Origin of the sequence: uncultured Psychrobacter sp. (genome assembly GCF_947500265.1) — a bacterium.
Lineage (GTDB): Bacteria > Pseudomonadota > Gammaproteobacteria > Pseudomonadales > Moraxellaceae > Psychrobacter.
The window spans coordinates 1-53,001 of sequence record NZ_CANMRN010000013.1 but is presented as its reverse complement, the minus strand read 5'-3'; the positions used below and the strand labels follow the sequence as shown (position 1 = coordinate 53,001).

At 42.4% G+C, this 53,001-nt stretch carries 45 protein-coding genes, 1 tRNA gene and 1 pseudogene; 23 read left to right on the top strand and 24 right to left on the bottom strand.

Going from position 1 to position 53,001, the window contains the following annotated elements; translation table 11 throughout:
* Window positions 1-218 precede the first annotated feature (218 nt).
* The 6 genes from Q0788_RS13805 to Q0788_RS13780 form a co-directional block, all read right to left on the bottom strand.
* The gene (locus Q0788_RS13805; RefSeq protein WP_298811624.1) at window positions 219-1,196 is read right to left on the bottom strand and encodes a MetQ/NlpA family ABC transporter substrate-binding protein; all 978 of its coding nucleotides are present in this window, start codon (window positions 1,194-1,196) and stop codon (window positions 219-221) included.
* Window positions 1,197-1,366: 170 nt separating this feature from the next.
* The gene (locus tag Q0788_RS13800; RefSeq protein WP_057761583.1) at window positions 1,367-2,053 is read right to left on the bottom strand and encodes a methionine ABC transporter permease; all 687 of its coding nucleotides are present in this window, start codon (window positions 2,051-2,053) and stop codon (window positions 1,367-1,369) included.
* Between the two features lie 19 nt (window positions 2,054-2,072).
* On the bottom strand, window positions 2,073-2,843 hold the full coding sequence (locus tag Q0788_RS13795; protein ID WP_298811621.1) for a methionine ABC transporter ATP-binding protein: 771 nt from the start codon (window positions 2,841-2,843) through the stop codon (window positions 2,073-2,075).
* 256 nt (window positions 2,844-3,099) lie between these two features.
* Window positions 3,100-5,229, bottom strand: a complete 2,130-nt coding sequence (locus Q0788_RS13790; RefSeq protein ID WP_298811618.1) for a sensor histidine kinase — start codon at window positions 5,227-5,229, stop codon at window positions 3,100-3,102.
* 85 nt (window positions 5,230-5,314) lie between these two features.
* A complete protein-coding gene (locus Q0788_RS13785) occupies window positions 5,315-6,037 on the bottom strand; it encodes a response regulator transcription factor (protein WP_057761578.1) in 723 nt (240 codons plus the stop codon).
* Between the two features lie 259 nt (window positions 6,038-6,296).
* The gene (locus tag Q0788_RS13780) at window positions 6,297-7,520 is read right to left on the bottom strand and encodes an efflux RND transporter periplasmic adaptor subunit (protein ID WP_298811616.1); all 1,224 of its coding nucleotides are present in this window, start codon (window positions 7,518-7,520) and stop codon (window positions 6,297-6,299) included.
* 687 nt (window positions 7,521-8,207) lie between these two features.
* Between Q0788_RS13780 and pilG the strand changes: the two genes are divergently transcribed.
* The 9 genes and pseudogenes from pilG to Q0788_RS13735 all read left to right on the top strand — a co-directional run bounded on the left by pilG (window position 8,208) and on the right by Q0788_RS13735 (window position 21,366).
* Window positions 8,208-8,585, top strand: a complete 378-nt coding sequence (gene pilG, locus Q0788_RS13775; protein ID WP_102091826.1) for a twitching motility response regulator PilG — start codon at window positions 8,208-8,210, stop codon at window positions 8,583-8,585.
* Between the two features lie 179 nt (window positions 8,586-8,764).
* Window positions 8,765-9,127 carry a response regulator gene (locus Q0788_RS13770; RefSeq protein WP_057761573.1) on the top strand — a complete coding sequence of 121 codons (363 nt, stop codon included), beginning with the start codon at window positions 8,765-8,767 and terminating at the stop codon, window positions 9,125-9,127.
* Window positions 9,128-9,130: 3 nt separating this feature from the next.
* Entirely contained in the window at window positions 9,131-9,661 is a 531-nt protein-coding gene (locus Q0788_RS13765) for a chemotaxis protein CheW (RefSeq protein ID WP_298811614.1), read from the top strand.
* Between the two features lie 489 nt (window positions 9,662-10,150).
* Window positions 10,151-11,251, top strand: a pseudogene (locus Q0788_RS13760) (methyl-accepting chemotaxis protein); the annotation flags it as partial.
* A gap of 185 nt (window positions 11,252-11,436) precedes the next feature.
* Window positions 11,437-12,294, top strand: coding sequence for a CheR family methyltransferase (locus Q0788_RS13755; RefSeq protein WP_298811608.1), 858 nt, complete (start codon window positions 11,437-11,439; stop codon window positions 12,292-12,294).
* Window positions 12,295-12,324: 30 nt separating this feature from the next.
* The gene (locus tag Q0788_RS13750; protein ID WP_298811606.1) at window positions 12,325-19,200 is read left to right on the top strand and encodes an Hpt domain-containing protein; all 6,876 of its coding nucleotides are present in this window, start codon (window positions 12,325-12,327) and stop codon (window positions 19,198-19,200) included.
* Entirely contained in the window at window positions 19,190-20,185 is a 996-nt protein-coding gene (locus Q0788_RS13745) for a chemotaxis protein CheB (protein WP_298811604.1), read from the top strand. Before Q0788_RS13750 ends, Q0788_RS13745 begins: the two co-directional genes overlap by 11 nt.
* Before the next feature lie 17 nt (window positions 20,186-20,202).
* Window positions 20,203-20,700, top strand: a complete 498-nt coding sequence (locus Q0788_RS13740; protein WP_298811602.1) for a hypothetical protein — start codon at window positions 20,203-20,205, stop codon at window positions 20,698-20,700.
* Between the two features lie 138 nt (window positions 20,701-20,838).
* On the top strand, window positions 20,839-21,366 hold the full coding sequence (locus tag Q0788_RS13735; protein ID WP_298811600.1) for a cytochrome b: 528 nt from the start codon (window positions 20,839-20,841) through the stop codon (window positions 21,364-21,366).
* A gap of 78 nt (window positions 21,367-21,444) precedes the next feature.
* Here Q0788_RS13735 and minE read toward each other — a convergent pair whose 3' ends face one another.
* The 5 genes from minE to Q0788_RS13710 form a co-directional block, all read right to left on the bottom strand.
* A complete protein-coding gene (gene minE, locus Q0788_RS13730) occupies window positions 21,445-21,735 on the bottom strand; it encodes a cell division topological specificity factor MinE (protein WP_057762631.1) in 291 nt (96 codons plus the stop codon).
* A gap of 2 nt (window positions 21,736-21,737) precedes the next feature.
* The gene (gene minD / locus Q0788_RS13725; protein WP_057761560.1) at window positions 21,738-22,550 is read right to left on the bottom strand and encodes a septum site-determining protein MinD; all 813 of its coding nucleotides are present in this window, start codon (window positions 22,548-22,550) and stop codon (window positions 21,738-21,740) included.
* Window positions 22,551-22,839: 289 nt separating this feature from the next.
* A complete protein-coding gene (minC, locus tag Q0788_RS13720) occupies window positions 22,840-23,664 on the bottom strand; it encodes a septum site-determining protein MinC (RefSeq protein ID WP_298811597.1) in 825 nt (274 codons plus the stop codon).
* Between the two features lie 71 nt (window positions 23,665-23,735).
* On the bottom strand, window positions 23,736-24,833 hold the full coding sequence (locus Q0788_RS13715; RefSeq protein ID WP_298811595.1) for a hypothetical protein: 1,098 nt from the start codon (window positions 24,831-24,833) through the stop codon (window positions 23,736-23,738).
* Window positions 24,834-25,182: 349 nt separating this feature from the next.
* Window positions 25,183-26,145: an acyltransferase gene (locus tag Q0788_RS13710; protein WP_298811593.1), complete on the bottom strand. Its 963-nt coding sequence runs from the start codon at window positions 26,143-26,145 to the stop codon at window positions 25,183-25,185.
* A 375-nt stretch (window positions 26,146-26,520) separates the two neighbouring features.
* On the opposite strand from Q0788_RS13710, the gene Q0788_RS13705 reads away from it, so the two are divergent.
* The 7 genes from Q0788_RS13705 to Q0788_RS13675 all read left to right on the top strand — a co-directional run bounded on the left by Q0788_RS13705 (window position 26,521) and on the right by Q0788_RS13675 (window position 35,301).
* The gene (locus Q0788_RS13705) at window positions 26,521-27,177 is read left to right on the top strand and encodes an OmpA family protein (protein WP_057761553.1); all 657 of its coding nucleotides are present in this window, start codon (window positions 26,521-26,523) and stop codon (window positions 27,175-27,177) included.
* A 355-nt stretch (window positions 27,178-27,532) separates the two neighbouring features.
* Window positions 27,533-28,993 carry an imelysin family protein gene (locus Q0788_RS13700; protein WP_298811592.1) on the top strand — a complete coding sequence of 487 codons (1,461 nt, stop codon included), beginning with the start codon at window positions 27,533-27,535 and terminating at the stop codon, window positions 28,991-28,993.
* 382 nt (window positions 28,994-29,375) lie between these two features.
* Window positions 29,376-30,956, top strand: a complete 1,581-nt coding sequence (locus Q0788_RS13695; RefSeq protein ID WP_298811629.1) for a di-heme oxidoredictase family protein — start codon at window positions 29,376-29,378, stop codon at window positions 30,954-30,956.
* Window positions 30,957-31,025: 69 nt separating this feature from the next.
* Window positions 31,026-32,177 carry an imelysin family protein gene (locus Q0788_RS13690; RefSeq protein ID WP_298811590.1) on the top strand — a complete coding sequence of 384 codons (1,152 nt, stop codon included), beginning with the start codon at window positions 31,026-31,028 and terminating at the stop codon, window positions 32,175-32,177.
* Between the two features lie 105 nt (window positions 32,178-32,282).
* Window positions 32,283-33,743, top strand: coding sequence for a DUF1513 domain-containing protein (locus tag Q0788_RS13685; RefSeq protein WP_298811588.1), 1,461 nt, complete (start codon window positions 32,283-32,285; stop codon window positions 33,741-33,743).
* A 216-nt stretch (window positions 33,744-33,959) separates the two neighbouring features.
* Window positions 33,960-34,493 carry a M48 family metallopeptidase gene (locus tag Q0788_RS13680; protein ID WP_298811626.1) on the top strand — a complete coding sequence of 178 codons (534 nt, stop codon included), beginning with the start codon at window positions 33,960-33,962 and terminating at the stop codon, window positions 34,491-34,493.
* Between the two features lie 205 nt (window positions 34,494-34,698).
* Window positions 34,699-35,301: a methyltransferase domain-containing protein gene (locus Q0788_RS13675; RefSeq protein ID WP_201568714.1), complete on the top strand. Its 603-nt coding sequence runs from the start codon at window positions 34,699-34,701 to the stop codon at window positions 35,299-35,301.
* Here the strand turns inward: Q0788_RS13675 and Q0788_RS13670 are convergent.
* Both Q0788_RS13670 and Q0788_RS13665 read right to left on the bottom strand, forming a co-directional pair.
* Complete coding sequence (locus tag Q0788_RS13670; protein WP_298811586.1) at window positions 35,279-35,950, bottom strand: hypothetical protein; 672 nt, start codon at window positions 35,948-35,950, stop codon at window positions 35,279-35,281. The two genes, Q0788_RS13675 and Q0788_RS13670, sit on opposite strands and share 23 nt — an antisense overlap.
* Before the next feature lie 40 nt (window positions 35,951-35,990).
* The gene (locus Q0788_RS13665; protein ID WP_057761536.1) at window positions 35,991-36,902 is read right to left on the bottom strand and encodes a hydrogen peroxide-inducible genes activator; all 912 of its coding nucleotides are present in this window, start codon (window positions 36,900-36,902) and stop codon (window positions 35,991-35,993) included.
* A gap of 268 nt (window positions 36,903-37,170) precedes the next feature.
* On the opposite strand from Q0788_RS13665, the gene ahpC reads away from it, so the two are divergent.
* Window positions 37,171-37,737, top strand: coding sequence for an alkyl hydroperoxide reductase subunit C (gene ahpC, locus Q0788_RS13660; RefSeq protein ID WP_057761534.1), 567 nt, complete (start codon window positions 37,171-37,173; stop codon window positions 37,735-37,737).
* Window positions 37,738-37,906: 169 nt separating this feature from the next.
* Here the strand turns inward: ahpC and Q0788_RS13655 are convergent, their stop codons facing one another.
* On the bottom strand, window positions 37,907-38,155 hold the full coding sequence (locus Q0788_RS13655) for a DUF465 domain-containing protein (RefSeq protein WP_057761532.1): 249 nt from the start codon (window positions 38,153-38,155) through the stop codon (window positions 37,907-37,909).
* A gap of 439 nt (window positions 38,156-38,594) precedes the next feature.
* Between Q0788_RS13655 and ahpF the strand changes: the two genes are divergently transcribed.
* Complete coding sequence (ahpF, locus tag Q0788_RS13650; protein WP_298811584.1) at window positions 38,595-40,172, top strand: alkyl hydroperoxide reductase subunit F; 1,578 nt, start codon at window positions 38,595-38,597, stop codon at window positions 40,170-40,172.
* Between the two features lie 257 nt (window positions 40,173-40,429).
* On the top strand, window positions 40,430-41,878 hold the full coding sequence (locus Q0788_RS13645) for a sodium:alanine symporter family protein (RefSeq protein WP_298811582.1): 1,449 nt from the start codon (window positions 40,430-40,432) through the stop codon (window positions 41,876-41,878).
* A gap of 73 nt (window positions 41,879-41,951) precedes the next feature.
* On the opposite strand, the gene Q0788_RS13640 is transcribed toward Q0788_RS13645, so the two are convergent.
* From Q0788_RS13640 to Q0788_RS13615, 6 genes are all read right to left on the bottom strand, one after another.
* The gene (locus Q0788_RS13640) at window positions 41,952-42,701 is read right to left on the bottom strand and encodes a glutathione S-transferase family protein (protein ID WP_298811581.1); all 750 of its coding nucleotides are present in this window, start codon (window positions 42,699-42,701) and stop codon (window positions 41,952-41,954) included.
* Between the two features lie 197 nt (window positions 42,702-42,898).
* Window positions 42,899-43,756: a bile acid:sodium symporter family protein gene (locus tag Q0788_RS13635; RefSeq protein WP_298811579.1), complete on the bottom strand. Its 858-nt coding sequence runs from the start codon at window positions 43,754-43,756 to the stop codon at window positions 42,899-42,901.
* A gap of 387 nt (window positions 43,757-44,143) precedes the next feature.
* The gene (locus Q0788_RS13630; RefSeq protein ID WP_298811577.1) at window positions 44,144-44,476 is read right to left on the bottom strand and encodes a TIGR01244 family sulfur transferase; all 333 of its coding nucleotides are present in this window, start codon (window positions 44,474-44,476) and stop codon (window positions 44,144-44,146) included.
* Between the two features lie 63 nt (window positions 44,477-44,539).
* Window positions 44,540-44,866: a sulfur transferase domain-containing protein gene (locus Q0788_RS13625; RefSeq protein ID WP_057761519.1), complete on the bottom strand. Its 327-nt coding sequence runs from the start codon at window positions 44,864-44,866 to the stop codon at window positions 44,540-44,542.
* Window positions 44,867-45,103: 237 nt separating this feature from the next.
* Window positions 45,104-46,807 (bottom strand): SulP family inorganic anion transporter, encoded by a 1,704-nt coding sequence (locus tag Q0788_RS13620; RefSeq protein ID WP_298811574.1) that lies wholly within the window; start codon window positions 46,805-46,807, stop codon window positions 45,104-45,106.
* A gap of 46 nt (window positions 46,808-46,853) precedes the next feature.
* Window positions 46,854-47,141, bottom strand: a complete 288-nt coding sequence (locus Q0788_RS13615) for a helix-turn-helix transcriptional regulator (RefSeq protein WP_057761516.1) — start codon at window positions 47,139-47,141, stop codon at window positions 46,854-46,856.
* 378 nt (window positions 47,142-47,519) lie between these two features.
* Here Q0788_RS13615 and Q0788_RS13610 point away from each other — a divergent pair, with 378 nt between their 5' ends.
* The 3 genes from Q0788_RS13610 to trxC all read left to right on the top strand — a co-directional run bounded on the left by Q0788_RS13610 (window position 47,520) and on the right by trxC (window position 49,758).
* Window positions 47,520-48,392 (top strand): MBL fold metallo-hydrolase, encoded by an 873-nt coding sequence (locus tag Q0788_RS13610; protein WP_298811572.1) that lies wholly within the window; start codon window positions 47,520-47,522, stop codon window positions 48,390-48,392.
* A 159-nt stretch (window positions 48,393-48,551) separates the two neighbouring features.
* Entirely contained in the window at window positions 48,552-49,172 is a 621-nt protein-coding gene (locus Q0788_RS13605) for a methyltransferase domain-containing protein (protein ID WP_298811570.1), read from the top strand.
* Window positions 49,173-49,320: 148 nt separating this feature from the next.
* A complete protein-coding gene (gene trxC / locus Q0788_RS13600; protein WP_298811568.1) occupies window positions 49,321-49,758 on the top strand; it encodes a thioredoxin TrxC in 438 nt (145 codons plus the stop codon).
* A 206-nt stretch (window positions 49,759-49,964) separates the two neighbouring features.
* On the opposite strand, the gene Q0788_RS13595 is transcribed toward trxC, so the two are convergent.
* The 4 genes from Q0788_RS13595 to Q0788_RS13580 all read right to left on the bottom strand — a co-directional run bounded on the left by Q0788_RS13595 (window position 49,965) and on the right by Q0788_RS13580 (window position 52,394).
* Window positions 49,965-50,360 (bottom strand): hypothetical protein, encoded by a 396-nt coding sequence (locus tag Q0788_RS13595; protein ID WP_057761508.1) that lies wholly within the window; start codon window positions 50,358-50,360, stop codon window positions 49,965-49,967.
* A gap of 166 nt (window positions 50,361-50,526) precedes the next feature.
* Window positions 50,527-50,886 (bottom strand): SirB2 family protein, encoded by a 360-nt coding sequence (locus Q0788_RS13590; protein WP_057761505.1) that lies wholly within the window; start codon window positions 50,884-50,886, stop codon window positions 50,527-50,529.
* A 74-nt stretch (window positions 50,887-50,960) separates the two neighbouring features.
* Window positions 50,961-51,281, bottom strand: a complete 321-nt coding sequence (locus tag Q0788_RS13585; protein WP_298811565.1) for a BolA family transcriptional regulator — start codon at window positions 51,279-51,281, stop codon at window positions 50,961-50,963.
* 300 nt (window positions 51,282-51,581) lie between these two features.
* Complete coding sequence (locus Q0788_RS13580) at window positions 51,582-52,394, bottom strand: M48 family metallopeptidase (protein ID WP_057761502.1); 813 nt, start codon at window positions 52,392-52,394, stop codon at window positions 51,582-51,584.
* Between the two features lie 531 nt (window positions 52,395-52,925).
* On the opposite strand from Q0788_RS13580, the gene Q0788_RS13575 reads away from it, so the two are divergent.
* Window positions 52,926-53,000: transfer RNA gene (locus Q0788_RS13575), tRNA-Gly, on the top strand.
* Window position 53,001 lies beyond the last annotated feature (1 nt).

Below are 53,001 nucleotides of genomic sequence, written 5' to 3'. Positions count from 1 at the left end.
GATAGTTATTTGATAGTTATTTGATAGTTATTTGATAGTTATTTGATAGTTATTTGATAGTTATTTGATAGTTATTTAATACTCAGTTAGTCTTTTAATAACTTTATTGGAGGACAGCACTCCCAAAATTAAAGACAAAAAAACACCCATCACTCTAAGTCATGGGCGTTTCTATTAATCATAGCACCTAAAAAACTAGGTATTTTTGATTTAAAGTCTTACTGAGCAGCAGCTTCTGTAGTTTCTGGAGCGTCAGCGCTTTCAGTTTTAGCAGCAGTGTCCGTATGTGCGCTATGATCAGTACCCCAGATTTTTGGGTATTTGTAGCCAGGGAACGTTTCATGAGCATACTTTTTGAAAGCTTCTGAGTTATAAGCGTTGGTCACATCTTCAACCCATTTCTTACCAGTATCAGCAGATTTGATCGCTGACCAGTTTACATAAGCAAAGCTTGGCTCTTGGAACAATGCTTCGGTCAATTTGATACCAGAGTCAGTAGCATAGTTACCGTTGATAACTGCGAAGTCAACTTCATCACGCGCGCGTGGTAATTGAGCAGCTTCTAGTTCAACGATTTCGATCTCGTATTTGCTGTTATCAGCGATATCTGCTTTTGATGCTGTCAATGGATCGATGTTGTCTTTCAATTTGATCCAGCCAAGATCATTCATCATAACCAAAGCACGTGCAAAGTTACTAGGATCGTTTGGTGCAGAAACACTCATACCTTTAAATGCAGCATCAAGACTGGTCTTTTTACCTGAGTAAATGCCAAGCGGAGCCGTTGGTACTTGGAATGCTTCTACTAGATCAAGGTTGTTTTCTTTTTTGAAATTATCAAGATAAGGCTTGTGCTGGAAGATGTTGATATCCAAATCGCCTTCAGCCAATGCAAGGTTAGGACGGACATAATCAGTAAAAGCAATCAACTCAACTTCATAACCTTGAGCTTCAAGCGTGCTCTTTACTTGGTTACGAACCATATCAGCAAAATCTCCTTCAGTCGTACCGATAACGATTTTGGTATGGTCAGGATCGATATCGCTAGCGGCAGTTTCTGCAGTTGCACCTTCGGTTACTGGCTCTTTAGTCGCTTCTGGCGCTGATGAGTTGCTGCAACCGACTAAGACTAGACCTGATACACCAACAGCGGCAAATGCGGTAGCTAACTGACGGCTGATATCTGTTAATTTCATAATATGTCCTTAATAATGAATGGGGTTGAGTAAAACGTTTATCGTCTGAACATTAAAAAAGCAACATTATAAATAGTAATGCTGCTTTTGTTGTAAGAGCTGAGATAAGGGTTGAGTGTTGCCAAAAATAAACCTAGTCGCCCGTAAAGTCAAGTATTCTCTAAAGCGGCTTAACGTTTGTCTAAACGATTGGCGAGCCAGTTACCAGAGGCTTGAATCGAGACGACCATGATAGATAGTACGATCACGATAAAAATCATTACCTCGGTTTGATAGCGATAATAGCCATAACGAATGGCCAAATCACCCAAACCGCCACCACCGATCATACCAGCCGCCGCTGAATAAGAGAGCAAGCTGATACAAAGAATAGTGACTGACAATACTAAACCTGAGCGCGCTTCATTAAGTAATACTTTAATAATGGTAAAAGGCCTGGCACCCATCGATTCGGTTGCTTCGATAATACCGCGCGGCACTTCACGCAAATTTTGCTCGACCAAACGCGCAAAATAAAACGAACCAGCGATAGCAAGTACTAGTGATGCAGCAATTGGACCGATACCCGTACCAACGATGGCCTTGGTAAACGGACTCATCGCAATCATCAAAATTACGAAAGGGAAAGCACGCATAAAGTTGGTAATACCGCCAAGCACACCGTACAACGTCTTGTTTTGCAAAAACTGTCGATCACTAGACAAAAACAAGAATACGCCAAACAGTCCACCGATGACGATTGCGACTGTGGTCGAAATACCAAGCATCACAAACGTATCAATAAACGCGCTTACGATCTCTTTGCGTAACACAAGTAGCTTGTCTATAGAGGCGGATAATTCAGTACCAGTTAACATATCTATTTCTCCTGCCTCATTAGTCCTCGACGACTAGGCCTTTGCCAATCGGGGTGGTTGCTTGAATCAGACCATCTTGCACATCCGCAACTTCTAATAGTTGTCCTTGATGCAATAACGCTGCGCGATCACAAAGTCTACGAATAACACTCATCTCATGGGTCACGATGACGATAGTCACGCCAAGTTGCTCATTGATATCGCGCAGACAAGTCAGCAAACTACGGGTCGTTGCAGGGTCAAGCGCACTGGTTGGCTCATCGGCCAACAGTACTTTTGGACTAGGGGCAATCGCGCGAGCAATACCCACACGCTGTTTTTGTCCGCCTGATAACTGCGCAGGGTAGTGGCCAGCACGATCGGTCAAATCGACAATCGCAAGACAATCCATGACGCGCTTATGAATGTCGCGACTTGGATAACCAGAGATTTTTAAGTTAAATGCCACGTTGTCAAAAACCGTTTGATTAGACATCAGATTAAACTGCTGAAAAATCATCCCGATATTATGACGAGCAATACGCAGCTCACTGGCAGACAGCGTGGTTAGGTCAGTACCGTCTATCACGACTTGACCCGAATCTGGACGTTCAAGCATATTGATTAGGCGCAATAAGGTAGATTTACCTGCACCTGAATAACCCATTAGACCAAAGATTTCGCCTTGTTTGATAGTCAGAGATGTCGGCTCAACAGCGGTAAACCAATGTGGTTTGCCGTCTTTGTCTTTGATTGATCGGTCGCTTAAAAAACTTTTGGTCACATCGTTTAAGACAATCATGTCATTCATGGAGGGCTCAAAATTTAATAAATTTTTTAATGGTTAAAAACGCGTCATCAGGCCTCTTTCAATATGTAAGAAGCTTGTCAAAATGACAACAGTCAATAACCGTATAATAAGGGGCGGTAATATAGCATATTATCAGGCACTTTGGATATGCACATACGTGTCCGGCTTATGATTAATAGCTATTAAGAATAAGCAGTTAAAATGGCAAGTGTGAAGGTGACAGCGTGATAGCTATCTATATAATGATGGGGATTGATTACTCGTGATAGTTGTAATGAGGGTCATGATGAATTGGGATGGTCACCAAAAATCTAGTATGACCATTTAGCGTATCTGTAATAATACGTCCTTGATGGGCGGTGACGATTTGTGAAACTAACGATAACCCTAATCCAGAGCCTTTATTTTTTTGCTGTAAACGTACAAATGGGCTAAAGACTTCTTCTCGCTTACCTTCAGGGATACCAGTGCCTTCGTCGATTACAGCCAGCACAGCATATTTCGGCAAAGGACGTTCAGGTTCAGTTTTGGCTTTCTTCATATGCTTAGCAAATAAGCCTTCTTTACGCACGACTGCACCTGAGCTCTGATTGTTTGAGCTATTAGATTTGGCGTCATCTTTCGTATTATTTGAGCCGTTATTTTTAGTAGCGGTATCAGTAATAGATTTATCTGATTTTTGAGCGCTATTATCGACGAGAGTGCCAGCATTCGCTCTTTCTACGTTGCTTATAGAGTTTGTTTTAGCTACTTCAATCAAGCCAGCGTTGTCAGTATTATTAATACTATTAGCGTCGTTAGTAGGTTCAGTAGAATCTGGAACAGCCTTCCAAATAACTTTCTTAATTCTGTCGGTCAACTCACTGGTAAAACTGTAATAGTCAGCAAGTAGTGATGATTCGCCAGTAGTAGGTTGGGGTTTGCTAGCATTGTCTATCGAGCTTTCATCTGAAAGGCCGTTATCAAGGCTGGCATCATCATTGCTCTCGTTGCTGGCAGCTATATCTTCACCGTTTTTATAGATAGTCGGCGTTGGTAGTTCTACTATTGAGTCAGTCGCTTCTGATTTATTTTTATCAACCGAACTAGTAGCTTCATGTTTAGTGGTATGGTTTTCAATTACCTTGGCATCAGCGTTTTCTTCATAATCGTCAAAGTCTAAACTGTTGTAATCGACAAAGCTGCTGCATAGCACCGTTTGTAATAGATAGTCGGGCACAGTTCCGGCTTCTTCTATGCTCTGAACACCATATAGCAATACCGTAACAGGCGGCTTGCCATGTAGCATAGCGTTGGTAAGTAAATTACGAATCAAATGAGTCAACATTGATGATTGACCATCTATCACGATGTGCTCACCAATGAGCGTGGCTTCAGGATAGTGCTGACGTTCTTGATTTACCAAATCGTATAAATCTAAGTTTTCAACTTGCTGTAAGGCATGTCCCGCATCCAAACGGCTAACCAATAATATGCTTTCTACTAAGTCATTAAGACCTGACAAGTCTCTGTTGATAGCCTGTGCCCGTTTATCGAATTTTGCTTTGGTATCAGTTGGTAGCGCACCAGCCAACATATCCATCATTTCAATCTGTAGACGAATACGTGTAATCGGTGTACGTAGCTCGTGAGAGGCATGTGCTAATAGCAAGTTATTAGCATCAATTAAATGTTCAATTTTTTGTGCCGCTTGGTTGAATCCGCGTGCTAGTGCAGCGATTTCATCATTACCACGCGCGTTTACTCGGACAGTAAAATCACCATCACCTAACTGAGTCATTTGCTGGCTTAACTGGTCAATACGCCATGTCATCGTCCGTGCAATCAACCATAGTACACCTGCCATGATGAGTAGCAGTAGTAGCGTACCAGTGAACAAGTTTAAGGCTGCAGAAAGGACAGGTTTTTTAGGCGTGAGACGTGATTCGTATAATAAGGTATAACCTGTACTGCTATACACTTGGGCTTGCTTGGTAGGTGATGTGTCTGCAAGTGATGGAAAAACGCGTGAAAACAAAGAAGGAGTAGGGGGAAGCTCTAGGGGTAGGTCACTGTTGTCAGTTTGCATGAGCAGCCGACCTTCGCTGTCATACAATCCCATTTTCGCTTGCAGTGACTCATCAAAAATATCGAAGCTTTTCTTAACGACAGCCAGCATAAAACGTGACTGCAAACGGTTGTCTTTGCTGATGGAAATATTTAATTCGTGCAAGAATGGATCGATTTGACCCAAAATCTGTGTGGCTAATATCTCTGAGCGAATACCCGCATCTTTATCATGAACAAGTTGGGTCAACAGCACCATTGCTACAGCAAATAACGTAAGTGCCAGCATAACGCTGGCAAATAGTTTGGCAAATACGGAACGAAAACCCAATTGCTGCATTAAACGATCTCTATTATTAAACGCTTGTACCGACTCATGATATAGAGTTTACACCATGAGTCAGCTAATTAGGTATCCTTTACGATTACACCTGATCAGTAGCAAATTGATAGCCGACGCCACGTACAGTAATAATACGCTTTGGCTGGCGTGGATTGTCTTCGATTAAAGCACGTAGACGCGAAATATGTACATCAATTGCACGGTCAATGTTGTCTGAACTGTCATCATTTGGCATCGCTTGCCAGAGCTGCTCACGATTTAAGACCTTGCCAGAATGAGTGGCGAAGTAATGTAACAACTGAAACTGATGCGTGGTTAGGCGTACTGGTTGGTCATCGATAGTGACTTCATGACTATCAGGGAACACACTCAAACGGCCAAAGGTTAAGCTGTCTGATTGGCTATCGGCTTGATTTGGTTGCTCATGACGACGAATAACCGCACGAATACGAGCTAAAAGCTCACGTGGCTCAAAAGGCTTGGCGATATAATCGTCAGCACCCATCTCCAGCCCCAACACACGATCGGTTGTATCACCTTTTGCGGTCAGCATAATAATAGGCACTTTATTAGTCATGTTATTCTTGTTGCCACGAATCTTTTGACACACTTGCATACCGTCCATATCAGGTAGCATAAGATCCAATACAACCAAGTCAATATCGCGCTCTTTGGTGTCTAATAAGTCGAGACCTTCTTGACCAAGCCCAGCATGATGCACATCATAGTAGTTCATGGTCAAATAATCGCTGATCAGCTCAGCCAAATCTGGATCGTCTTCAATCAATAAAATCTGTTTACTCATGGGGTATCCTCTAATTGTTATTGTGATTTATAAAAATATAACGTTTTCGGTAATGATTAGCTGTTGGTAATGATAAATAGTTAAACTATTAAGCCTCTACGTTTTCAAATATACAGAATAGCGCATAATTACATGTGAATCGTATTTTAATACTCGGATAATGCTATATATGGTAGGGCCATATTGCCTAATTATGCTGTTACAAAACAAGAGAAGCTTTGTTAATGTTTCTACCAAATGTAACTGTCAGCATAAGCTATTATGACACAATGACTTTTTTACCTTTAGAATCAACAGGTAAGTCAGCCAAACAAATTAAGCTATCATTGCTCACACCTGCTATCAAATACTGCTGCGTAGTAGGATCGTATTCAACTACCTCAATAGGTTGACGTGTTAAACGCTGATCTTGACCGATTATCCAAACATTCGCAGTCAATGGTTGTAGCGGCATATAAGGAGGAGTTTGCAACTCTGTCAGATCAACATCATGTAGCGCTCGCTTAGGTACGATAGTACCGACATCTATTTGACCATAATTGACGCGGCCTGTGACTTTCATATTTGGCAATAATTTATCACGACTTACTTCATTATCGATGACATTAACATAGACCAAGAGCTTTTTGGGCTGACTGGTCGATACCAGTTTGCTGACCTGTCCCGTAAACTTGTCTGAGATACCTTCGGCAGTAAAATTGACCGTTTGGCCAACTGAGAGCTGTGGTTTTGCTTGTATAGGCAGGGTAGCCATAAAGTGCAGCTTGGTCTCATCACTGATTTGTAGTAGAGGTTCGCGCGCCGCTAGCTGTTGTCCTGCATTAGCAGATAAGTTTTCTACCCGACCCGAAAAGCTGGCATGAATGGTAATCGAATTATACGGTGCATCTTGTTTAGCAGTATCAATGTCTGCATCCTGACTAGTAGAGGTGTTGCTATCAGTATTTATCGCAGAGTTTGCTTCTAGCGTTTTATTACTATCAGTTTTTCTTACAACAGCAATGTCTGCGTCTGGCGCAGCTTGTGCAGAGTTAGCATCAGAGTTTTGCGTATCTTCTTGATTGTTCTGATTAGTATCCCCTGATTCTGAATTACCTTGTTCAGGCTTTTTCAAATCTTCAGCTTTGCTAGCCGTGCCCGTACGTTTAAAGACAAGCAATGGCGTGCCTTTTTCTACCCATTGGCCTTCACTAACCAGTGTCTCTTCTATACGAATGGGATGTACCGCAACAAATGTGGTCTGCTTGATAGGTTCGATATTACCTTGTAATCCGAGACTCGGCTGATATCTTGAAGGTTTGATACTCAAGATATGTTCTGGTGTCATTGTGACACTGTCGCTTGTGATGATAAGTGGCGTGTCAGCGGTCTCTTCTTCAGTATCAGTAACGGCTGATTCGTTTATAGGTGACGGCTGACAAGCAGCGATAAATAGCATGCTGAATAAATAGAGGCTTTTTCTTAAGTATTTAGAAGCTGTCATAGCAGTCACCATTGTAATCGTCATATTATTATATAGTGAATTGTAACGCGGTGGAACGCCTGTAAAATATTTACTAAACTTAAAAAAGTTGATAATTCAAGTATTAAGTAAAGTTAAAGTTATACCTTTAATAAATAAGAACAGCTATTTGTGATACTAATGAGTTCGAACATAATTTTACTAATTACTGGAAAAGCAATAATAACTGTGCTAAAACAAACACTATAAAATGCATTGATACATTTTTATTACAAATGAAAATTATCCAGTAATATCATTGCCAGTTATATACAATACAAAATTATAATAATGATGCCTTTTCTTCGAATCGTAATCTATTTATATGTTAGAAAATGGATTTATAGTTAATTGGAATCGTTGTTATATTTGACTTTTCTATTAGATATTCGCGGGGTAAGTTATCTTATTCAAAGCACTCAAATAACGCTAGATTTTGTAAGATTAATAATAATAAAGTGCGTATAGTACGCTATATTGATACCGCGATTAGTCAGTAGGCATCAATTGTAGAAGATTCGCTGTTATCACAAATTTCAACGCAGACAATGCAAATGTAGGTACTTATATTGATCTGACAAGAGATGATATAAAAGTTTAAAATAGCCAAGCAAATTTTGTATTGTTAGATAGCGTTACGAACAAATAGTCGTTTACAGGACAATGAGAATGGAAAATAATTTTGAAGGTTTAAAAGTAATGGTAATTGATGATTCAAAAACCATTCGCCGTACTGCAGAAACTTTATTACAAAAAGCGGGCTGTGAAGTAGTGACCGCTATCGATGGTTTTGATGCGTTAGCAAAGATTGTAGATAACAATCCAGATATTATTTTTGTCGACATTATGATGCCACGTCTAGATGGATATCAGACTTGTGCGCTGATAAAAAACAACCCCGATTATGCTGATAAACCTGTAATCATGTTGTCATCTAAAGATGGTCTATTTGATAAGGCACGTGGTCGTATTGTTGGCTCTGATGAATATCTGACTAAGCCATTTAGTAAAGATGAGCTTTTTGATGCCATTAATCAGTACCGTTAATCGAATAAATATAGACTTACAGGGAGTGATTGATATTATCGCTCCAGATTATTCAATACTGAGTAATCATGATTAAAGAATGGCTACCAGTAGATTTATAAGTGCTATTTTTAATCATTTTATCTGAACCATATATCAATATATCTTCATAGATATTTTAGAACATAAAGGAACCTCCTATGACTACCGTTTTAGTCATTGACGACTCGCCATCAGAAATGGCGAAATTTCGCGATATGCTTGCCAAAAATAACTTTCAAGTGTTGGAAGCGACCAATGGTGAGCAAGGTTGCCAGATGGCAGCTGAACATTTACCAGATGTGATTTTGATGGATGTGGTCATGCCTGAAATGAATGGTTTTCAGGCCACCCGCAAGATTACTCGCGGTAAAACCACTGCTCATATCCCTGTCATTATGATCAGTACCAAAAACCAAGAAACAGATAGAGTTTGGGGCAAGCGTCAAGGCGCTAAAGAATATATGAACAAACCAGTTGATGAAAGTGGATTGGTCAATATGATTCGCAAAGTGATGGAGTAACTTGTGGCTTCTAGAGGATTTATCGAGCTTCTGCGTTTAGCAGATTTGGCACGCGCGCGCAAAGGCGGTCGCCGCGGTGGCCAAGAGTTTGATTGGCAAGGTGTGGTATTTGAAATTGGTGGGCAGCGCTTAGTTGCCCCTATGGGTCAGGTATCAGAGGTATTATCTATGCCAGAATATACTAGCCTACCTCTAGTAAAGCCATGGATGCTAGGTATTGCTAACATTCGTGGGCGACTCTTACCTTTGACGGATCTGTCACATTTTTTGCAAGTACCTAGTCGCTTGACACAAATGAGCCAACGGAAAGTTATTGTCATTGATTATGACAATAACTTTTCAGGACTGCTAGTGGATCAAGTACTTGGTATCGAACAGTTCATACAAGAACAGTATCGTCCAGAAGCTATAGATCCAGAGTCGCCATTTGCGCCTTATAACCATGGCAAGTTTTTCAAAAACGACCAAGACTGGTATGTATTTATGCCAAGTTTGCTCGCACAGGATCCTCAGTATTCAGATGCTGCGATATAGCTATTAACTATACAATACCTGTCTGTTGAGTAACGATAGAAGAATAGCGACTGACATAATAGGGTTCGATGTCAGCATTTATACAGGCTTTGCTAATCATTGTTTAGATAACAATACGATTGTCAAAGTCAGCCACAATTAGACTTTGATGACTGTTTGAAAGGAAGACGCAAGATGAGTGATGTGATAAAAAAACCTGTAGCTGGTATAGCCAAAACATCAGCAGATGGCAAAGACGCTGATAGTACTTGGAAGCTATTGTTAGGATTTTTTGTTCTATTAAGTTTGGCTTGTCTGATTTGGCTAGTTAACTCGCTATCATCGGTAAGTCAGTATTTCGATAGTTTCAATCAATCCGTTATCTTGCCAGCGGCTGTATTTGCAATCGGCGCATTAGGGATTCTGTTTGCTTTGTACCAGCTACTGAAAAACCGTGGTGGATCAGAGCGATCGCTTATTGAAAAAGAAACCTTGCGTCGTCGCCAAGAAGCAGAAGCTGAATCTGAACGAGCGCGTCAAATTCAAGAAGAAAACGAACGTAACCAGATCGCTATTCTACGTCTGCTTGATGAGTTGGGTGATTTGGCAGAGGGTGATTTGACCGTTAATGCGACTGTATCAGAAGATTTTACAGGGGCGATTGCTGATTCAGTCAACTTTGCAATTGACCAATTACGACAGTTGGTACTTGTTATTAACAGCACTGCTGACCGAGTCTCACAGTCTTCGGATCAAACGCAGATGAATGCTGTTGAACTGGCCGAAGCTTCTGAACACCAAGCACAAGAGATTGCTGGTGTGTCAGCCGCTATTAATGAGATGACTGTTTCAATTGATCAGGTTTCAAACAACGCTGCGGAATCTGCAACGGTTGCCCAGCGTTCAGTTGCTATTTCTCACAATGGAGCAGAAGTTGTACAGCGCTCTATTGAGGGTATGAACGTTATTCGTGATCAGATTCAAGAAACGTCAAAACGTATTAAGCGCCTTGGTGAGTCTTCGCAAGAGATTGGTGATATCGTTGGACTAATTAACGATATTGCTGACCAGACCAACGTTTTGGCATTGAACGCCGCTATTCAGGCATCTATGGCAGGGGAAGCGGGCCGAGGCTTCGCGGTTGTTGCTGATGAGGTACAGCGTCTAGCTGAGCGTTCAGCTAATGCTACTAAGCAGATTGAAACATTGGTAAAAACCATTCAGGCTGATACCAATGAAGCGGTTATGTCGATGGAGTCAACAACTTCTGAAGTTGTACGCGGCGCACGCTTAGCAAAAGATGCGGGTGAAGCACTAGAAGAGGTACAGAGCGTTTCTAACACTTTGGCTGACTTGATCCAAAACATCTCAAACGCTGCATTACAACAGGCTGAGTCTGCTGGTCACATTTCTCACACCATGAACATCATTCAAGATATTACTTCACAAACTTCTTCTGGAACGATGGCAACAGCCCGTTCTATTGGTGAGCTAAGTGAAATGGCAGCAGCACTACAGGAATCGGTAACGGGCTTTAAGGTATCGAACGACGACGAGCTAGTAGATTATGAAGTGTTGGATGCGGAAGGCGCATTGAAAGAAAGCGTTTAGTGATTAGTTATTCTTTTAGAGCAAGATTGATAGCATTTTATTTTTCTATATATTGAATAAAGTTGCTGTACCAAGAATGATAAGAAGAAGCCGTAATCATAGTAGGTGATTTCTCTAGCTTAAATAGCGTTAATAAGCTAAACCATCTGCTTAATACAGTTGATCTGACATTGGGTAATACTTTGATGAAAGTCGACAGTTTGGATGTGCAGCGATGGCAGAAGTACATAGAGCAAGAGACTGGATTTGTGCTGCCAGACATACAGCTACAGTGGCTGGCCAATGCAATCGATTGTACGGCGATGTCGAACGGATTGAGTGTTCAACAATTATGGTATCAACTATCGAAAAATGATGGGTTGCATCAGCAGTTGTTAGACAAAGTACTCATTCATGAGAGTCGCTTCTTTCGACATAGACCCTCTATCGACTTTGTCACAGAGTATGCACTGCAGCACCATAAAGCGGACAACATTGATAGTTTGTTTCGTATTTGGAGTGTTGGCTGCGCAAGTGGACAAGAAGCTTGGTCACTGGCCATGAGCTTAGCTGCACAGAAATGTCAAGACTATGCAATATTAGGGACAGACATCAGCGAAGAGGCTATTAAAAGCGCACGACTGGGGCAATACGATAACAGGCAGCAATCTTTAATCCCGCAATCGTGTCAGCCGTTTGTTCAGCCGCTTCCATCTAAAGGTACATCAAACAGATTAAAACCTGACATACCAGAAGCGGCTAATAATATGCAGGAAAACTGGCAAGTAGCACCTGTATTGCAGCCGTATGTCAATTTTTCTGTACACAATATTATTGAACAAAAACCACCCACTACGCATCTTCAGCACGTGATTATTTGTCAAAACATGCTGCTATATTTTCGTAAATTTGATCAGCGTGATATTTTGGCACGGTTATCAGAGCAGTGCGCGTTAGAGGGATATATTATATTGGCTCCAGGTGAGGCGTTGTTCTGGCGTCCTTCAAATATGCGCCGTATTGCGCACCCACAGGTTAATGTGTGGCAAAAAATTAGTGCCTAAATTAGTGCATAGACGAGTTAGGATAAACCTATGAAAAACCAGCCCAATGACATCGTGACGTTTCAGTGGTTGCTACCATTATTCAATCAGCAGTTAACACAGATATCTGACGGTTGGCAATTAGGTGAATCTAGCATCGACCATGAACAGCTGATAACAAGTTATCATCAGATTAGCGGTGCGCTCATCATACTTAAACTTCCCTTATTAGCGGGTGTTGCTAGTAAGTTGAGTCAACTCGCAGGATTACAAAGTTGTGACGATTTTTCTATTAAAGAGCGTCGTATAGGTCAGTTCTCTCATCGATTATTACAACGAGAGATTAATCAGTATGCGCGTACAGGAATCTATCATATAGGTCTAATAAGTAGAGCAATTGATGAGCTGACCCAAACCTTGTCTCAACGAAATATAGAAACTGACATTCCTATAAACATTAGCGATATTCAGTATGAATACACGAATGATCATGCGAATAACGAAAATATTATCAATAGTATTGAAGCCGCCGTGCCGACAGAACAAGCTACTGCTAGCTTGACAAGTGAACAGTGTCAGCAGTTGCTACTCGTATGGCGTCAGCAAGTACAAGCATTACTAATCACTAATACAAATCAGTCATCAGCACTCAGTACCTTAGAAAAAGCTAGCCAGTATCTCAGGCAGACTACACAAGATAGTGGTTTACAAAGACTATGGTATTTAACCGAATTACTGCTAAGCGATCTAGCCCAAAACGAGACACCACTTCCTGAGCGTTATGCTCCATTATTAGGTCAGCTTGATCAAGTTATAGAATCTTGTGCCCAGTCAAATGGAGTACCTTCAACTATAGTTGTAAGATTGACTACCGCAATCTATGTCGAATTGAGTTATCTAGCGCACAGTAGCAAACGTACTCAGTCTATTTTGGATAAAGTATCTCCAAGTACTACGACAGCGTCTCGTTTTTTACCGCAATTATTAACTCAGCTTGATGCGCTTATTTTCAAGCTAGATGAGCCAGCTACTTTGGTAGCTCCTTTACAACATATCAGAGAACAGCTCAAAAACCGAGGCTGGACTTACTATGTGTCTCAGGTTGAATCAATCCTTGCAGATTTAAAACAGTCTCTCGTATCAGAAACAAGTTTTGCGCAAGAGCAGTGGCAAATTGAACGCAAGCTGCAAGAGTTATATAACGCTATTTATAGTACTGAGCAAACTATTTCACTTAAGATTGGTGATGCGACCTCTTTCGCTACTGTGCCTGAAGTGATAAATAGTAATGAGAAAGAATTAAAAGATAAGCATGACCCCATTCCTACCGATAATAGTCTACGTGAGCTTCGAATTGCAGTAGAAGAGATAAAACAGAATTTCAACGATTATATACAACATCAAGATATTGGGTTATTGCCAGCGTTTACTGATTTTACCAGTATTGGTCAAGCCTTCGACGATATGGAATTGCCAGAAATTCGTCATACTATGGATGATATCGGTAGTCTATTTACACAGTTAACTACTCGTAATATTACTACCCCGAGCTGGAGTTTGGTGCAGGCGTTGGCTGAGAGCTTAACGTCTATTGAGCTATTACTTGATTATCTTGCACAGCAGGTTTTCGATCAGCAGCTGCTTACTTTAGCGAACGAACATACGGCCAGAGCAACACAGCTTCTTGATACTGATATCGTATCACCAGAAACGATTAACGAGACTGTACTCATTCAAGAGTCAGCTGCGACGAATGTTGTACGTTACGATGATAGTGGTGAGATCAGCCCTGTTATCAATATAGACGATGCAAATGTAGTTGAACAAGATAATGCGAGTCTGTCCAACAATACTGAAAGTGATGCACTAAAGCAGGCTAGTGAACACGTGAAGCCTGATAACTTTGAAACAGATGAAGATGTCCATGATATCTTTATTGAAGAAGTGACTGAAATCATCACTGATCTTGAAGATTTTCTTCCTATCTGGGCGCAAGACTCACAAGACCTAACACCATTGACTGAAGTGCGTAGAGGTTTTCACACTCTAAAAGGCTCAGGTCGTATGGTTGGTGCCTTTAGTATCAGCGAGATAGCATGGTCAATCGAAAACCTACTCAACCGTTTATTAGATAAAACATTGCCAGTAACAGATGATGTGGTAAATCTAGTAGTTGATACCACAAAAATTCTACCAGCATTAGTAGCAGATTTTTCAGCTCAGCGACCACCAAGCTTTGATCCTGCTATTACTATTTTACAAAGTAGTAATCTTATGAGTCAGCAGCCTGTGAACACTGGACTGACGCTAGCTGAACTTGCTCCTAAAGAGTTTATGTCAGATGATATAGAATTAGAAAAATCGCTACTAGAAATTGATGATGCTGATAACAATTCTAATAACGATAGTACTGAGTTAGTCACTAACTCGAATAACAAAGAAGCGAATATCAATGAATATCTATCTGCGTTGGATATTCCAGAGAGTCTTGTACCTTTTATTAGAGAGACTGATCAACTACCAGCTGATGCCGACGATGCAGATCCTGATATCAAAGAGATATTTATAGAAGAGGCCAATGAAGTATTGGCAGAAATTGTGCCGTTGTATGAAAGCTGGCAGGAAAATTCGACCGATCTAGAGGGATTAAAAGATATTCGTCGTGGTTTCCATACCTTGAAAGGTTCGGGCCGCATGGTAGGCGCTAACTATACAGCGGAACTGGCATGGTCTATAGAAAACATGCTTAACCGTGTTTTAGATAAGAGTGTCGCTATCTCAGTTGATATGCGTCAGTTGATTACAGATGTACTGGCAGCTTATCCTGATATGCTTGTAGCGTTTGAACAGGGTACTAAAGACTATCCAGCTGTAGTTCCAGTGTGGATTGCGTGTGCTGATGCGTATAGCAAGCAGCAGGGTAATGGATTTAGTTATTCTGCTTTGTTTGCACAGTCAGTAAGTAGTTCTATAGATGAGATGGAAGAAACAACGCCATGGTCTGATACGGCTGAGACTGGCAATGCTGATGATGACAATAGTAATGAAGCAATAGATTCTACTTTACAGACCTTTCATTCAGTTAATGAAAAAATGGCAGAGGCATCAGTTGTCCTTACCCCTCAAACCGAAGAAGAAAAAGCATTTTGTAAGATATTTATTGATGAAGCAGAAGAGCTGCTTGATTGTATCGAACAGTTTGTCCAAGACAATAGAGAACAGCATCATATAGAAATCACAGATGAAATCGTACGCGCATTTCATACTTTGCGCGGCGCTTCTGGTTCTAGTGCTTTAGCCGCTATCAGCGAAGTCAGTGCGACCATCGAGCATAGCTTGGAGTCATTACAACAACAAGATATAGGCATGAATGCTCAGCACCTAGCAGCATTGGCCCAGTCAGCCACATTAATAGAGGGTTATCTAAATAACTATAAGCAAAATATAGAGCAGCACGATATATCAATAGAGGACGATGGGTCGCAGAGTCAGCATGATATAGCGTCATTGCAAGCCATGCTTGGTGAGCAATACGTAACTAATGATACTACAGTCATGACAAATAGGAAACCGACGATAGAAGAGTTATTAGACAGTAATATTGATACGTTGCTCGATGCTGAGTGGGAATTAGATGATGCATTGAATCATGCTGAGATAGAGCATATTCAAGACTATATAGAGCAGCAAGTCTTTCAAACAGCTTCTCTTAAGGAAAAGGCGCAAGCATTTCCAAAATTCGTCACGATTTTAGATGAGCTGGGTAATGCGTATCGTTATTTGAGTAATCATATCGATAAAGCCCAAAATCCAGACATTCAAGCGATATTGCATGCAGGTCACGCTCAGCTGATTGGATTGTTTGATGCCTTAGCTGGCAGTACTTCTTTAAAAATAGATAAACAAGTCATTGATGAGCTACAGAGTATTTATCAAGAAAGGGATGAGAACGAGGACGTTGGCTTCACCGTTAGAGTTGTTCCAGCAGCTGAGCTACAGTTTGAAACGATTGACACTGATATCGAGCTATTAGAGATATTTTTAGAAGAGGCACAAGAGCTTGATACTGCACTAGATGAAAGCTTCAATAAATGGCGTGCCGATATCACCAATGTCAATGCGCTAAAAGTTCTACAGCGTCATTTGCACACGATTAAAGGTGGTGCACGGATGGCTGGTATCCGTAGTATTGGTGATTTGACTCACGAAGCAGAAAGCGTCTACGAGTCGTTTGTAGAGAACCGAAGAGCGCCAACCGCGCAGTGGCTTGAAATCATGCAAATGGTGCAAGACACGATGTCACTACAAGTGATGCATATTGTGAGTCATAAGAAATCTTTCTTTACTCCAGAGCTGATTGAACAGTTGCGCCAGCTTGAAAAAGAAAAAATGTTACCAGAGGTAGTCGATCTAGTCATACCAGTACCGAAAAATCATTTCGCACCCACAGAGCGTAGCATTGCTGCCAATGTTGTTGACAGTGATAATGAGGCAGTGAGTACCCTAAGTCTGGATAGCATGATTAAACAATCATGGGCTAACGGACTCCCTGATCCTGATATATTAGCGGTATTTTTAGAAGAAGCAGAAGAGCTTACCAATCGTAATAAGTATCTGCACTTGTTCTTAAAAGACACGAGTAATACCACAGCGTTACAAGCGCTCCAACGTGACTTGCATACCATAAAAGGTGGCGCACGAATGGTCACTGCCTCTGGTATTGCTGACTTAGCTCACGAAATGGAATCAGTTTATACGGATTTTGTTAGTAATCGACGTCCAGCCACCAAAAAAATATTAGAGTTGCTGGTTGCAAGTCATGACTGGCTAGCTGATGCAGTATTTATTCTTCAACAACATGTTAATCCACCGACGCCTACGCTGTTAATTGAAGCGTTGGAGCAATTTGGTAGAAACCCTGATAGCCTAAAAACGATACCTAAAGAGTCTCTACAAGCCCAGCGTGAAGCAATCTTGATTGCCAAAGAAAACCAAGATTCGCAGTATCTTGCAAAAGATATCAGTGAAATGCCGTCTATGCTTAGAGATACTCATGAGGAAGATCAGAGCGCTAGTAGCAATGAGATGATTCGTATCTCAGGTGGTTTGATCGAGCACATGATTAATTTGTCTGGTGAGTCAGCGATTAACCGTGCTCGTATCGATATGGGTATCAGTAGTCTAACAAACAGTATTGAAGAGATGGGTACGACAGTACAACGCTTGGCAGATCAGCTACGTCGTATGGAAATCGAGCTAGAAGCACAGATTTTGTCTCAGATAGATGAGGAACTCATCGATAATGAAGACTTTGACCCTCTAGAGATGGATCAATACTCATCTTTGAATCAGCTGTCTAAATCTTTAACAGAGTCGGCCTCAGATTTGGTTGATATTAACCATACATTATTAGAAAAGACACGTGATAGTGAAAGCCTACTGCTACAGTTGTCTCGTACCCAGACTGAACTGCAAGATGGTTTGATGAATTCACGTATGGTGCCATTTACACGCTTGACACCACGTCTTGAGCGTATCGTACGTCAAACAGCTAACGAGCTTAATAAGTCTGTTGAACTGACCATTGTTAATGCTGATGACGAGATGGATAGAACCATCCTAGAGCGCATTACGTCACCGCTTGAGCATATGTTACGTAATGCTGTCGACCATGGTATTGAAACCACGTCAACCCGTCTGAAGTCAGGCAAAGAGCGTAGTGGCCGTATTACCCTTGAGGTCCGTCGTGAAGGTAGTGAAATCGTCATTCAATTAACAGATGATGGTCAAGGTATTGATGTTGAAGCAGTACGTAGTAAAGCCATCTCTCAGGGTCTAATTGATGCAGACGATAATAGTCTGTCAGACATTGATATTATGCAATATATTTTCAACGCTGGATTGAGTACTAGTAAGCAAGTAACTCAGATTTCTGGACGCGGCGTTGGTATGGACGTTGTTATTAGTGAGATTCGTCAACTAGGTGGCTCAGTATCCGTCGTTTCAGAGTTGGGTAAAGGCTCTAGTTTTACGATGCGCTTACCATTAACGGTAGCCGTGTCTGACGCGTTGGTTGTTCGTGCTGCAGATCGCTACTATGCAATTCCATTGGTACAGATTGAGCGCGTGGTTCGAGTGAATCCAGAGAAGCTCTATGACTACTATCAATCAAATGATGCCACATTGAATTTTGAAGACACTGAGTATCGAGTACGTTATCTAAATGAGATTTTATCAGGTAATAAGTTGAATGAGTTGGTGGTAAATACCAATACCAGCTTACCGCTTATCATTATTAAAAACCGTACCGGACAGAATATTGCTTTGCAAGTGGATCAGATTGCAGGTTCGCGCATAGAAGTTGTTGTCAAACCTTTAGGCCAACAGTTATCAAATATTCCAGGGGTTTCAGCTGCTACTATCATGGGTGATGGCTCAGTCATGCTCATCTTAGATTTGATTGCCCTTATGCGTAATGCGCAATTGGTCAAGAATATTACGAAAGCTGCTGATGCTAAGAGAGGACGTATAGAGTCTAAATCTACCATTCTAGTCGTCGATGATTCAGTGACGGTACGTAAAGTAACCTCACGTTTCTTAGAACGCCAAGGGTTCAATGTGGCAGTCGCTAAAGATGGTATTGACGCAATTGAAATATTGCAAGATATGACACCAGACATGATATTGCTTGATATCGAAATGCCTCGTATGGACGGCTTCGAGGTCGCCACTCAAGTCAGACATAACAATCGTCTAAAGCAAATTCCAATTATTATGATAACGTCACGTACTGGCGAAAAGCATCGTGAGCGTGCCTTAGAGATTGGTGTAAATGACTATATGGGTAAACCATTCCAAGAAAAAGAGCTGCTTAATAAAATGCAAAAATTACTAGGTGAAGGGGTCAGCCTGACTAATGAAGGATAATGCACGTGTTTTAGCGCTGCGAAAAAAAAATAGAAACGATATTAAAGTGATGGTGGTGGCAGAAGACCACCGCCAGCGCATGGCTTTTTCAGATACGGTACGTGGTTTCGGCTTTACGCTGGTCGGCTGTGTATCACGAGCACAGTGGCAGGAAACAGGTGAGCTTTCTAACTCAGCTATCGATATTTGGCTGATAGACAGTGATTATAATGACAGTGTGGCAATAGCGACGGTGGCATCCAAACCAGCAGCAGTACTGGTTGGCTTCAGTCAGGCACCGTATCTAAACGAATCGCAAGAATATGCAAAATGGCAACGTAAGTTAAAGCGTAAATTTGCCCAGTTGCTTGACTTGCCAACACTGGTAGATGCTCCAAATTATAAGAGCGCCGCTACTGACTGGCATTATGTCGTATTTTTGGGTGCTTCTATGGGTGGTCCTAGTGCGGTCAAAGAATTCTTAGATAACGTACCAGCCACACTGCCAATTTGTATTTTATTGGCGCATCATTTTAATCAGGCTATGATTGGTACGTTGCCGCGCATACTTAACCGTCACAATGACTGGCGCTGTAAGATTATCGCTTCTTCACAGCGGCTACGTGCAGGAGAGTGTTTGATAGTTCCTATTGATAAGCAGGTTGTCTGTGATTCAACGGGTCGCGTGATACTATTGGATCAAGATTGGCATGGTGAATACAAGCCTGCAATCGGGCAGCTGCTCAAAAATACCAGTGATGTTCATGGTAGCGAGCTTATTAATATTATATTTTCAGGTATGGGTAATGATGGCTCTCAGTATCTAGACTTAATCCAAGACAATAACAGCCAATTATGGGCACAAGATCCGAGCTTGAGTGCATGTCCAAGTCAGCCTCAGGCTATCATTGACTCAGGGTATTGCAATTTTGTTGGTAGCCCTACCGATTTAGCAAAAAAACTAACCGATTACATTGGTGAAAGGGCAGATAGCCGTTCACATTAACTTATTGCGAGTGACGTATGACACAAATTTTGAAACATTCGTTTGAGGCTGTGAGTCTGTTGACTACCAACAACGGTATGCTTGATGTCACTATTGTTCCAGCCGTTAACCAGCCGGACTGGATTATTCCAAGCAGCCTGATTTTGAGTGTGGATGAGTCCCAACAGCAGGTTGCTAGATACGACTGGCAACAGCAAGATTTGGCTGTATTTCATTTGCTACTGCAAAATCAAGCTCCAGACAAAATGATTGTTTTGGAAGGTAATACCACTGATCACCGTTTTGCCTTACAGACAGCAGGCGATTTGCGTCAACTGCAAGCACGAATTTCTGAAGTGAAAGATGTAGAGACGCCGGAACAGTTTAGTACTACCAATGGCGAAGATAGGGAAGAGTATTTTGATAAAAATGACGTCTCATCCTACCTATACCAAACAGTGATGATTGATGACGAAATCTATTTAGTGCCAGATTTGGATAAAATTGCCTATCACCTGATTGATTTAGATGGCTAGATTCTCACCTGTATTTAAGGTATTCTCCATTCTATAAATAGTAAGCCAGTAATGTTAATGACTTCATCTCTTGAAGAGCATTAGCTGGCTTATAAAATTGATTAGAGATAATTCCTGATAAAGGTAGTAGAGTCACTCATGAATAATGCCAACTCGAATGTATCAAAGTGGTCGGTTAGTAGCCGTATTTTTCATTGGATTAGTGCAGCCTTACTGTTAGTGACATGGATAATGATACTGCTATATGAGAATTTAGATAGCAATGTGTTTATTGGATACCATAAAGCGTTCGGCGTGAGCCTATTATTTTGGATGATTGCCCGAGTCATCAACCGCGTTTTTACTAAGGCGCCACCACCGTTAGCTATGCCAAAATGGCAAATGCTAGTATCTAAGCTGTCACATTTTGCTCTCTATGCCATACTGATTGCTATGCCAATGGTTGGCTTACTGATGGCAGTATATGGCGGTCGACCGGTTGATATTTTCGGTATCTTTCAGATCCCTGTATTTGTGACTCCAGATAGAAGTTTGGCTCGTTTTTATAATAACTTGCATACTGAGATTATTTGGCCAATGATTATTGGTTTTACGGTCTTGCATATAGCAGCCGCGTTATACCATCAGTTTGTCAAAAAAGACAATCTTATTGCCCGTATGAAATAATCTATAAACATTAAAAAGCCCCAAGTATCAAACTTGGGGCTTTTTTTATTTGTTGTAGAAATACGTACTGTTAGAACGCTATTTTTTATGCTCAGGCAAATTAATATTCATCTCTAACACATCTAAGCTGTCTTCAGAACGATGGTTAATATTGACATCATCAATCTGCACACCGTTAACGTATTTGTTCACAACTTCTAAGATTTCACGTTTCATTTTCTCGATACGATCAACCGTTAAGCGATTGTTCAATCTGTTTTCGCTAGCAACGATAACTTTTAAACGCTCAGTTGCTAAATTTGCGCTACCTGCGTTACTGTTGTCGTCAGTACCGAATAGGCTACTCCAAAATCCTTTTTTCTTAGTCATCATTATCCTCCAAACCAGCGCTGTAATAGACTCTTTTTCTTCACGTCAATATGACGTAGTGGGCGCTCTTCACCCAAGAAACGGGCGACAATGTCCTCATAACATTGACCAGCAACAGAGTCGGTATAATGAATAACTGGTTCGCCATGGTTGGACGCTTCAAGCACGGAATGGCTCTCAGGCACAACACCAAGTAGTGGAACTTTTAGGATATCGTTCGAGATAGTGTCAATATCCATCATTTCATTGGCAGCCGCACGTTCAGGATTATAACGAGTAATAATCAAATGCTCACGAACAGTACCTTGGTTCTCTTCTACCTTTTTCGTCTGACTTTGCAGAATACCGATGATTCTATCTGAGTCACGCACTGAAGAGATCTCAGGGTTAGTAACAATAATAGCTTCATCCGCATGATACATCGCTAACTGTGCACCGCGCTCGATACCGGCAGGTGAGTCACAAATAATATAGTCAAACTGCTTTGAGAGTTCAGCCATTACCTCTGATACCCCTTCGTCTGTCAATGCGTCTTTATCACGCGTTTGACTGGCGGGCAGGATATACAGGTTTTCAAGCTGTTTGTCTTTGACAAGTGCTTGCGACAAGCGCGCGTTTCCAGTGATGACATCTACGAAGTCATAAACAATTCTGTTTTCGCAACCCATGATTAAGTCTAGATTACGTAGACCTACATCAAAGTCGATAACAACTGTTTTATAGCCACGTAACGCCAAACCAGCGGCAAAAGAAGCACTTGTCGTGGTTTTACCCACACCGCCTTTACCTGAAGTGATTACAACTATCTTCGCCACAATGGCACACTCCTATGAATCAATGGGATATCTTTTATATAAATAGCAAAATTACATGTTATTTACCTAACATATATATACTATCTTCGAAGCTAGCCTAGCATAAATAAACAAAAATTTATAGCAGCTCGATACTAAAGCAGAAAAACAACCTATGTATCGCTCAATTAGCCTCTCTGCGTGGTATTAGTAGGGTTATAACTATGCTTTTTGGCTTGTCGAATAGAGCAGCTTAACTACCTTAGTTTTCTATAAAGTCACTTCACGGTGTATTATTTTTAATGGTGTCTTAAGCTTCATCCATCACGGTAAACACTAAGCCTTCGCCTTCTACAAATTTTACTTGCACGGACTTGTCGATAACATGCTCAGGTAAATTGTCTCGTAAGCAATATGTCCCTGCTACTGACACCAATGACGGATTAAAGACTTGGCAGAATATACGGGCATCTTTATCCCCTGTTGCGCCTGCCACCAAACGCCCTTGTGCACGGCCATATACATGCAAGCTATTGTCAGTAATCGCTTCAGCGCCGCTATTGATACTACTGGTCAAAATCAAGTCGCCGCCAACGTGATTGAGGCTTTGTCCTGAACGCAGCATTTGATCATAGATTAAGCTGGTAATATGCTGGGTACTTACCAATGTCTCGGTGGGCATACTTGATAGTGTGGTTTCAGTGGCAGGTTCGCTCGTGGTAGAAGTATCATCGACGTTGTTAGCACTAACGGTTTCGGCGTTATCGTTTTCTGGTGATGGTTGGGTAGGTATAGGCGCTTTTTTACTTGGTAATATACGCTCAATACGCTTACCATCTGCTGGGAATATCGCTAAGCGCTGCTCACGCGCTTGCGCATCAAGCATACCTGTCACCACGCCAATAGGCTGCAATCCCCATGCCCATAACAGCTCTACTAGTGCTGATAAATCTTGTTCAACGTCACTATCAATAAGGATAGGGATATTGCTCGATTTATTACTGAGCGTTTCAGTTAGCTGAGCTTCTATAGCTGCTAGATCGCTTGTACTAAACTGTACGCGTGAAAACGTCAGCATCTTGCCATAGAAAGCTAGCGCTGGTGCAGTCTGGTTATCGTTAGCTGAAACTGTCATATACAAACCCTTAAAAATAATTCTGTCACGGTATTATGTCTCTTATTACGTCATGCTATTAGATAGCTAAACTATAGATTTAGCATATCTTGGTGCTTCCATTGCTGCACTTTTACTTGTGCTTCAAACGCAGTCAGACTGTCATCAATGATACTAGAAATTAAAGTATCTAGCGCTGTATTATTGGTATCTATTTGCGCAATACCGCTAGCAATTTCCATCATTAATATATCCAAGCGCTTAGGGTCTAAAAGTCGCTTGTTTAATGCATTGACGACATTTTCACCGATATTGTGCCCGACGTGATGTAGCTGTGATTCAATCAGACTGCCTGCAATAGGTATCATGCGTAGATAGCGGCGCAATTCAGGTGTATTGGCCAATCCTTCTTCAATAGCATTGCCCATTTCGCTCGCCAATATACTGCCGCCACCTGATGAGGCGGTTAGTTCTTGCAGCTTCGGTGCAAGCTCTGTACGCAGCACGGACAATACAGCCGCTTCAATCTCATTTCGATTTTTTGCAATCGTCGACTCAATGAATGATTTATGCGTGTCTGAACTGGTTAGCTCTTGTCGAAAGTTTTGTATCGCTGTCAAAATAACGCGATCTGAGAGCTCTTCTAACAGTAGGTCAATGTAGAACTTGATTCGATTGATCCACGCCTGCGGCAGTACTTGATAACCAAGCTGATATAGACGTCGTCCAATAACGACCGCTCGCAGCAGTCGCAAAGCACGTAGCTGCGGAAAACAGCCTAATACTTCGTACCAATGAACGAATGGGAAAAAGAACCAGCGATAATAGACTTTTTGTTTGATGGCAATCGCCCAACGCAACAGCAACTCAACGACCAAAAAAATAGTAAAAAAACCTCCAGCAGTGCGTAGAGGATCATGTAGGGTTGTTTGATACCAATTGAGCGCTTCACTGATGGTTAGCCATTCTGCAGCATTACTACTAAAATTGCTCATCAAAATAGCGTCGATACTGATCAATAGCAGATCAATACTGATGGCAATAATCATGACAATATCGTAAGTGAGCTTAAAGCGACTCGGCTTTGGATGGTTCGGTTTTGGTGGCTCATCACTTATTAGATAAGGAGGCTGACTCAAAACAGATTCGGTAGCTAACGGCGAGCTAGTAGTAGAGGTGGGCACAGTCATACCTTATAAGTAATAAATGGCACAAAAAATGGGTCAGAAATCGATATTTACTACCATTTACTATCAAAGTAGACATCGAAAATCTATGAGTTCATGATTAGTCACATTATCAATGAATAAGGCTAAAAAACAACCCATCTTTGATTAAAATTTACTTATGATGCATGGCTTTTAACAGTAAACATCATAGGTAAGATATGACTATTGTGACACTCGTACACGTAACTTTGTTCCTCAATAACTTTTCAACCCGTGCTCGATATTTATTACTTAGTACTCTGGTATAGACTGTGCTTGATATTTGATAAGATTTAACGGACAGCCAATTTATTATAACTGAGTATCCTTATTAGGCATCTTGCGCTTTAGGATTGGTTTCAAAATCTGCCAACATAGTGCTAATACGTTCATCTTTTTGACGCCACACTTGTTCAACCCAGTCGAACATTTGAGCTTTTGTGTCTTCATTATTTTCGTAGCCACCTTGCTTGATACTTTCGAACAACGCATCTGGTATATCGATGTAGCGCAAGTCAACGCCCAAACGTTTGATATTGCCTTTCCAAAGATCCCCATAGCTTGGCACACCATCAGGATATACGATGGTCATGTCTAATATGCCATCGATATCTTCACCTAATGCACTGATAGCCAATGATAATCCGCCTGCACGAGGTTTTAACAAGTGCGTATAGGGCGATTTTTGCTGAGCTTGTTTGGCTTTGGTAAAACGAGTACCTTCCAAATAATTTAATAAGGTAAAAGGTTTGTCTTTTAATAGGGCGCAGGCACGTTTGGCTTCTTCGATGTCTTTGCCTTTTAGCGCAGGATTTTTGGCAATGGCTTCTTTTGAGTGTCGGCGCATCATTGGAAAGTCTAAAAAGTAAAAAGCTTGACCAACGATAGGGATGTAGATCAGTTCAAACTTGGTAAAAAATCGCGTGAGTGGTAAACGTTTTTCGCCAATATACTGCACGATGCTGGTATCAACCCATGATTGGTGGTTGCTCACTAGCAGGTATTTGCCATTGGTATGAATATCGTCCGGTAGGTTGATACGCCAATCTTTGCGAGGCAGCATATTGTCGATTAAGGCACTGTTGCTACTGATCCAGTGAGTAGCAATTTTGATGACGGCTTTGTCTGCAATAGAGGCGCCAGTAATGACCTTACCAACGCCCATTAGCCATAAAGGAATACTACCACCGAAGCTATTGGCGGCGATGACACCAGTGGCTGTTGCAAGCGACACAGCTTTGCCCAGTTTAGGCGAACGTTTATGCATTTTTCGAATGGTAGATGTCAATCGCATGCTCAATCCTTTTCAGTCTATCTGATTAATAATAATCTGTATGTCGCTGAATCTGTCCTAGTCAAGTCAAGAATATTATGAACGTAAAGCTTTAAGTCATGACTATTTAAAGCCGACAAATTCAGCAATATAATTTTAGCAGAAACATGTTGTAGTGTACGGTTGTAAACGTGACTAGTGGTAGCAAGGCGCGAAGATTTGACCTATGAAATCATTGAAATATAACCTGCACTTCTCATACATAGGTATGACAAAATATTACACATAGATAGGTTGTAGTTGCCATAATAATGGGGAATGTAGATAAGTACTTAAAAAAGATTAACGGACAATCTTTATAAAAAGCACGATTTTTTAAACTTAAGAGGAAATATTATGCGTAATACTTTAATGATTGCAGCAGTAGCATCAGGTTTAGCACTTAGCGGTTGTACAACAGATCCAAACACTGGACAACAGCGTCTAAACAAAGCTGCTCTAGGTGGTTTAGTTGGTGCAGCAGGTGGTGCAACTATTTCAAAAGCAACAGGTGGCGACAAAACTGGTCGTGATGCAGCTATCGGCGCAGCACTAGGTGCAGGCGTTGGTTACTACATGGAGCGTCAAGCTCGTCAACTTGAGCAGCAAATGGCTGGCACAGGCGTAACTGTTGAGCAGAACCCAACCACTGGTAACATTGATTTGGTTATGCCAGGTAGCATCACGTTCTCATTTGATGATGCAACCCTTAGCTCATCATTCAAGCCAACGCTTGATAAGCTTGCTTCAACAATGAACCAGTACAACCAAAACACAATTACTATTGCTGGTCACACTGATAGCAAAGGTTCAGCATCTTACAACATGGGTCTGTCACGTGATCGTGCTTACTCAGTTGCTAACTACTTAACAGCTCGCGGTGTTGCTTCAAACCGTGTAAACGTTGTTGCTTACGGTGAGTCACGTCCAATCGCAGACAACAACACTGAATATGGCCGTGGTCAAAACCGCCGTGTTGAGCTAACAGTTAACGCACCACAGAGCGTAAACTAATAAATAGCTATAACTAATAAATAGCTATATAGCTATTAGGTATGTGCTAGATATTTGAGCACATATATTCTAAAAAGAGTCAGCAATATGCTGGCTCTTTTTTTATGTTTTCAGTTTGAATAAAACATTGATTATTGATAGATATAGTTAATATTAAATTAAATATTGATAATGATTATCAATAACACTATAATTTGTCAGTGTTTGCTATCAATGCAATATTAAACGTCTTATCGTGCGCACTGAGAGTCAATGTGCATGGCTAAGATAGCCTGCTATAACATGGCTTGATTATCAAAATAATTGAGGCTACTTAACCAAAACGAATTTTTTGCTATATTTCTTGAGGATATGTATGACGATTACCACAGTAACGAGCCGTAAGCTTTTACCAACTACTTTAGCTGTTGCACTTGCAGGATTGTTAATGGTGTCGGGTTGTACTAAGCAAGCCGATGAAGACACCAATGCTGCGACAGAAACACAAACAGAAGTAGCAAACACAGAGACAGCTGATAATACAGAGATGACTGCTGCCGAAAAAGCACATATTGATAGATTGATTATCAGTTATGCAAATATGGCACACGCCGCTTATAAAGATTCGTTAGACACGGCCAAAGCGCTACAAACTGCGGTAGAAACTTACGTAGCCACTCCAACACAAGAAAACCTTGATGCTGCAAAGGATGCTTATAAAGCAGCACGTCAACCATACTCACAAACTGAGATTTTCCGTTTTGATGAAGGCTTTGTGACTGCCAATGACAAACGTGCTATCAACAGCATCGATAGCTGGGAAGGGCAGATCAATGCTTGGCCACTTGATGAAGCATTGATTGATTATGTTGGTGACGACTATGAAGGCGAATATAACAGCCAAGAGAACATCATCAATAGCGACAGCATTACTGTCGGTAGTATCAAGCAAGATACCAGTACGATTACGCCTGAGCTACTTGCAGAAATGAATGAAATCGGTGGTAGTGAAGCCAACGTAACGACTGGTTATCATGCGATTGAATTTATGCTGTGGGGTCAAGACAACAATGGCGTAAAAGAAGGTGCAGGTAATCGCCCAGTCACTGACTATGCGACTGAAGCCGGACAATGTACTAGTGGTGAGACCGTCAATGACGATGCCATTATCTGTGAGCGCCGTGGTGAATTCTTAACTGCTGCAACTCAACTATTGGTCGATGATTTGACCGCGATGGAAGCTCAGTGGCAGCCTGATACTGAGAATACCTTGCGTAGTGATTTGATAGCGCGCAAATATGACAATGGTCTGCGCCAAATTATGTATCAAATGGGTAGCCTAGCATTAGGTGAGCTTGCTTCTGAGCGTATGCAGGTCGCTTTTGTTACTGGTTCTACCGAAGATGAGCACGAATGCTTTAGTGATTTGACTCATTTAAGCTATGCCAATAATGCGCGCGGTATCCAAAACGTCTTCAATGGTAGCTATACAACAGTCGCTGGTAAAACAGTTGGCGGCTACGGTATCAAAGATTATCTAACGGATAACGGCCATACAGAAGCTGCTGATAAATTGGCTGCTGAGTTCAACAAAGTAGAAGGCGCGTTTAACGTTATCGTTGAAAAAGGCGAAAAAGACGGCATCAAGATTGACCAGATGATTGCAACTGTCGGTCAAGCAAGCCAAGAAGGCATCTCTGCTGAAGAACAAAACGTCCGTCGTGGATGGGTTGAAGCGGGTATCACTAGCTTACAAGAGCTGACGGCCAGTATCGAAAACGCTGCAAAAGCCGTTGGCATCGATAATCTAGACGCAGATGCAGGGTCACAGTTTTAAGAAAAAATTTAAGCTAGCGGCCCTTATTTAAAAGCCTTTCATTGGCTTTGCGACGTTTTATTAGTCGTTATAGGTCAGTAACCGCTGTTTATTGGATACTTAGATTAGATATAATACGTGCGTTGTCAGCCACCGTTGGCAACGCATTTTTACGAGCATTAAATAAGCCAATTGGCCGGTGTACCATTTCATTATATGCCGATAGGCAATGATTGTGACGACATATAATGAGATGGTATGACAAAATTTTAATGGTTCTACTCTAGCGCTAAGGCACTGAATTTCTATGAACGCCAATTATGTTAACCCCTCTGATTCTCCTCTTGCTACTCAAATCCTACGACATATACCTTCTAAGCTTGTGCTAATTATCGCCAGTGCAATGGCTATCAGTGCGTGTCAACCATCTGATAGCGTTTCTGACGACACTTCTGGCGATGTTTCTGATGTTACTTCAGAGCAGGCCTCAAGTAATGAAAGTAGCAGTGAAAATAGCCAATCGCTGTCATCCGAACACGCCAAAAATATAGAAGCACTGGCAGGCGTGCCAATGCAGCAACTGGTGAGCTTTGACCCTCAAGAGATCAAGCAGGGCGGTGACTCTGGTATTAGTATTAGCAGTGCTGAGAGCTACTCGAAGCCTTCATCGAACCTAGCAGCTTCTCGAAAAGGGTCGTTCTTTATTGGTAATGCATTCTTCAAGCAGCCATGGGTCGTTGCACCTGCTAGTACTGATAGTCGTGATGGACTGGGCGCATTATTCAATGTGGCCGCTTGTCAGTCTTGTCATGTCAAAGATGGGCGAGGTCATGCGCCGATGACTGCCGATGACGATGCTGATAGTTTATTGATTCGTCTGTCTATGCCAGCGACGACTGATGAGCAGCGCCAACAGCTAAAGGATTCGCTGATTGAAAAGGTGGCTCATCCTATGTATGGTGGGCAGCTACAAGATCGCGGTATTCAGGGCGTACCTGCTGAAGCAAGAATCGCAGTGCAATGGACAGACAAACCAGTTACCTTTGCTGACGGATATGTCGAGACGCTGCGTGCGCCAACGTTTAATTTGACCAAACCTGGTTACGGTGCTTTTGAAGATGACATGATGGTATCGCCGCGTGTGGCGCTACCGATGATTGGGCTTGGGCTGCTAGAGCAAATATCGGATGATGACATTAAAAAACAAGCCAGCGACAGTAATGATAGCGATATCAGTGGTAAGTTTAACTGGGTCATGGATCCACAAACGGGCAAGCGGGCGCTTGGACGATTTGGGTGGAAAGCGGGTCAAACCAAACTTATCACCCAAAACCAAAGTGCCTTTAACGAAGACATGGGTCTGACGTCCAATATTCGTCCGAACGAATCCTGTATGCCAATGCAGACCGCTTGCCTAAATGCAGCGACAGGTGCTGATGAGCAGGGCAATGGTAAATCACCTGTTGAAGTAAACGATGAGGTTGCTAAGTTTGTAGAGTTTTATACTCGCAATCTAGCAGTGCCGCATCGCCGTAATGCGGATGATAAGCTTGTGCTGGCTGGGAAAAAGCGTTTTTATGACATGGGTTGTCAAAGCTGTCATACGCCAAGATATCAGTTGCCAAAAACCGACGATGATCATCTTGAGCAGCATGGACAAGTGATTTATCCTTACACAGATTTGCTATTGCACGATATGGGCGATGACCTCGCTGATCGTACGATTGCCGGTAAGCTACCACCGAAAAGTGCCCAAGTTGAGTTTTTAGCCAATTCTTATGAGTGGCGCACGCCAGCGCTTTGGGGCGTGGGGCTTGCGCAGACAGTTGATCCTCAAGCGACGTTTTTGCATGATGGCCGTGCCCGTACATTGATGGAAGCGGTTTTATGGCATGGCGGAGAAGCTGAGAAGCAAAAGCAACAAGTATTGAAGTTGGATAAACAAGGTCGCGCAGAGCTTAATGCGTTCCTAAAGTCGCTGTAATAAAGTCGCTATTATAAAATCAGTATAAAAACGCTATAAATTACTACCTATAACATTACCGAGAAATCTATGAAAATAAACCATGCTTTGGCAATGGCGCTATCTGCATTGAGTGCTGGACTGCTGATCAGTTGTGTCAAACCTGCCGATGACAACAAAGCTGCAGATGTAGACAGCCAAAAAGTTGTGCAAGACAGTGCAGCTACGGACAGCTCAGTAGAAAACAGCAAAGAAAGTACTGAGCAAATCGTTGCAGTAGATATCAGCCCTGAGACTGCAAAAACGTACTTGACGCATGTGGCAGACGATATTGTGATTCCTGCGTATGCTGATGCAGCCAAGCAAAGCGATCTGTTGAACGAATTGGCGCAGAAACATTGTACCCAAGCTCCAGTAAGTGGCGATGAGCTACAAGCATTACGTGCACAGTGGCTAGTGTTGGCACAAGCATGGTCAAGTGCTGAGATGGTCAACTTTGGTCCTGCGACTGCTAGTATGAGCAATCTATACATCAACTACTATCCTGACGAGCGCGGACTCGTACACAGTGGCGTGGCTGATTTAATCGCTGCCAATCCAAAACTAACGCCAGAACAACTTGCTGGCGAGAGCGCGATCGTACAAGGCGTACCAGGGTTGGAAGAGGTTTTGTTTGCCAACGACAGTTTAGACGCTGGTCAGTGTGCTTACGTGATTAGTGCCAGTAGTGCGTTGAGCACGCGTCTAAAAGACATCGAGAAAAACTGGCAGCAAAACGCGACTGATTTATTGGCGATAGACAAAACAGCAGAGAGCGATAGAGGTCTAAATCAGTGGATTAACTCTCTGCTGTCATTGATTGAGACCATGAAGTCTAATGCCATTGATCAGCCACTCGGTCTGACAGGTAAGGCAAAAGGCCATTTGCCTGCTGCTACTGCTGGTCAAAGCCGCGCTATCATCAATGCTAAGTTAGATACGATTAATAAAGCCATGACTGACCCAGTACTGACAGCTATTCTTGGTAGCAATGATGAAAACAAAGTTTCGGATAATCTATCGACTGCATTGGCTGACACGACTGCATTATTAGCACAAATGCCAGAAGATTTATCACAAGCGAATAAGGACGACCAACAAGCATTGTACGATCATTTGACTGATGTCACTCGTTTGATTAAACGCCAGTTAATCCCAGCACTTGGTATCCGTGTGGGCTTTAACAGCACTGATGGCGATTAGACAATGTCCACTATCGAATCGAGTACAGCAATGTCAGCAGCCCAGACTCATGACCAGTTAAATAGGTCTAATCGGTCTGGGAGAACTTCGTCAACTCATGAGCTTTTGACGACTTCAGTGCTGACAGCAGTGGGTACGGCGGCGCTGGTCGGTATTCACCATCGTTATCGTAAGCAGCAGCATCCAGATGCCAGTCTACAAGATTATGTAGATGGTATTCGTACACAGTTGCAGGCATTACGAGCGGCACCTGATTCAACGCCGAAACTTTCGCGCTTGCGCTATGCTTGTGAGCAAGCAGCGGCAACATGGAAGCAGGCTTATCATGCTGTAGGTGATGGTAAAAGTAACACGCCTGATTTTGCTGTCATGCATACGACAACGATGCTAGCGCGACCAGTCAGTTGGGTCAGTGGCGTCGCATCACTGCCAAAAGATCAGGTCACATCAAGCCGAAATGAGCATGACTTTGGCGTGGTAGGTATTGATGCTGACAGACAAATCGTTTGGCAGACGACTATGCCTGAGCGTGTCCACGACATCGTTGTTCAGCCTGTATCTGTTAATGTATCTGAAGCTCAAACTCAGCATAGCAATGTGGATCAAAGACGTGATGTCGTCGTCATGGGTCGCCGTCCAAGCGAGAGGTTCTGGGTACTTAATACGTCAAATGGGCAAGTACAGCATGCGATTACAGCTGATGTAAACCGTCACTTCTATGGTCATGCTTGCTACAGTTTAGATGGTAGCTTGCTCTACGTAACTGAGAACGACACAGTGAGTTTGGCAGGCAAAATTGGTATCTATGATGCCCATGATGCTTATCAAAAAGTAGCAGAGTTTGACTCATATGGTATCGGCCCGCATGAGTTAATTATGCATCCTGATAGCGAAACGCTGGTCATTGCAAACGGTGGTATCAAAACCGAGCAGGCCTCACGCGAAGAGCTAAATCTAGATACCATGCGACCCTCACTGGTTTATTTGAATCGTCACGATGGCACACTGCTTGAGCAAGTGACTCCAGAGCATAATCAGATGAGTGTGCGCCATTTAGCCATGCACGCCGATGGTACAGTGATGATCGGTATTCAGTTCCAAGGTGAAAAACATATCAATGTCCCATTGGTATTGACCCATAAACGTGGTGATGCCAGCTTTACACCACTCACTATGCCAAATAATCAATGGCAACGTTTTCACCAATATATCGCTAGCGTGGCGGTGGATAGTGAGCGTAACTTACTGTGTGTGACCACGCCGATTGGCGGCTGTGCGGCGATTTATGATTTACATACTCGCAAGCTGATCGATGATGTAAGTCTGCCAGATTGTGCAGGGGCTTCGGTGTTAGTTAATTCTAGTGCTTCAATGAGTAAAATTGATAAACATGCCGAGCCGACAGGATTTATCGTCAGTGATGGTCAAGGGCAGTTAACAGCGTTAAGAGTAAATGCTTTATCAGAAGTAAATTTGGACGTAGACGACATTGAACCTCATGAGCGGATTATCAAAGACAGTCAACTGCATATGATGTCGTTTGACAATCATTTGCAAGCACTGTGACCCATAACGTTCAACAAGAGCGACAGACGCACAGGCATGGCGATTAATAACGACTATTGCTAGAACAGTAGCAATAGTCGGCCAAGGAGGTAGAGCATTAGCTTAGACACCAATTTAGATACTGTCAGACAGCAGCTTGCACAGGCAGGCATAGAGCTAAATATCAGTAAAAAGCGTGTTAAAAATATCAATTTTCGCTTAAAGCCCCATACGTTGATGGTCTCTGCACCGATACATATCAGCGCATCACAAATGTTGCATGCTGTGGCTAAGCGGGTGCCTTGGGCGATTGCAAATCACCCGCAGGTATTAGAACAGTATAGACGTAGACAGAATACATCGTCTGACCCTTCAGCTGCGAATAACTCAGTTTTATTATGGGGCACGGCGCAATCATTTACGCTCAGTCCCGATCAAAAAATCACCTATTATCGGCAACAACTTTCTGAAGTCGCACCTGCACTATTTGATAAGTGGCAGCCAATCGTTGGCGTTTATGCCAATGAAATACGATTGAAAAAAATGCACACACGTTGGGGTAGCTGCAACACGCGTGCAAAACGAATTTGGCTATCGGTTTATCTTCCTGCCTATCCTATCGAATGCACCGAATACGTAATCGTTCATGAGCTGTGCCACTTGCATCATGCCAATCATAGCCGAGCGTTTTGGCAAACGGTTGCCACAGCGATGCCAGATTATCAGCAATGGCATAATATCCTAGCGGGCAAGACAGGGCAGCTGGACTAAACGTATCATCTAACTATTTAACCATCTAAATAGCCCTGGTAAATAGCTCGGTATCATCTGAGCAACTTTCACTGTGTAGAGGCTTATCATCCCATTTCCGTTATTATTTTTAAAATAAGGACACGTCTGAATAAGCCTGATATGATAAGAAATAACGGTACAAATTGTTTCATTTAATCAGCAGGTTTATATACAGGGATGTTATATGGAAAACGTCAACCAAGCGGAGTTTTGGCAGCAGCGTTATGAGAAGAACAGCATCGGTTGGGACATGGGGCAGGTGTCACCACCGCTCAAAGCTTATATCGACCAGCTACCTGAGAGCGCGAAAGATCAAGCGATACTAGTGCCAGGTGCGGGTAATGCTTATGAAGTAGGCTATTTATATGAGCAAGGTTTTACCAATATCACGCTGGTTGACTTTGCCCCTGCACCGATTGAGACGTTTGCAGAGCGTTACCCTAATTTTCCATCTGAGCATTTGCTCTGTGCGGATTTTTTTAGTTTACCAGCTGAGCAGTATCAATTCGATTGGATACTTGAGCAGACGTTTTTTTGTGCGATTAATCCATCGCGCCGTGATGAATATGTGCAGCAGATGGCGAGACTGCTAAAGCCACAAGGTAAGCTGGTTGGATTGTTGTTTGACACGGATTTTGGACGGGAAGAGCCACCATTTGGCGGCAGCAAGGAAGAATACCAGCAGCGCTTTCAAAGTCATTTTGATATCGATATTATGGAGCCTAGCTATAATTCACATCCAGCACGGCAGGGTAGTGAGCTATTTATAAAGCTGCAAGCGAAGTAAGCTCATGCTTGATATTATCTCGCGCTTGTGTTTCTAACTGATCATAGTAATGGTCAGTCAGATAGAGTTTGGGATGTGCTAGTAATCCTTGTAACACTGCAGTGCGCCCATCACGGTAGTTGTCATCTGCGACATGGTTATATTCTTGACGTATCGCCTTTGCATACTGCTCATATGAAGACCAAGGCGTACCCAGGATACTCAAATCCATATCTAAAAGATACGTCGCATCGTTGTATTTGTCACTATCTACCAACGTATCTAGCTGATGATTAGCCGTCATCATAATGAGGGCATGAATCTGTTGGCATTGCTCTGTGCTTAGATAAAAGCCCAAAGCATCTGTCGCAAACTCAGCACTTTTCAACTCGTTGTCGGAGCGTGTTGGATCGTATATCACATCATGATAGTACAGTGCCAATGCAATGATATGCGGCTCAGACAGATGGTGCTTAATATTCTCAAACTGTACCAAGAGCTGCTCAATATGATCGAGCGTATGATAGGCACGTTGTGGTTCGCCATAGCGCGTCATGATATCTTGCCAAAGTCTATCTATTTGCTTTGGCGAGATATCGCTGGTCATAGCTGACAAGTGCTGTGCAAAGTACTTGCCAAGCTCATTATGCTTATGTGAGACAGTTTTCATATGTCATTTTTTCACTATGACCGCGGTAAAAATGGTTTGGTTATTCTTTATTAGCCACCGCATCTTTAAATGCTTTGTTGAATACATCACCCAGCAAGCTAACATCATCGACACGCGCATAGTTCAGACGGGTGACAAAGGCAATATGGCGATGCGGCCCGTCTTCAGCCAATGGTATGGCGACGGCATTTTGGTTTTGCAGGTGTAGCTGATCGAGCGCCATTTCAGGCACTAGCGTTGTGCCCATATTGGCAAGCGCCATTTGAATCAAAGTATTTAGACTGGCATCTGAGAAGCTTGATTTCATTTGTGCGCGGTCGAAATGACAGACAGACAGCGTCTGGTCCGTTAGGCAGTGTCCTTCACCAAGTAGCATGAGGTTGGCAGTTGCCAGTTCGTCAGCATTGATGGTATCAAGCTTGGCATGTATGTCATCTTTTGGAAATACAGCAAAGAAGTCTTCACTCCAAAACTCAAAACTATGTAGCCCATCTACCGCATACGGCAGCGCAATAATAGCGGTGTCGATATGACCGTAGCGTACTTGTTCAAGCAAACGCTCTGTCTGTTGTTCGACGATGGTCATACGGAACTCTGGATATTGTGCACGCAGCGCAGGCAGTACTTTTGGCAGCAAGTAAGGTGCAATCGTCGGAATGATACCGACAGTCATAGGATAGGCAAGCGGCGTCTGATGGCTGTGAGCACGCGTGGTCAAATCACTCACTTCAGAAAACACTCGCTGCGCACGCGTGAGGATGTCTTGACCGATAGGGGTAATCAATACCTGTTTGTTATTACGCTCAAAAATCTGAGTATCTAGCTGTTTTTCTAATTCTGCGATACCCAAACTTAGTGCAGACTGCGAGATATTGCAATCTTCAGCAGCACGTTTAAAATGACGATGTTTGGCGACGGCTAGGGCAAACTCAAGTTGTCGTAAAGTAATCATAAAACCTCTCTATTAGTGGGTTTTTAATGCAATTTATTATGTTTGGTCAACCTTTATAAGGTAGCAAATTACCAATTCAGCACCAATGATAAAATATAGAGATAATAGTTTAACAAGTTTAATAAAACAAAACATCACATTAAAAACTTTTAACTGGATTAACTATAGAATTCGCGTATAGTTTGTCAGGTAGCCCAGAGAGCTAGAGGGCTAATTGAAAAAACCATATAAATAATTTCCAATTTACTTAACTATAGAGGAGCCAACCATGGCGTCTATTATCAATCAAGAAATCCCAGAATTTTCAGCAGATGCATACGTAAACGGTGAGTTCAAAACCATCACTTCAGAAGATGTAAAAGGCAACTGGGCGATTTTCCTATTTTACCCAGCTGATTTTACGTTTGTTTGCCCAACTGAGCTAGAAGACATGGCCGCTCATTACGACGAGCTAAAAGGCCTTGGTGTTGAAGTATACTCAGTATCTACTGACACGCATTTCACACACAAAGCATGGCATGATTCTTCAGAAGCTATCGGTAAAGTACAATACCCAATGATCGGTGATCCTACTGGTAAAATCACTCGTGGCTTCAACGTCATGATTGAAGAAGCAGGTTTGGCTGAGCGCGGTACATTCTTAGTAGATCCTGATGGCTTGATCCAAGTCGCTGAAATCCATGCTGGCGGTATCGGTCGCAGTGCAAAAGACATGCTACGTAAAGTGAAAGCAGCACAGTATGTTCGTGAAAACGACGGCGAAGTTTGCCCAGCAGCTTGGGAACAAGGCGGCGACACATTAAAGCCAAGTCTTGACTTAGTTGGTAAAATCTAAGTAGACATTTCATACTTAGATAAAAGTAGTGCTGTATCTTAAACATCTGATTTAAGACAGTATTATAAATAAAGACCCCATTAACATAAGTTGATGGGGTCTTTTTACGTCTTAAGCATAGGTATTGTTAGTATTTTTTTTCAGCATATCTCTAAATATAGACGCAATATTAAGCGCGAGACTGTGCTTTATTTTTATCAATAGTTTTATAAATCTCGTCTTTGAGTTGTAGCTTTCGTCGTTTCATCTGTTCGATTTCTTCGTCGCGACTGGCATGCTTGACCACATCGTTTTCAAGCTTATTAATTTGCCTATCTAGAGTCGTATGCTCATCGAAGATACTCGCAAAATGCGTGTCCTTTTGCTTAAGCTCATCGATAATATCACTGTGATCTTGCCATGTGTCTGTCATTGTCATGTTGTCATCCTTGTTATTTAGTGCAAGCTTAGAATAAGCGTAAGCACGTTATGGTTAAGACGCTTATGATGGTGAGACTGTGTTTGGAAGGGGTAAAAGTTTAATGGTAATAAAGATAGTTATTTCACGATATTGATAATGCATATTGCTATCAATACCATTCGATTGTAGCGAAAAAATAGACCATGTACCATCACTATCATTTGCCTACGTATTTATATTTAATTATTTAAAGCAATAAACGATTGGTTTTATAAAACATAAAGTTTGAGTTTCTCAGCTTGCCGAAACTCGCTAAACGCTTGATAATAGACACATCAAAGGGCAAGAGCCCACTATATATAACCTTTTATACAAAATTATTAACACCAACTATTTCATATTTAGACGCGTAGCATGACAGCTGCCGTTACATATTCAGTCATAATGAGGAACAAACATGATAGATCAGAATTTATTAGATGCCGTTAAGAGCTATAGCGAAAATATGACGCGCCCCATTACTTTTGTATTAGGTAATGGTACGCATGCAAAACGTGCAGAATTGGTAGATTTTTTGACCAAGATTGCTGGAACAACAGACAAAATCAACTTCGATGCACAAGCAACTGACGATAGTTTGCCAAGTGCGATTAGTTTCAAAGTAGTCAATCACATTGATGGCGCATCAAACGACACTGGTATCGTATTCAGCGGTATCCCAGGTGGTCATGAGTTTACGTCATTGATTTTGGCGATTCTGCAAGCGGGTGGTCATACGCTAAAGTTGGATGAAGGCATCCAAAAGTTAGTTAAGCGCTTTAATAAGCCATTACAGTTCCAGACCTACGTGTCATTGTCATGCCATAGCTGCCCAGAAGTCGTTCAGGCATTGAACCAATTCGCGCTATTAAACGATGGTATCAGCAACGAGATGATCGATGGCGCATTGTTCCAAGAGCAAGTAGAAGCGAATAAAATCCAAGGCGTACCAGCTGTATTTTTAAACGGTGAGCCATTTGCTAACGGCTTAATCGACACTGCTAAATTGATCGGGAAGTTACAAGAGCAGTTCCCTGACTTATTGTCAGAAGTAGAAGACGATGCTGAGCAATTAGAGCAGCAAGACGTCACTATCATCGGTGCTGGTCCTGCAGGTGTGGCTGCTGCTATTTATACAGCGCGTAAAGGCTTAAAAGTCACGATGGTTGCTGATCGTATCGGTGGACAGGTAAAAGACACGCAAGACATCGAAAACTTGATTTCAGTGCCGCTAACCAATGGCACAGATTTATCGACCAACTTTGTTAAGCACTTGGCTGAATACAACATCACGTTGAAAGAGCATGTGAGCGTTAAAGAAATTGGCGAGACTGAAGAAGAGAACTACAGTATCCACCTAAACACTGGTGAGACATTTAATACTCGTAGTATTATCTTAGCGACAGGTGCTCAGTGGAGAAAGCTTGGTGTACCGGGTGAGGAAGAAAATATCGGTAAAGGCGTGGCTTTCTGTGCGCATTGTGATGGCCCATTCTTTAAAGGTAAAGATATCTCAGTGATCGGCGGTGGTAACTCAGGCGTTGAGGCAGCACTAGATTTGGCAGGTATTGTTAATCACGTTACTGTACTAGAGTTCGCTGATGAGTTAAAAGCTGACCAAGTACTGATTAATAAAGCCAAAGAAAAAACCAACATTGAGTTCATTACCGGTGCAGCAACGCAAGAGATCAAAGCGACTGACGGCAAAGTATCGTCTATCGTCTACCAAGATCGCAGCACAGGTGAGACTCATGAGCGTGATTTATCAGGGGTATTTGTACAGATTGGTTTAGTGCCAAACACTGGATTCATCAAAGGCTTTGTTGATCTAAACCGCTTTGGTGAGATCGAAATCGATGAGCGCTGCCGTACAGATCGTAAAGGTATTTTCGCTTGTGGTGATGTAACCACCGTGCCATTTAAGCAGATTAACATTGCGATGGGTGAAGGTAGTAAAGCGGCACTGTCAGCGTTTGAATACTTGGTCATGCAGTAAATTATTCGGTTTAGTTTCAGTATAAAAGGCCACCTCGGTTGAGGTGGTTTTTTTGTGCTATCGCATAAATACGTCTATATAAAAAATCCTGATATTTAGAAAATGGACTCTTAAGTAAACAAATAACGCGATTTCACTCAGAAAATATCAGTATTTACGTTACAAATTCGACATTTGCATTACAAACTCGTGTTGTTGATGCAATAATGTATGCAATAAAACCTATCATAGCGTCATGAACTATAAGGAAAGTAGGCATGGAATACATTGAAGCTTTTTTCGCCCTAATCGGGGATCTAACGTGGGGCTGGGCGCTCGTGCCTATGCTAATTATCTTTGGTTTATTATTTACCATTGTAGGCAGGTTTGCCCAGTTTAGATATTTTAAACGTATGTTCCGTGTATTTAAAACGGATGAGGTAGGAGACGACGGAATCTCTGCCCGTCAGGCGTTGCTCGTTTCTATCGGTGGACGTGTAGGCGGCGGTAACATTGCTGGTGTTGCTGTTGCCATCTCTTTAGGGGGTCCGGGAGCGGTATTCTGGATGTGGGTTGTGGCCTTAATTGGCATGATGACCAGCATTGTGGAATGTAGCTTAGCCCAGCTTTACAAGCGTAGAGACAACGATGGTAACTTTCGCGGTGGCCCTGCAACCTATATTTTACATGGGTTAGGTAAAGACTATCGCTGGCTTGCTGTTATTTATGCGATCTCGCTACTACTGTCTTTTTCTATTGGGTTTGTGGCGTTCCAAGGCAATACGGTAGCAGGCTCAGCACTTGAAAGTTTTGGGATTGACCGCTGGATAACGGGTCTGGTTCTGGTGATTGCAGGTGGATTCATTGTCTTTGGCGGTATTCAGCGCATTGCAAAAGTAGCCGACGTTGTCATTCCTGTTATGGCATTAATCTATATCAGTATGGCACTTATTATTATCGCGTTTAACTTTACAGAACTGCCTGCACTGATGGTAATGATTGTCAAAAATGCATTTGGTATTGAGTCTGTCGTGGGCGGTGGTATTGGTGTGGCAATTGAGCAAGGTATGAAGCGTGGTTTATTCTCTAATGAAGCAGGTTTGGGTTCTGCGCCTAATATTGCTGCCACCGCTTATGCTACTCACCCTGTTAGTCAAGGTATCTCGCAGTCATTGTCTGTGTTTATTGATACGATAATCGTATGTAGTGCCACCGCATTTATGATTTTACTGAGCGGTGTATATCAACCAGGTGCTGAAGTCGATGGTATTGTACTGGCACAGCAGGCGCTAACGACCCAGCTTGGGGATTGGGCGCAGTATATTCTCACCATATCGATATTGCTATTTGCCCTAAGCTCTATCATGTATAACTACTACATGGGTGAAAATGCCATTAATTTCTTGATCAAAAAGAATATCAAAATGGCGACTCTGATTTTGCGAATTGTGGTGATTGCGGTATTATTCTTGGGCGCAGTGGCTCCTGCGGCAACCGCAGTGTTCTTCTTTGCGGATCCGTTGATGGGTGTGCTAGCGCTAGCAAACTTATTGGCCTTGATAATGTTATTTCCGCGAGCTAAGCGTCTACTTGACGACTTTGCAAGTCAGTTAAAATCAGGGGTTAAAGAGCCGTTATTTGATGCACAAGAGTATGAAAAACTGGATCTCGATCTGAGCGCATGGGGCAAAAAAGCGGTAAAAGAAGCGTTAGACCAAAAACAGTAGTACCTGTAGGCTTTATTTGTCACGAAAGAAAAACCACTTTAACTGAGTTGAAGTGGTTTTTTTATGCAAGATACTATTTATTCGCCAATACGCCAACGACAGACAGTATCTCTCCTGCTTCATCTTCTTCAATAATACGAGTCTCTGTCAGTGCTGATTGTTGCCACGCTTGTATGTGTGGATGATTTAACATGGTTTGGCAATACTGCTTGGTCAGTGGCTGCAAAGTAATATTGGACGCATCAGCGTAAGTCTGCAATCGCAGCACCACTGGAGCAAAAAACACATCAGCTACTGTGAAATCTCCGAATAAGAAACTGTCTGCTGAGCGAGTTTTTAAACAATCGGCAAAGATGTCTTCGATACGAGTGATATCTGCTAAGCAAGCGCTACTTGGTTGTATCTTAGCCGTTGCTCGTATATTCATCGGCATCTCATTACGAATGCCTGTCAATCCTGAATGCATCTCAGCTACGATGCTTTGGCAATAGGCGCTATTTATTCTACTTTGACTATTATGTCGTTTTTCAGCGTTAGATTTATCAATACCTGTCCAAATATCAATATCCGTAAAGTACTCATTGACATGCATCGCAATCGCTAAGGTGTCCCAAACGGTTACTTTATTATCTTTTTCACCATAGACTAAAATAGGTACTTTATCCGTTGGCGAATGCGCTTCGAGGGTTGGACGTGCTGCTGGATGAAACAACTCAATAAGTTGCTCATCTAAATCAACATTGAATGCTTTGAGTAACAGCCACGCTCGTAGCGACCAAGAGGAGTAGTTTTTATTACCAATAATTAATAGCGGTTTTTGCATCATAGAGTCCTATTAAGCGATAACAGTAGCATTTTATTATGTACTCAATGTTGAGTATTGACCAGTCTATAACCCGAGTCATATTTCTATCATTTAAATCATATTTCAAAAAAACGCCCATCCAATGTTTGGAAGGGCGCTTATTTAGACGGGCAATTATTTAGAAGGGCGCTTTTTATTTCTCGTACTTACTACAATCAGTTCTTGTTTTTGATTAGGAAAATAACGGGCAGCGCAACGACATACATCAGCACACCGTACAAAGCAGCAGGCAGTGCTATAACTGGCAGTGTGCTCACACCCATGATAATGGGGGCTAAGGTAATAGCCGTCGTACTATTTTGGATACTGGTTTCTATCGAGATGGTTTTGGTATCATACCAGCTGAGCTTTAGGACTCTAGATATCGAGATGCTAATAGCGAATAAAATAGCAATGATAAAGATCAGATCTAAACCAATTTGAGTGAATTGTGTTTGTAGTAGTTGCCAGTTAGAGGCAATAGCAGCAAAGACAATTAGTACAAAAAACACGCTAGCCAAGCCGTTAAGCAGACTGCTGCGACGTACCATAAAGTCCGTAAATTTGTGGCGAGCAAGCATACCAAGAGACACTGGCAATGTGGTCAATAAGAACATGACTAGGCCAATCTTTATCGCGCTAATAGAGTTCGCCTGATCTTTCATGAAATGATCAAAAGCCAACGTAATTAAGATAGGCAATGTAATGACCGATAGTATGCTGACTACACCGGTCAACGCGATAGAGAGCGCTACATTTCCTTTGGCATAGTAGGTCAGCATGTTGCTAGTGACGCCGCCGGGACAAAAACTAATCAGCATAATCCCAAAAGCGATCGCTGGTGGCGGAGCCGTTACTAACACGACTGCGAGCGCAACCAACGGTACCAACACAACTTGATTGATTAAGCCAACAAAGAACGCTTTTGGATATTTGGCAATGACCTTAAAATCACTAAGTTTTAGCCCTGCTCCTAGAGTGAACATAATGTAGGCAAGTGCTAGTGGCAGTAATGCTAGCGCGGTATTATTCATCAAACATTCCTTGTAAAACTAAAATGCCATATCAAGATGGCGTTTTGAAAGTAAATAGCAGCGAGGTGACCTTGTCACCATACAGCTGCTCACATTCCATGTGTTTAGGTATTTAATCGTCTAGCTATTTAGGTGTCTCAACCACCAAGCTAGATCAAGCCTATCAAGTGATAATAGCGGTATTACGCTCGTAAAGTAACCCACTTGTCGTGACTATTGAGGTTGGTCGAGGTTGTTGGAAGCTATCGGGAAGTGATTGGGCTGTGACTAGGTAGTGATTGTACTGTTTGTAGTTAATGCAACTTTGAGCATAATGATAAGCGCAATAAAAAGCCCACAAGATTCTGTGGGCTAAATACTCTAACTGTCTAGTCTGTTCATGCTGCACTAGTCGTCTAGTAAATCCATTTGCTTGGCGGCTTCATAGATACCGTTTGAGCGGTTACCCGTGCGGCAGAAAATCAGCATTGGCTGCTCAGCTTGATTAAAGAAATTTGCAAACGTTTCAACATGAGTTTGATTCAGCTCATTACCTGCAAAAGAAATCTCTTTATAAGCAAGACCAGCTTCTTTGGCTGCTGCTTCGATTTCGGCACTGGTTGGCTGATTTGGCTCTTCACCATCAGGACGGTTATTAATAATGGTTTTGAAACCATTTTCGGCAATCATAGGCACTTGGTCGGGCGTGATTTGTCCGGTAAAGCTAACTTCATGGCTCATAAGAGCTCCTTTTTTTATTGGTGTTGTTGGGTTTATAAAACGTGTTAGTTCGAGCTATGGTTGTTATAACAGGCCTTGCATCAATGCGCTTTGGTACAGTAGCTTGGCACGTGCCCCAGTACCGCAAAACATTAATATAGGCTTGGGCATTGAGTGATAGAAATCGGCAAACTGCTCGACCGTCAGCATACTTAGGCGCTCATCATCAAACGGTAGATGTTGATACGCTAGGTTTGCCTGTTCAGTAGCCGTTGCCAAGTCGCAGCTATTAGGCTGTGTCTCAATCTCGGCATCTGGGCGAATATTAAGCACTGAGCGATAACCAAGCTCAGCAATTTTAACGCACTGGCTTGGATATATTTGCTTATAAATCGTTAAATCATCGGTCATAAAATAGGTTCAGTTATATTTGTTAAAGTATATTTATTATTGAGGGTTGGGCCAAGAATATCAAAGGACTATAAATCAGCATTTTTTAGGTCGATTTCTAGGTTAATTGATTTCCCTATTTAGTGCGTCTAGCATAACACAGGCGCTATCATAGCGATATTGTGTTGTAGACGACAATAGTAATTGAGGTTGAGTGAAATTAATGTAGCAGCGATTTTTCTGTGGTCAAACCATAGATTATTTTAACGCATCGACAGCATCTAAAGTACTCAGATAGACCTGCCCTGATAGCTCACTAATCAATGGGGTGTGACCGATAATGTCCATCACAGGACCTTTGATAAAGCTAAAATGTAAGCGCTTGTTTTGTAACGCCAATTCATGATTTAAGGTACAAAGCATTTCTTGGGCGGTCAGATCTATATGATTGACGGCGGCCATAATCAATACGATTTCATTGGCATCGGGATATTGCTGCATGGCATTGAGAATGCGTCGGTGTACGGATTCACTATTACCAAAGAACAGACTCTCATCGATACGCAACATCAATAAATTGTCAAAAGTTACAACGTCGTGGCGATTAATATTACGAAAATGTCCTGTACCGCCCAATTGCCCAACGACAGCCACATGCGGCTTACTCGACTGCCAGATGAGACTGGCGAATGACACCATGAGACCAATGACCAGCCCCGTGTTTAGTCCAAATATAAGCACACCGACGAACGCTGCCAAAAAACTAGCACCATCTAAGCGATCGCGCTGCCATGCAGATTTCAACGTTGCAATATCTATCAGGCCAATGATTGAGGCCATGATGGTTGCGCCCAGTATTGCATAGGGTAGTGGAGCAAGCGCATTGCTAAAGGCTATGAGTGCGGCAATCATCACCAATACGGTAACGAGACTGGCAAGTGGTGTTTTCGCGCCTGAATCGGCATTGATAGCCGTACGTGAAAAACCTCCTGCAACCGCAAAACTTTGGAACAGTCCACCAGACAGATTGGCCAGCCCAAGTCCAGTCAGCTCGCGATTGGCATCAAAGCTCTCACCACGCAAACGAGCATAGGTACTGGCAACTGAACTGCTCGACACAAATACGATCAGTGCCATCAATCCTGCGGTCGGCAAGAGTTTCAGCGCTTCTTGTAGGTCTGAGATATGCGGTAGCGTAAAGCTTGGCAGCCCTTGTGGAATACGACCGATGGTCGCAACACCATATGTGCTCCAATGCAGTGCCATACTGAGTACAATAGCGATACCGAGTAGTATAAGCGGAAATAAGCGCTCTGCCCATTTGGCATATGACGATGATAGCCACGTCTGCCATATCCACTCACTTGCATAGCGATTGGCAACCAATAGCGCAAATGCGGTCACACCAATAGCTAAGGTCAATGGATGCAGCTGGCTGGCATAGCGTTGCATGGTAGATAGATACCCAATCAAACTATTGCCAGTGACCGGAATGTCTGTCAGATATTTGAGTTGACTGACAAATATAAGGACCGCTGCACCGCTTACAAACCCTGCGGACACACCGCGACTGATAAACTGCATGATCCAGCCAAGTTTTAACCTGCCTGCAATCCAGAGCAGTGCACCTACCATCAGTGCCAATAGGCTAGCCATCAGTGCATACTGTTCGGTACCTTGCTCGGCATAAGGCAATAAGCCACTGGCGGTCATGATGGCGGTAATGGCAACCGGTCCTACGGCTTGCACGTTGCTAGAGCCGAGCCACGCATAAATGAGGACAGGTACGATCGCTGCATATAGGCCATAGACAGGTGGCAGTCCTGCAAGCACCGCGTAACCTAGGCTCTGCGGTATGACCAACACGCCCACCACTATGCCTGCGACGAGATCAGTCGGCAACGCTGAGAGCTGGTATTGACGCAGCCAAGCTGGAATCAGACGAGCGACGATAGAGGACATATCAATCACCACAGTAGATAGTACAAATAATTAGGCGAGGGCGGCGTTATTCTGCTTTGGCACAAAAACGTTGATACAGTAAATCGAGTACAGCTAGCGCATCCTCGCTTGCGATACTATAGTAAATTTGCTTACCTTCGCGGCGTGTGGCGACCAGCTCGTCTTTACGCAATATACCCAATTGCTGCGATAAGCTCGGCTGTCCAACCCCGACCAAGTCTTCCAGCTCACCGACGCAATATTCACCTTGGGTCAATTGACAAAGAAGAAGTAGGCGATCGGGGTGCGATAGCGACTTTAGTAGTTGGCTGGCTTGTAGCGATGCTTGCTGCATTTGCTTGGCAAGATCGGCAGGTACTAAATCTGCAGTATCAGATGACCCATCGTCAGTAGTACTGCGAGTAGGTGTACCTTCGGCTGAAATAGAAGTAGTCAGAACAAATTCCTTACATTAGAGGGTAACAAATGCCATGATGTTTTGAGCAATATATAGTTGATTATCAATGATATCACGCCACATAGCAAGTTATCATTAATTACATTATATAAATTGATAAATTGTATGGTGGTTGTTATATTAGTGGCATCAGATAAGTCGTAGGAACGCATTATATACGACTGAATATCATACTTAAGGGTTAATTAAAGATAAAAATCCCTATGACCAAAATATGTATAAATAACTTATGTATAAATAATTAAAGAGGCCGCCATGCAAGTTCATTCTTTTTTAGATAGCGATACAGAAACCTATACCCACGTACTTGCTGATACCGAGCAAAGATTATGCGCCATTGTCGATCCTGTATTGAACTTCGATGCTAAATCAGGCCGAACCAATACCAGCAGTGTCGATGAAGTGATTGAGTTTGTACGTGAGCAGGATTGGGCGCTCAAGTACATTATCGAGACCCATGCGCATGCAGATCATTTGTCAGCGGCCATTCATGTAAAAGAAAGCCTTGGTGGACAGTTAGTCATCGGTCAGCATATCACCGAAGTACAAAAAATCTTTAAGCAAATTTTCAACTTTGACACTAGTTTCCGCACTGATGCTAGCCAATTTGATATTCTGACAGACGAAGGTGAGACCTTAGAGCTGGGCAACATTACTATCACTGCGATGTATGTACCCGGTCATACGCGTGCCGATATGGCTTATCTAGCCGCTGATGATGAAAAAACAGTGGTATTCGTTGGAGATACGTTGTTTGCGCCTGATGTGGGCACCGCTCGCTGTGATTTCCCTGGTGGCGATGCCAAAACGCTTTATCAGTCTATTCAGAAGCTGCTAGCACTTCCTGAAGATACCGTCATGTATCTGTGTCATGATTATCCAAGCAAAGGCCGTCAGCACTGCCCAACGACGACAGTAGCCGCGCAAAAACTAGAAAACATTCACGTCAAAGACAGTATAAACGAAGCAGAGTTTGTGCAGATGCGTGAGCGCCGTGATGCGACTTTAGATATGCCTCGCCTTATCATTCCTGCTGTACAAATCAATATCGATGCCGGACATTTTCCCGAGCCAGAGGACAATGGTACGCGCTATCTAAAAGTCCCGATCAATGTCCTTGGTGGATAAGTTAAACAGTTTAATGAATGAAAATCATTACCCGATGCAGCTCTACGTAATTATCGTATGATTGATATCTATAAGAATGCTAACCTATAGACTGTCCATTTTTAGATGCTATGTATGACCACCTGCAAGCGCTAAGTGCGGCAATAACTGGAGAGAGCAATGAACCCTTACGAGCGCTATGTGTTGCCAAAGATGATAGATATTGCCTGTAGTACAGGTAATGTGATGAAAGCGCGCTCTAAAATTGTTCCGCAAGCGCTCGGTAAGGTGTTGGAGATTGGCATTGGCAGCGGTCTGAATTTGCAGTTCTATGATCCTGATAAAGTCTCCTCTATCATCGGTGTGGATCCAGCGGCTCAGATGCAGTCGCTGGCTCGTGAGCGTGCAGCTGACATTGGCATTCCAGTTGAAGTGATAGCCGTCGATGTACAAGGTATCCATGCTGATACGGACCAATTTGATACGATTGTGATGACTTTTACCTTGTGCAGTATTGATGATCCAATAGCGGCGCTTCGAGAAATGGCGCGCGTGTTAAAACCTAGCGGACGCTTATTATTTTGTGAGCATGGACTGGCACCAGACTCTTCTGTTGAGCGTTGGCAGCATCGATTGACGCCTTTTTGGAAACCTATAGCGGGAGGATGTCATTTAGATCGCGATATTCCAGCGCTTATCAGAGAAAGTGGGTTTGTCATTGACGAGTTGAGCGAAGCGTATTTGCCCGGTCCACGATCAATGAGCTATGTATATAGCGGTGTGGCACAGCAACTGGCATGAAGGATAAGCCCAATTAACTATGCTAAAATTATTTACCAATCAACGCGACGACGACTATAACTACAGCAAGCAACGTAACTATTTTTTAGATAAGAGCGTTCATGAAGAGTATTTGAAATAACAAAATAATTAGAATAGGAATTAAATAATGAGTGAGCAAATTTTTCATCTAGTATGCCCACATTGCCAAGCAACCAACCGTGTACCTGCTGCACGATTAAGCGCTGCGCCAAAATGCGGTAAATGTGGTCAGCCATTATTGACTGCTAGTCCGCATGAGCTAAATGCGCAAACAGCCAACAAGGTTATCCAAAAAAATGATGTACTGACTATCGTGGATTTTTGGGCGAGCTGGTGTCAGCCTTGCATCATGATGGCGCCAGAGTTCAAGAGCGCTGCTAGCCAATTACCGCAGGTGGTCTTTGCCAAGGTACAAACGGATAAATACGAGCAGGCAGCTGCTCCTTACAATATTCGCAGCTTGCCAACGATGGTTGCTTTTAAAAATGGTAAAGAAGTCGCTCGACAGTCGGGCGCATTACCAAGTCATCAAATCATCCAATGGGTGCAAAGCTTACAGTCGTAGTATGAGCCAGATAAGTCTTTTTATCATCCAAACTATTTATACAAATACTCATGTTTTCTTACAGAAAACCGCAGCAATAAAAAAGCCAATATGCGATCTGCATATTGGCTTTTTGCTATTTCATGTACTATTTTATGGTGTCATGTACTATTTTACGGCGTCATACACTATCTTAGTCGTGCAGATAGCCTTACATTTGCTTAACTTTACTCACCATAAATCTTGATGCCATTGGCAAAGCTACAACGCTGAATGCGCGCCGACTGGACAATTGCATCACGCTCACCGTAGAGACGCGATAATTTTGCATCGCGTGCTTTGGTATTGTTGCTCTTGCCTAGACCAAAGCTGATATTTGGCGAGATACCCCAGCGTCCGGCAGAGACGCCAACACCGACGCCTGATGCCGATAGCGTAGATTGCTCGTTACGTGCCGCTTCGACATAGCGGTTGACGCGAGTGTACTCTTGGCTAAGTGCTTGGCAATTATAATTTTGATAAGTACTCGGCGGTACATATTGCGGGGTGATGTTACCAGTAGAGGCACAGCCTGAGAGCGCAAAAATGCCAGCTAGTAGTGTCGCTGTCGTAAACGTTTTCATAATGGCTCCAGTAGGCTAAGTGATTGTATTTATATCTATTTAAGATAGCAAAAATAGCATGATTAAGATATTGAAAATCCATCGATGATGAAAAATTTTCGCATCATGTCATCAAAATATCGACAGCTTTCTAAAACGATTATTTATTAAAATAAAAAATCGCTTATTAAAATAAGTTTGCTGGCTTGGCAAAGGCAAGTATCACAATACCGATATAGGCAACGGCAGCAATAAGAATACCTGTTTTTCTTTGCACTGGTGTCGCATCAACTTTAAACGCTTTGATACTTGAGCTAATAGCCGCGATAAGTAAGATGATTTTGGCAAACACCCACTGTACAGGAGCGTTGGCACCCATCAATTGCATTAGCATCATTGCACCTGACAGGATAAGTAGGGCATAGATGATATGCGTGGCTATTTTGACTGCTCGTGGTGCGCGGCGGTCTGCGCTGAGTACTAAGTAGCTTTGATATAAAAATAGTGCAACAGTCAGCGCTGCCATCAGCATATGTAGGTGTTTCATTGAATATTGCTCCCTCTAAAACTGCAGTATATAGGCTAATCTAAAATATGTAGTTGCGATTCAAACATAGTCGGCTATTTGTTTTGACCAGCACATAATGGACTCGCAGGGCTTTGACCTTGCCATTCTGTCGGAGTATAGGCATGGATAGCGAGGGCATGTACTTGGCCGCCTTGTGAAGTAAGTAAAGGCGTAACTAAGCCGTATATCAGCTGATGACGCCCGACCAGTCGTTTGCCTTCAAATGCATCGCTAACGATAGTGAGCTTAAAGTGGCTTTCTTTACCTTCAAAGTAACCGGCATGCGACATCGACTCATTGATCAGTTCGATGTGCTGCGGCGTAAGTGCCTGTAATTCGGTATGAAGTGCGTCGGCAGTAGGTGTGGTACTCATAACAATCCTTCAACGTATTTTGTGCAATTTGATTGGACAATCTTCAAATAATATTTATCAGCATTATAACAGACACGGTAAGCGGGATAGCGTGCGATTGCCAAATCGAACAATTGCAAACCCTGCCGATTACAGTGCTTATCAACTACAGTGCTTATCAACTGTAATGCTTGTCAATTATAAAACCTGCAATGTCTGGCTATAACTAAAAAAGCAAAGCACAACGCTTTGGCTGTACTTTGCTTCTATGATATCTAAACAGGCATTGCTAAAGCATATGAGTAGCTAATTAGCTACTTATTAACGGCGCGACTGTTGATATAGAGGCGTAACTTTTGGCATCAATGACTGTAACTCTGCGATACGGCTGCTGCTCGTTGGGTGAGTGCTAAGGAATTGTGGTGGCTCACCTTGGCTTGCTTTTTGCATTTTTTGCCACAGGGTAACAGCCGCCTGAGGGTTATAACCTGCGCGTGCCATCAGCTCGAGACCGATCTGATCGGCTTCGCTTTCTTGAGTGCGACTGTGGGGTAGGCTCAAGCCTAAATTACCAGCAGTACCAGCTAGCTCAGCCTGTCCTTGTGATAAGCCAAATATACTGGCAGCCAGACCGATACCAGTTTGGGTTGCATACTCGCGTGATAGACGCTCGCGTGAATGCTCACGTAATGCATGAGAGATTTCATGACCCATGATGGCAGCAATCTCATCATCAGTGAGATTCAAGCGATCGATGATGCCTGAATAAAACATGATCTTACCACCCGGCACCACAAATGCATTTAGATCGTTAGACTTGATGGTGTGTACTTCCCATTGCCATTTGGCTGCATCTGCGCGGTAGACGCCAACTTGACCAACCAAGCGATTCGCAATATTTTTCAGGCGGTTTAGCTGAGCGGTATTGGTATCTAGCACACCTTTTGATTTTGCGTCTTGTATTGTTTTGGCATAGCTTTGGGCAGATAGTGCTAGTACTTGCTCACTAGACACTAATAGCAACTGCTGACGATCAACACCAACTGCGCCAGAGTTGGTAGTGCTGGTACAACCAGTTAAAGTTAGTGCTGACAACGAAGCGGCCATCACCGTCGTGGTTAATAACTTCTTCATAAAAATATCCTCTCTATAAGATGGAAAAACGTAAAGTCAAACAAGTTAAAAAATAGTGCAGCAGATGTGGGAGTCGTGTTTATTAATCTTTTAGTAGTGCTCATTCATCCGCTTAAACAGTAAAAGTTTACCTTAACTGCCATTGGACATAAGTATAATAATGTTAACCACCTAAAACCAATATAGGAAAAGTAACAATAAAGCGTATGATTGTAAGTGCGATATCTTTTTATTAGAGTAAAAATAGTGCGTTTTTCTTTTATCGATTATCTTATGAACGTTCTAAAGCCAAGGGAAGTGAACCCCAGAATTAAATTTCTACAATTAATGCGAAATATTTTTTTATATTATCAAAATTAATTCCTGTTTTTAAATCAATTGCTTATGATTGTTTATCCGATAAAAAAGGCGTTTAGCTAAAAATATTAGAAATAAATTCTAAAAAAGGTGTTGACACCCACAGAATATTTGCTAAAATAGCCAGCCTATCGAGACGGAGTAGTTGTCAACAACGCTACGAATTGATATTAAGCGGGAATAGCTCAGTGGTAGAGCATAACCTTGCCAAGGTTGGGGTCGAGAGTTCGAATCTCTTTTCCCGCTCCAA

Excerpts from the sequence above, each read along its gene's own strand:
- Q0788_RS13805 (WP_298811624.1), bottom strand. The coding sequence starts at position 1,196 with ATGAAATTAACAGATATCAGCCGTCAGTTAGCTACCGCATTTGCCGCT.
- Q0788_RS13800 (WP_057761583.1), bottom strand. The coding sequence starts at position 2,053 with ATGTTAACTGGTACTGAATTATCCGCCTCTATAGACAAGCTACTTGTG.
- Q0788_RS13795 (WP_298811621.1), bottom strand. The coding sequence starts at position 2,843 with ATGAATGACATGATTGTCTTAAACGATGTGACCAAAAGTTTTTTAAGC.
- Q0788_RS13790 (WP_298811618.1), bottom strand. The coding sequence starts at position 5,229 with ATGCAGCAATTGGGTTTTCGTTCCGTATTTGCCAAACTATTTGCCAGC.
- Q0788_RS13785 (WP_057761578.1), bottom strand. The coding sequence starts at position 6,037 with ATGAGTAAACAGATTTTATTGATTGAAGACGATCCAGATTTGGCTGAG.
- Q0788_RS13780 (WP_298811616.1), bottom strand. The coding sequence starts at position 7,520 with ATGACAGCTTCTAAATACTTAAGAAAAAGCCTCTATTTATTCAGCATG.
- pilG (WP_102091826.1), top strand. The coding sequence starts at position 8,208 with ATGGAAAATAATTTTGAAGGTTTAAAAGTAATGGTAATTGATGATTCA.
- Q0788_RS13770 (WP_057761573.1), top strand. The coding sequence starts at position 8,765 with ATGACTACCGTTTTAGTCATTGACGACTCGCCATCAGAAATGGCGAAA.
- Q0788_RS13755 (WP_298811608.1), top strand. The coding sequence starts at position 11,437 with ATGAAAGTCGACAGTTTGGATGTGCAGCGATGGCAGAAGTACATAGAG.
- Q0788_RS13750 (WP_298811606.1), top strand. The coding sequence starts at position 12,325 with ATGAAAAACCAGCCCAATGACATCGTGACGTTTCAGTGGTTGCTACCA.
- Q0788_RS13745 (WP_298811604.1), top strand. The coding sequence starts at position 19,190 with ATGAAGGATAATGCACGTGTTTTAGCGCTGCGAAAAAAAAATAGAAAC.
- Q0788_RS13740 (WP_298811602.1), top strand. The coding sequence starts at position 20,203 with ATGACACAAATTTTGAAACATTCGTTTGAGGCTGTGAGTCTGTTGACT.
- Q0788_RS13735 (WP_298811600.1), top strand. The coding sequence starts at position 20,839 with ATGAATAATGCCAACTCGAATGTATCAAAGTGGTCGGTTAGTAGCCGT.
- minE (WP_057762631.1), bottom strand. The coding sequence starts at position 21,735 with ATGACTAAGAAAAAAGGATTTTGGAGTAGCCTATTCGGTACTGACGAC.
- minC (WP_298811597.1), bottom strand. The coding sequence starts at position 23,664 with ATGACAGTTTCAGCTAACGATAACCAGACTGCACCAGCGCTAGCTTTC.
- Q0788_RS13715 (WP_298811595.1), bottom strand. The coding sequence starts at position 24,833 with ATGACTGTGCCCACCTCTACTACTAGCTCGCCGTTAGCTACCGAATCT.
- Q0788_RS13710 (WP_298811593.1), bottom strand. The coding sequence starts at position 26,145 with ATGCGATTGACATCTACCATTCGAAAAATGCATAAACGTTCGCCTAAA.
- Q0788_RS13705 (WP_057761553.1), top strand. The coding sequence starts at position 26,521 with ATGCGTAATACTTTAATGATTGCAGCAGTAGCATCAGGTTTAGCACTT.
- Q0788_RS13700 (WP_298811592.1), top strand. The coding sequence starts at position 27,533 with ATGACGATTACCACAGTAACGAGCCGTAAGCTTTTACCAACTACTTTA.
- Q0788_RS13695 (WP_298811629.1), top strand. The coding sequence starts at position 29,376 with ATGGCTATCAGTGCGTGTCAACCATCTGATAGCGTTTCTGACGACACT.
- Q0788_RS13690 (WP_298811590.1), top strand. The coding sequence starts at position 31,026 with ATGAAAATAAACCATGCTTTGGCAATGGCGCTATCTGCATTGAGTGCT.
- Q0788_RS13680 (WP_298811626.1), top strand. The coding sequence starts at position 33,960 with ATGGTCTCTGCACCGATACATATCAGCGCATCACAAATGTTGCATGCT.
- Q0788_RS13675 (WP_201568714.1), top strand. The coding sequence starts at position 34,699 with ATGGAAAACGTCAACCAAGCGGAGTTTTGGCAGCAGCGTTATGAGAAG.
- Q0788_RS13670 (WP_298811586.1), bottom strand. The coding sequence starts at position 35,950 with ATGAAAACTGTCTCACATAAGCATAATGAGCTTGGCAAGTACTTTGCA.
- Q0788_RS13665 (WP_057761536.1), bottom strand. The coding sequence starts at position 36,902 with ATGATTACTTTACGACAACTTGAGTTTGCCCTAGCCGTCGCCAAACAT.
- ahpC (WP_057761534.1), top strand. The coding sequence starts at position 37,171 with ATGGCGTCTATTATCAATCAAGAAATCCCAGAATTTTCAGCAGATGCA.
- Q0788_RS13655 (WP_057761532.1), bottom strand. The coding sequence starts at position 38,155 with ATGACAATGACAGACACATGGCAAGATCACAGTGATATTATCGATGAG.
- ahpF (WP_298811584.1), top strand. The coding sequence starts at position 38,595 with ATGATAGATCAGAATTTATTAGATGCCGTTAAGAGCTATAGCGAAAAT.
- Q0788_RS13645 (WP_298811582.1), top strand. The coding sequence starts at position 40,430 with ATGGAATACATTGAAGCTTTTTTCGCCCTAATCGGGGATCTAACGTGG.
- Q0788_RS13640 (WP_298811581.1), bottom strand. The coding sequence starts at position 42,701 with ATGCAAAAACCGCTATTAATTATTGGTAATAAAAACTACTCCTCTTGG.
- Q0788_RS13635 (WP_298811579.1), bottom strand. The coding sequence starts at position 43,756 with ATGAATAATACCGCGCTAGCATTACTGCCACTAGCACTTGCCTACATT.
- Q0788_RS13630 (WP_298811577.1), bottom strand. The coding sequence starts at position 44,476 with ATGAGCCATGAAGTTAGCTTTACCGGACAAATCACGCCCGACCAAGTG.
- Q0788_RS13625 (WP_057761519.1), bottom strand. The coding sequence starts at position 44,866 with ATGACCGATGATTTAACGATTTATAAGCAAATATATCCAAGCCAGTGC.
- Q0788_RS13620 (WP_298811574.1), bottom strand. The coding sequence starts at position 46,807 with ATGTCCTCTATCGTCGCTCGTCTGATTCCAGCTTGGCTGCGTCAATAC.
- Q0788_RS13615 (WP_057761516.1), bottom strand. The coding sequence starts at position 47,141 with ATGCAGCAAGCATCGCTACAAGCCAGCCAACTACTAAAGTCGCTATCG.
- Q0788_RS13610 (WP_298811572.1), top strand. The coding sequence starts at position 47,520 with ATGCAAGTTCATTCTTTTTTAGATAGCGATACAGAAACCTATACCCAC.
- Q0788_RS13605 (WP_298811570.1), top strand. The coding sequence starts at position 48,552 with ATGAACCCTTACGAGCGCTATGTGTTGCCAAAGATGATAGATATTGCC.
- trxC (WP_298811568.1), top strand. The coding sequence starts at position 49,321 with ATGAGTGAGCAAATTTTTCATCTAGTATGCCCACATTGCCAAGCAACC.
- Q0788_RS13595 (WP_057761508.1), bottom strand. The coding sequence starts at position 50,360 with ATGAAAACGTTTACGACAGCGACACTACTAGCTGGCATTTTTGCGCTC.
- Q0788_RS13590 (WP_057761505.1), bottom strand. The coding sequence starts at position 50,886 with ATGAAACACCTACATATGCTGATGGCAGCGCTGACTGTTGCACTATTT.
- Q0788_RS13585 (WP_298811565.1), bottom strand. The coding sequence starts at position 51,281 with ATGAGTACCACACCTACTGCCGACGCACTTCATACCGAATTACAGGCA.
- Q0788_RS13580 (WP_057761502.1), bottom strand. The coding sequence starts at position 52,394 with ATGAAGAAGTTATTAACCACGACGGTGATGGCCGCTTCGTTGTCAGCA.